Source organism: Streptomyces lienomycini, assembly GCF_027947595.1.
GTDB lineage: Bacteria > Actinomycetota > Actinomycetes > Streptomycetales > Streptomycetaceae > Streptomyces > Streptomyces lienomycini.
The window spans coordinates 6,207,513-6,263,120 of record NZ_CP116257.1 but is presented as its reverse complement, the minus strand read 5'-3'; the positions used below and the strand labels follow the sequence as shown (position 1 = coordinate 6,263,120).

Sequence of the window (55,608 nt, the reverse complement as noted above, 5' to 3'; positions counted from 1 at the left end):
CCTTCACGGCGGACTCACCGGCCCGGCTGCTGTCCGCGGCCCTGGGCGCCACGCTCTACAGCCCGGCCACCAGACCGAACCTCGCCGACGACATCCTGAAGCAGGGCGCGCGCGGGCTGGTGTCGATGGTGCTGTGCCTGGAGGACTCGATCGACGACGCCGACGTGCCCGTCGGCGAGGCGAACCTCGTCCGCCAGCTCACGGAACTGGCGAAACGTTCCGACCACGACGCACCCCTCCTGTTCATCCGGGTCCGCACCCCCGAGCAGATACCCGACCTCGTCCGGCGCCTCGGCCCCGCCGTACGGCTGCTGTCCGGATTCGTACTGCCGAAGTTCACCGAGGAACGCGGCATCCCCTTCCTGGAGGCGCTTGCCGCCGCCGAGGCGGGCAGCGGCCACAGGCTCTTCGCCATGCCCGTCCTCGAGTCCCCGGACCTCCTCTACCGGGAGACCCGGGTACAGACCCTGGAGGGCATCTTCCGCGCGGTCGACAAGTACCGCGACCGGGTCCTGGCCCTGCGGCTCGGCGTGACCGACTTCTGCTCCTCCTACGGGCTGCGCAGGGGCCCCGACATGACGGCCTACGACGTCCAGATCGTCGCCTCCGTGATCGCCGACGTGGTGAACATGCTCGCCCGCGCCGACGGCACCGGGTTCACGGTGACCGGACCGGTGTGGGAGTACTTCCGCGTCCAGGAGCGGATGTTCAAACCGCAACTGCGGCAGAGTCCCTTCCTGGAGGGACAGGCGGTCGAACTGCGCCAGAAGCTCATCGAGCACTCGATGGACGGCCTGCTGCGGGAGATCTCCCTGGACCGCGCCAACGGTCTGCTCGGCAAGACCTGCATCCACCCCTCCCACGTGCTCCCCGTGCACGCGCTGTCCGTGGTCAGCCACGAGGAGTTCAGCGACGCCCAGGACATCCTGCGCCCCGAACGGTGCGGCGGCGGTGTCATGAGGTCGGCGTACACCAACAAGATGAACGAGGTGAAGCCGCACCGCGCCTGGGCCGAGAGGACACTGCTGCGTGCAGAGATCTTCGGGGTGGCGAACGAGGACGTCGGCTTCGTCGAACTGCTCGCCGCCGGCCTCTCCGACTGAACCCCGGGACGACCGACCCCGGGACGACCGACCCCCGGACGATCGAACGCCGGACGATCGAACGCCGGACGACCAACGCCAGGAATCCATGACCGACGCCAGAAGCCATGACGCGGTGGACAACGGGAGGCACGACTACATGACCGAGAGGGCGCACGCCGAGGGGCGGGCCGACGGGACCGCGGAGAGGCCCGCCGAGTGGTCCACCGAGCGGCCCCCCGGAGTGTGGTCCGGCAGCTGGGTCGCCGACCGGCTCGGCGTCGAACTCACCGGCGACGACACGCTGACCGGCCTGCTGGGGCTGGCCCTGCGCCGCAACCCCAAGCGGGCGCACCTGCTCGTCTCCCACGTGCTCGGCAAGCACGTCCCGCAGTCGCCCTCCGTCGTGTACGGCCACGGTGTCGCCCTCGGCCGACGCGTGCGCGAGCTGCTCGGTGCCGCAGCCGCCCGACGCGCGGTCGTCCTCGGCTACGCCGAGACCGCCACCGGACTCGGTCACTCCGTCGCCGACGGTCTGGGCCCCGCCCCCTACTTGCACTCCACCCGACGCCCGGTCGCCACCGTCGCACGGGCGGGCGGCTTCGAGGAGTCCCACTCGCACGCCACCTCCCACCTCCTGCTCCCGGAGGACCCGGCGCTGCTGGCCGGTGACGGACCACTGGTCCTCGTCGACGACGAGTTCTCCACCGGCAACACGGTGCTCAACACCGTCCGCGCCCTGCACGAGCGCTATCCCCGCAAGCGGTACGTCGTGGTCGCCCTGGTCGACATGCGCTCGCCCGCGGACGCCGGCCGGCTCGACGACTTCGCCCGGGAGATCGGCGCCCGCGTGGACCTGGTGACCACCGCCTCCGGCACCGTCCGACTCCCGCCGGGAGTGCTGGAGAAGGGCCAGGAACTGGTCGCCCGCCACGAGGCGTCGCCCACCGCGCCCACCGAGCAGCGAGCCGGTGCGCCGAACGCGGCGTCGGCCGGGGCCGCGCCCGGCTCCGCCCAGCGCGTCGAGCTGTGCTGGCCCCACGACGTGCCCGACGGCGGGCGGCACGGCTTCACCGCCGCCCACCGGGACCGGCTGGAGGACGCCCTGCCCGGCATGGCGGCCCGGATCGCCGAGGCGCTGCCCGCCGGCGCCCGACGCGTCCTCGTCCTCGGCTTCGAGGAACTCATGTACGCCCCCCTCCGGCTGGCCCACGCCCTCGAGCAGGCCGTCGACGCCGAGGTCCGCTACTCCACCACCACCCGCTCTCCCGTCCTGGCGGTGGACGACCCCGGCTACGCGATACGCACCCGCCTGGTCTTCCCCGCGCACGACGACCCGGCCGACGGCCCCGGTGAGCGCTACGCCTACAACGTGGCGGGCGCCGGGTTCGACGCCGTCGTCGCGGTCGTCGACTCGGCCGCCGACACCCCCGCGCTGCACGCCCCCGACGGACTGACGGCCCGGCTCGCCGCCCACGTCCCGCACGTCCTGCTCGCGGTCGTCCCCTCGTACGTTCCGCGCCCTCCGCGCGCCCCCGAAAGGCCCCCGATGCTGCCCGAGCCCCTGCGCGGCCCCGCCTTCTCCTCGTACGCGCCCGACGAGGTCGGCTGGCTGCTCCAGGACCTCTCGCGGGTGACGCTGGAGGCGCCGACCGAGGAACGCGAGGAGGCGATCCAGAGCGGCGGCGCGCACTACGCCGAGTCGCTGCCCGTGGAGTACCAGCCCAGCGAGCAGTACCAGCAGCTGTTCCACGCGGCGCTGGAGGCGTCGGCCGCACGGCTCGCGCGTGCCGTCGGCGCCGTCACCGAGGTCGTGCTCGCCGAGCGGTCGCCCCGTCCCGTCCTGGTCTCCCTGGCCCGCGCGGGCACCCCCGTCGGCGTTCTGATGCGCCGCTGGGCGCAGTTCCGTCATGGTCTCGACCTCCCTCACTACGCCGTGTCGATCGTCCGGGGCCGCGGCATCGACGCCAACGCGCTGCGCTGGCTGGCCGCCCATCACGACCCGGCCGACGTCGTCTTCGTCGACGGCTGGACCGGCAAGGGCGCCATCACCCGAGAACTCGCCGCCGCCCTGCGCGAGTTCGAGGCCTCCGACGGCGTCGCCGGCTTCGACCCGGAGATCGCCGTACTGGCCGACCCCGGTTCCTGCGTACGCACCTACGGCACCCGTGACGACTTCCTCATCCCCTCCGCCTGCCTCAACTCCACCGTCTCCGGCCTGATCTCCCGCACCGTGCTCCGCGCCGACCTCGTCGGCCCGCACGACTTCCACGGCGCGAAGTTCTACCGCGAACTCGCCGGTGCGGACCTGTCGCCGGCCTTCCTCGACGCCGTCTCCGCCTGCTTCCCGGACGCCACCGACGCCGTCGACGCCCAGGCCAAGGACCTCCTCTCCGCCGACCGCACCCCCACCTGGGAGGGCTGGGCCGCCGTCGAGCGCATCAGCGAGGAGTACGGCATCCACGACGTGAACCTCGTCAAGCCCGGCGTCGGCGAGACCACCCGCGTGATGCTGCGCCGCGTCCCGTGGAAGGTGCTCGCCCGGGCCGGGGCGGGCGCCGACCTCGACCACGTCCGCCTGCTGGCCGAGCAGCGGGGCGTACCCGTGGAGGAGGTCCCCGGCCTGCCGTACACCTGCGTCGGGCTGATCCACCCCCAGTACACGCGGGGCGCGACGGGCGCCGACGGCAAGGCGGTGACGCTCTGATGCCGGTGCTCGTCGCCAGCGACCTCGACCGGACGCTCATCTACTCCGCGGCCGCTCTCGGACTGACCATGCCCGACCTGAGGGCACCCCGCCTGCTGTGCGTGGAGGTCTACGAGAGCAGACCCCTGTCCTACATGACCGAGACGGCCGCCCGACTGCTGACCGACCTCGGTGACAGGGCGGTCTTCGTGCCGACCACCACCCGCACCCGCAAGCAGTACCAGCGCATCAACCTCCCCGGCCCCGCGCCGAAGTACGCGATCTGCGCCAACGGCGGCCACCTGCTGGTGGACGGTGTCTCCGACCCCGGCTGGCACGCCCGGGTGACCGCCCGGCTCGCGGACGAGTGCGCCTCGCTGGCCGAGGTCCGCGACCACCTGATGAACACCGCCGACCCACTGTGGGTGCGCAAGCACCGGGTCGCCGAGGACCTCTTCGCCTACCTCGTCGTCGAACGCGAACTGCTGCCCGAGGACTGGGTGAAGGAACTCGCGGTGTGGGCGGAGAACCGCGGCTGGACCGTGTCCCTCCAAGGCCGCAAGATCTATGCCGTGCCCAAGCCGCTCACCAAGAGCGCCGCCATGCACGAGGTCGCCCGCCGCAGCGGTGCCGAACTCACCCTCGCCGCCGGCGACTCGCTGCTCGACGCCGACCTGCTCCTCGCCGCCGACCGCGGCTGGCGCCCCGGCCACGGGGAACTGGCCGACTCCGGGTGGGCGGCACCGACGATCAACGCCGTGCCCGAGCGCGGCGTCCTGGCTGGTGAGCGGATCCTTCGGGAGTTCCTGCGGACCGCGAGCCCGGCTCGCTGAACCCGCCGTCCCGGCCCCCGGCGCCGGGGAAGACGGCACCGTTGTCCTCGGCACCGTCTTCCCCGGTGCCGGGGCGGCCGTCGTCGTCGGCCCGCGGCCGTATGCCCTGGTCCCCGTCGCGTCCGCGACGCCGCCTGCGATGGCCGGCGCCCGGGCGCAGCAGACGCATGCCGATGAAGACCAGCAGCACCAGCACGGCCGCGGCGAGGATCACCTTGGAGTACGTGGACGCGATCCCCGAGACCTCGGACCAGTTGTCCCCCAGGGCGTACCCGGCGAGGACGAACACGGTGTTCCAGATCGCGCTGCCCAGCGTGGTCAGGGCGAGGAAGACGGGCAGCCGCATGCGTTCGACACCGGCCGGGACGGAGATCAGGCTCCGGAAGATGGGGATCATCCGGCCGAAGAACACGGCCTTCGTCCCGTGCTTGAGGAACCACGCCTCCGTCTTCTCTATGTCCGACACCTTCACCAGCGGCAGCTTCCCCGCTATCGCCACCGTGCGGTCCCGGCCGAGCAGGGCGCCGATCCCGTACAGGGCGAGCGCGCCCACCACCGAACCCGCCGTCGTCCACAGCAGGACGGCGATCAGATTCATCCGACCGGAACTCGCGGCGAATCCGGCGAGCGGCAGGATCACCTCGCTCGGCAGGGGAGGGAAGAGATTCTCCAGAGCGATGGCGAGACCGGCCCCCGGTGCGCCCAGGGCGTCCATCAAGTCGTTGATCCACTGCGGTGCCGCGCCGCTGTCCACGGCCGACTGCGCTGCGATGGCTGTCATGACGACCACGCTAGAAAATCGCGGCTGAAGAGACCCTGAGGAAGACCGCAGGATCGAATGCGGTGTACCGCAGGCGGGAATTGCGGTTTTCCGCAGTGTGCGCCGCTACCACGCCCGACTAGCCTCGCGATCATGCGAAATCTGGCGCGACGAGTACTGCGGTGCGGGGTGGGCCTCATGATGGGGACCGCCGCGGCTGCCGTCGAGCTGCTCTTCGCCCTGCTGGCCGGCGCGGCGCTGCTACCGGTCGCGGCCTGGCCGGACGGACGCCGTGCGGTACTGCGCCCGGTCCTCGCGGGCGCGCGGATCCTGGCGGAGCTGGAGCGGGCCCGACTGCGGATGTGGCTCGACCTCCGTGTCACACCCGCGTACGAGGACGTACGGGCACTGCGATACGTCGCCTGCCACTGGGCCCTGGGCGTCCTGGGCGGGGTCGTGATGCTGACGGCCGCCGTCGGCCTCGGGTACGGCACCTTCGGGATATACGGCTGGCTCCTGTTGGACGGCATACGCAACCCCGGTTCGTTCGTCCTGAGCAGTCTGGGCGGCTTCTTCCTCGTGTTCCTCGCCGTGCAGGGAATATTCGGCGTGGTGGGTCTGGAGGGGCAGCTGGCACGCCGCTTCCTCGGCCCCCGGCACCAGGAGGAGCTGGAACGACGGATCGCCGAGCTGTCCGCCAGCCGCGCCGCCGTGGTCGACGCGGTGAACGACGAACGGCGTCGCATCGAGCGGGACCTGCACGACGGTGTGCAGCAGCGCCTCGTCGCCCTCGGCATGCTGCTCGGCCGGGCACGCCGCAGCCAGGACGCCGACCGCCGTGACCGGCTGCTGGGCCAGGCCCACGACGAGAGCCGCCGCGCCCTCGACGAGCTGCGCGAGGTGGCCTGGCGGATCTATCCGACCACGCTGGACGAGGCGGGGCTGAGGGCGGCCCTGGAGACGGTCGCCGAGCGGGCCTCGGTGCCGGTGGGAGTGGAGTACGACCTTGCCGAGGAGCCCGAGCAGGCCGTCGCGACCGTCGCGTACTTCGTGGTGTGCGAAGCCGTCACCAACGCGGTCAAGCACGCGGCGCCGAGCCGTATAGACGTCGCTGTCAGAGCGGAGGAGAAACGGATGTACGTGAGCGTGCGGGACGACGGCTGCGGTGGGGCGAACGCCGCCGGCAGCGGACTGTTCGGGCTCGCCCGGCGCGTCGCCGCCCTCGACGGCAGCCTCAGCGTGGTCAGCCCGCCGGGCGGGCCCACCCTCGTCGCCGCGGAGCTGCCATGCGGCTGATCCTCGCCGAGGACTCGACCCTGCTGAGGGAGGGGCTGGTGCGGCTGCTGACGGAGGAGGGACACGAGGTGCTCGCGGCCGTCGGCAACGCCGAGTTGCTGCTGAAGGCGGTCGCCGAGGAGCCTCCGGACGTGGTCGTCGCCGACGTCCGGATGCCGCCCACGCACACCGACGAGGGGCTGCGCGCGGCCCTGGAGATACGGGGGCGCTGGCCGGACGTCGGGGTGCTGGTGCTCTCGCAGTACGTCGAGAAGCGGTACGCGACCGAGTTGCTCACCGGAGAGACCGAAGGGGTCGGATACCTGCTCAAGGACCGGGTGGTCCAGGTCGACGAGTTCCTGGACGCGCTGGAGAGGGTGGCCGCCGGACGTGCCGCGTTCGACCCCGAGGTAGTCCGTCAGCTGCTCGGCCGCACGACGCACACCGACCTGCTCGCCCGGCTCACCGCGCGGGAGCGGGACGTCCTGGGCGAGATGGCGCAGGGGCACACCAACGCGGGGATCGCACGCCGACTGCACATCTCGCAGAGCGCGGTGGAAAAACACACCAACGCGATCTTCGACAAGCTGGAACTGACCGGAGGGGAGGGCTATTCACGCAGAGTGCTGGCGGTGCTGCGTTACCTGGGCAGTTGAAGCGCTCCGGCCGGCGTCGAGGCGAGCCCTCAGCCGCAGCAGCCTCCGCCACAGCAGCCGCCGCCGCCACCACCCGGCGAGGGCGCCGGTGCGGATCCGGAGGCCGAGCCGCCGACCGCGACCGTCGACAGCAGCTTCACCGTGTCGTCGTGGCCCGCCGGGCAGGAGGCGGGGGCGGAGGACTCGGCCATGGGACGGCTCAGTTCGAACGTGTCGCCGCAGCTGCGGCAGCGGTACTCGTAGCGAGGCATGCGCACAGGTTAACCGGCACGGCCGACCGATGGCCCCCGGTCGGCCGAGGCGATCAGTGACCGGCCCCGCGCTCCTCACGGATCTGGGTGACCACCCGGGCCACCGTTCGCCGGACCGCTTCCGTCTCCGTCAGGAAGTGCCAGTAGTCGGGATGCCGGCCCTCCAGCGTGGTGATCGCCCGGTCCAGCCGGGCCACGGCGTCGTCCAGCGGGCGCGCGTGGCGGGGCTCGGGAGTGTTGCGCCCGGCCATGGCCAGGCGCTGGGCGTCGCGGATCGCGAAGCGGGTGCGCTCGATCTCCTGCTGCGGGTCCTTCTGTACAGCGTTGAGCTGCCGCAGCCGGTCGCCCGCCGCCGAGACGGCTTCGTCGGTCGAGTTCAGCAGCGCTCGTACCGTCGACAGGAGGGCGGTGGCGTCGGGCCAGCGTTGTTCGTCGCGCGCGGTCTGGGCCTCGGCGAGTTTCCGCTCGGCCTGCCGGACCGATTCCGTGGCCTGGTCCGGCACGTGCTGGAGGTCCTGCCAGCAGGCCGCGGTGAACCGGCGCCGCAGCTCGCTCAGCACCGGCTCGACCTGTTCGGTGCGGGTGGTCAGGGCCTGGGCGCGGGTGCGCAGGGAGACGAGGCGGTGGCCGATCTCGGCGGCGCGCTCGGGTAGCCGCTCGGCCTCGGCGCGAACCGATTCGGCTTCCCGGGTGACCCGTTCGGCCCGGTCGAGGGTCTGGGGCACACCGTGCTGTCCCGCGCCCTGGTTGAGCCGGGTCAGCTCCGGGCCGAGGGCGGCGAGACGGGCGGCGAGGTCGTCCGCCTTCAGCCCGGACTCCCGTGCCCTGTCCAGTGCGTCGGAGGCGGCGAGCAGGGCCTGCCGGGCGCGTTCGACGGCGGGTGCCAGCCGGGCCAGTTGGGTCTCGGCCTTGCCGAGGAGGGGGCCGAGACTCTCGGCGAAGCGGTCCAGCTCCTGTTTGACGCGGCCCAGTTCGTTCTTGGCGGTGGTCAGTTCGGTGCGGGCGTGGGCGGCGGCCGACGCCTCCAGGTCGTCCCGGTCCAGGTCATGGGCGTCGACGGCGCTGATGTACTGGTGGCTGACCTCGTCGATGCGTCGGCCGAGCGCCTCGAAGTCGGCGACGGTGCGCCGGGCGGCGGGGGAGGAGTCGACGGCCGCGATGGTCTCTATCGAGATCCGCAGGTCCCGCTGCGCGGTGTCCAGCTCGTAGAACGCGGCCGCCGCGTCGTCCTTCGCGGTCTGGGCCTCGGCCCGCTGGCTCTCGGCGCGTCCACCGAACCAGCGTCGGGTGCCGCCCCCGGCGAACGCGGCGGGCAGCGCGAGCACGGCGAGGAGCGGTAGACCCGCGAGGGTGAGCGCGTCCCGGACCGCCGCACCGGTCGGCCGGTGGCGGGAGCGGCGCGGCATGCGCTCGGCGCGCGCCACCATCGGCGACTGCGGCTGCGATGGTGTCGCCGTCACATCCCTCTCCCGTGTCGTCCGTCCTGCCCGGGTTCATTCTCCCACCCGTAAGGGACGAACACACGGGTCGATCAGTTCGCGGTTCGGACCGTGATTTTGCCGTCACCGGACCGGGCGTCGACCACGTGCGCGCTGGCGTCGTCCGTGGGGACGGACACGTCGACCGCGCCGTCACCGGTGTCGGTCGTCACCTTGTAGGCGGCCCGGGGCAGTGTGATCGTCACGGAGCCGTCGCCGGTGCGCGATTCCACCTGGTCGGGGACGGTGCCGAGGTCCAGCCGGATCGAACCGTCGGCGGTGTGCGCCCGCACCCGGCGGGAGGAGACCGCGGCCCGTACGGAACCGTCGTCGGTACGCAGTTCCAGCGGTCCGGAGGAGTCGGTGACGTGCACGGAGCCGTCGGCGGTACGGATGTTCAGGGCGTCCTTGAATCCGCTCGCCCGTACGCTGCCGTCCCCGTCCTTCACCTTGACGGCGACGCCCCGCGGCACCTCGACGCGGTGCTTGGCCTCGCAGTCGGCGATCAGACCGGAACAGTGCATGCGCAGCACCAGCCTGTCGCCGTCCATCTTCCAGGTCACCTCGGGGTCCGAGCCGACGGTCACCGACCCGGAGAACCACCGGGTGACCTCGATCTTCCCGGCCGCGCGGTCATCCGAGGCGACGATCTCCAGGGCGGAGTCGTCGGAGTCGACGGTGAGCGTGCTGCCCGGAAGGTCGAACGACCGGTGCTCGGGGTCCTTGTCGTCGGAGGAGGAGGCGCAGGCGCTCAGACCCGCGACGAGCACGGCGACAGCAGCGGTGGCGGCGAAGGCGCGGACGGGAACGGGACGGGCGGGCATGGCGATCTCCCCCTGGAACGGACGACGAGGTGCCGCGCCCGGGGGCCTTCCACGGTGACGTGGGACCCTGCCGGCGAGACTCTTAGACCGTACGGAGCGCGAGGGCCGGCCGGGATCCGGGCCACTACCGGATCCGGGGTGGGGTTAACCCCCGCCTCCGGCCGGAGTACGGCCCCTACGCGTTTGCCGGGCAGCGCCCGGGGCCATGTAGGCTGTCGACTCGTCCTGGGTGCGTAGCTCAGGGGTAGAGCGCCTGCCTTACAAGCAGGATGTCGGCGGTTCGAAACCGTCCGCGCCCACCAGGACCGGCGACGGCGTCGTCGGGGCGAAGGCCTCCGGAGATCTTCCGGGGGCCTTTCGTGGTTCTCAGGCGTCTCGTGGTTCTCAGGCGTCCCGGGGCGGGGTTCCCGCGGGCGGGGTCTCGTGGGCGCGTTTCAGTTCCGAGCGGGCGCTCACCTGGTCGGGGCCGGTTATCTCCGACCAGTAGCGATGGGTGCTGACGAACACGGCGAGCTCGCGCTCGCGTTGTCGGAGCTTCTCGACCTCGGCCTGCTCGTCCGCCGACCAGCCGGGCGAGGCCGGGCGTTCGACCTTGCGCCAGCCGTTGTCGTCACTGAATCCGTCGAGCGGTTCGACGGACCAGGGAAGCCTCTTCAGCAGGGCCGTCAGCTCGGCCCGGACCTGATGCAGTTCCTCCTGACCGGCGAGGAGATCACTGGGGAAATCATAGGTCGTAGCCACCCCTCAATGATACGCCTGTTCGATTTTGAGGCGCGCGTTCCCTCCGGTGGTTCACGCGAAAGGGTGGCCCCTCGGCCGGGGCCGACTGTCAGACCCCTGCCCTACCGTGAAAGACATGGACGGCGTGGGCGGGCGGAGCGGCACGGATGGGGAGCGGGTGCGCCTGGTCCCCTGGTCGGAGGAGGATCTGTGGCTGCTGCGCAGGACCAACAGTCCCGGGATGACCGAGCATCTCGGAGGTCCGGAGGGTGAGGAGCGGCTCCTGGCCCGGCACCGGCGGTACGTGGAGCCGGGGCCGGGGCGGATGTACCGGGTGACGTTGGCGGACGGCGGCGAGACCGTCGGTTCCGTCGGGTACTGGCAGCGGGCCTGGCGGGGGACCGAGGTCTGGGAGACCGGGTGGGGGGTGCTGCCGGAGTTCCAGGGGCGGGGGTTGGCCGTGCGGGCGGCCCGCGCCGTACGGGAGGTGGCCCGGGCCGCCGGATCCCACCGGTATCTGCACGCGTTCCCGGGCGTCGACCACGCCGCGTCCAACGCGGTCTGCCGAGGGGCCGGGTTCACCCTGCTCGGGCAGACCGACTTCGAGTATCCGAGGGGCCACTGGATCCGGTCGAACGACTGGCGGGTGGACCTGCAGAGGGGAGACTGACGTCATGTGCCGCAGCATCAGGACACTGCGCCCGCCCGCGCTGGCCGAGGAGGCCACCGACGAAGAGATCAGGGCCGCCGCCCTTCAGTACGTGCGCAAGGTGTCCGGGTTCCGCGCGCCCGCCGCGCACAATCAGGAGGTCTTCGAGGAGGCCGTGGAGGCCGTTGCCGGGGCCACGGCCGAACTGCTGGCCGGCCTGGAGATACGGGGAGGCGGCGGAACCCGGCACGCCTCCTGACGCCGGCCGGATCCGCACCGCCGCGCACGGGCCCCGGTGGCGTCCGCGACGGGCCCGACCGGCTCCACCCGGAGTGCGACCGGCCCCGACCACGACTGCGGCGCCCACCTGGACCGCGCCCGGCGCCGAACGGAACCGGGGCTGCCTTGCCGTTGGCCGGGACGGGGTCGGGACCGTCTTGCCGTTGGCCGGGACGGGGTCGGCGTCGACTCACCGCCCGGGGGCGCACGTCGGCGCGGTGTCGCGCACCGCGGGGACCGCTTCCGCCAGGGCGAGGCTCAGGGGCGGGTCCCCTTCCCGTCCCGGGTGTCCCAGGCATCCCGGGCGGTTCGGACGGCGTCGGTCAGGACGCCCCGGTCGTGCGGGGCTGGCGTCGCATCAGGAACGCCGCGCCCGCCCCCGCACCGAACAGCGCCACCAGGGACACTCCCGTCGCCAGCCAGGTCGCCCCCAGCCACTGCCCGCCGAAGTAGCCGAGGGCGACGCTGTAGGCGGCCCAGGACAGTCCGGCGAGGGCCGACCAGGGGAGGAACTCGCGGACCCGGCGATGGGCCGCACCGGCGACGAGCGACACGACCGAGCGGCCGGCCGGTGCGAAACGGGCGAGGACGACCAGGGCGCCGCCGCCCCGCGCAAGGGCACCGCCGAGACGTTCCTGCGCGGTGGTCAGCCGCCGGGAACGGGCGATCGCTCGGTCCAGCCGTGCCCCGCCGCGCCAGGCGAGGCGGTAGACGGCCAGGTCGCCGATGACGGAGGCGGTCGTCGCGCACAGCGTCAGGACGAGGATGTCGGGGACGTCCTGCGGGACCCGCCCGGCAGCCGCCGCACCCGAACCCGCGGCCGCCGCCGTGGCCGCGGTGATCACCAGGACACCGCTCGGCAGCACCGGCAGGAAGATGTCGAGGAGTACCGACACGGCCACCAGCGCATAGATCCATGGGCTGCTGACCAGCGACCCGATACTTCCCAGACTCTCGACCACCACAACTCCCCGTTCACACCCCCCGTGGGCCGGACCCTGCCGCGTGACGCGGGGCGGCAGGAGTGGCCCATGACAGCCATACAGCGTACGCCCGGGGTGTGACACAGGGTTCACAGGGGCCTTGCCCGAAGGGAGCGGGGCGTTCACTCGGACGATGCCTGCCCCGCTCTTGGGGCGATGCCTCGCCCCCGCTCCCGGCCGGTGCGGTGTCCGCCGGTCAGGCTGCGACCGGTCAGGCCGCGACCGGAGTCTTACGCTCCGGGGCGGACTGCTCCTGGCCGGACGTGCGCCGGGCGAGGAGCCGGTCCAGGCCGAAGGCGCCCGAGCCGGTGAAGGCGAGCAGCAGGAAGGCCCAGCAGAACATGGCGGGGGCCTCGCCGCCGTTCTCCAGCGGCCACAGGGCGCCCGGCTGGTGCACCTTGAAGTACGCGTAGGCCATGGAGCCGGAGCAGATGACCGCGGCCGGGCGGGTGCCGAGGCCCAGCAGGACGAGGCCGCCGCCGACCAGTTGGATCACGGCCGCGTACCAGCCCGGCCAGGTGCCCGTGTCGATCGTGCCGCCGGAGCCCGGGGCGCCGCCGAGGACGCCGAAGAGGGAGGCGGCGCCGTGGCAGGCGAAGAGCAGGCTGACGACTATGCGGAACAGGCCGAGTACGTACGGCTGGGCGCTGGCGCTGCTGAGGCGTCCGGGCATGGGCATGGGGGGTCTCCTTCGGTCGACCGGCCGGGTGGGGCCGGTGGGGGACGGAACCGAGTGGGCTGCCCACGTTAGGTGCGCCTAACGAGTACTTGCAAGTTCAACATTTAGCCATAGCCTGACGTGCAGTCACCTCCGCACCGTTGGCGCCGTACCAGGTGGGAGCGCTCCCATGCGCGGGGCGCCGCCCGCCACTGTGACTCAATTCATACCCGCCCCGCGCCCGCCTCCATGCCGAAACCGCTTGCGCCCGTCCGCCGGCCCCCCGGGACCGGCTACGCCAGCTTCCGGTCCGTGATCGTTCGCAGGTCGGTCGTCCCGTCGCGGTTCGTCCGGGCCTGTTCGAGGCGCAGCCGCGCCGACCGCCCCCGCAGGGTCAGCGTCATGATCTGGTTGCCGAACCAGGGGCCGCCGGTCCTGCGCCAGCTCACCGTCGGGGGCGAGCAGCGGCCGTGCCGGGCGATGCGCCGCCCGAGGGCGCGGGCCGGCGCGCTCCAGCCGAAGCGGAAGCCGAGGCGGATCGAGAGCGGCACGGAGTTGTGGACGGGGGAGCAGGTCAGCTGCGCCACCCGCGCGTCGGGCGCCCGCCCGGGCCAGGAGGGCTCGGCCACGTAGGCGTGGTGGACGTCGCCCGACAGCACGCTCACCGTCGCGGGCGCCCCCGGCCCGGTACCGGCCTCGGCGATCAGGTCGGCGAGGGCGTCGAAGGACGACGGGAACGCGGCCCAGTGCTCCAGGTCGGCCCCGCGCCGGATCCGCTCCCCGCGACGCGCCCAGCGCTCGCCCCGCTCGCCCCCGCACATGGCGGCGTTCCACGTCTCCACGTCGTGCACCAGGTGGGGCAGCAGCCACGGCAGGGAGGTGCCGATCAGCAGGTGGTCGTACGAGTCGCGGTCGTCCAGGATCTGCTCGCGCAGCCAGGCGGCCTCGCCGGGGTCGAGCATCGAGCGGTGGTCCTCCTCCAGGACGCGGGCCGCGCGGGAGTCCACCATCAGCAGCCGGGTGCGGCCGAAGTCGCGCCGGTAGCTCCAGCGGACGGAGGCCCGGTCGGAGTCCGCGCGGGCGGTGAACGCGCGCAGGGCGTCGGTGCCGTCGGCCGTTTCACGCACGGCGGCGTAGAGGGGGTCGGCGGCCAGCTCGTCCGGGGAGAGGTTGCCCAGTTGCTGGTACACCCAGTAGGACATCAGCCCGCTCTGCAGCCGCTCCTGCCACCAGTCCGTGGCCCGCATGTCGGCGAGCCAGGCGGCGGAGGTGTTCCAGTCGTCGATGACGTCGTGGTCGTCGAAGATCATGCTGCTGGGCACGGTGGACAGCAGCCAGCGTACCTCGGGGTCGAGCCACGACTCGTAGTAGAGGCGGGTGTACTCCTCGTAGTCCGCGACCTGGTCGCCGGGCGGCTCGCTCAGGTCGCGGCGGCCGGCCAGCCACTGGCGCGTGGCGTCGGAGGTCTCGTCGGCGTACACCTGGTCGCCGAGCAGGAGCAGTACGTCGGGCCGCGCGCCGCGTGGGTCGGCCGCGACGCGGGTGGCCAGGGTGTCCAGGGCGTCCGGGCCCACCTTGTCCTTGCCGCCGGAGGGCGGTGCGGCCCAGCGGCAGGAGCCGAAGGCGACGCGCAGGCCGTCCTGGTCCGTGGGCGTGGCGATCACGGAGGGCGGGAAGCGGGAGTCCGGCGGCGGCCACACGGAGGCGCCGTCGAGGAGCACCTCGTACTCCGTCGCCGTGCCGGGCGTGAGGCCGCTCACCGGGACGAGGGCGTAGTGGTGCCCCGCGACGCGGAAGGTGCGGGTCGTGCCGCGGGCGCCGTCGGCACAGCGCACCTCGGCGGTGCAGGGCCGGTCCGTCTCGACCCACACGGTCGCGCACGAGCCGTCGGTGTACCTCAGCAGTGGCCCCAGGCGCAGTCCGGCCATGATGATCATCCTCTCCTCCGTCGCCCCGTACGGTACGGAACGACGGAGGCCGATGGGGAGGATCCGCGTCGAACAGTTGGCGGACGGTGCGTCAGCAGTTCGCGAGGTAGCCCTGCAGGGCCGACTTCTCGGCGGAGTCGACCGAGAGGTCGTAGTAGTACTTCACCTGCACCCAGGCGCGGACGTACGTGCAGCGGTACGCGGTGCGCGAGGGCATCCAGGTGGCCGGGTCCTGGTCGCCCTTGGACTGGTTGACGTTGTCGGTGACCGCGAGGAGCTGGGGCCGGGTCAGGTCGTTGGCGAAGGACTGGCGGCGCGAGGTGGTCCAGGAGTCGGCGCCGGAGTCCCAGGCCTCGGCGAGCGGGACGACGTGGTCGATGTCGACGTCGGAGGCGGCGGGCCAGGTGGCGCCGTCGTAGGGGGAGTACCAGCTGCCGCTGGTGGCGGCGCAGGAGGAGTTGGTGACGACGCCCGTGCCGTCGCGCTTGAGGATGGTCTCGCGGGTGTTGCAGGAGCCGGACTGGGTGATCCAGTGCGGGAAGAGGTCGCGGTCGTAGCCGGTGCGGTCCTCGGTGGCCACGGTGAGGGAGGCGAGGTAGGTCCGGGCGGTGGCGGCGCTGACCGGGGTGGGCAGGGCGGCGGAGGCGGCCGGGCCGTTGAGGAGCCCGGCGGAGGCTATGAGCCCGGTGAACGCGGCGAGGAAACCGAGCCGTCGACGCGCGTAGAACTTCGGCATGCGAACTCCCTTTGGGTGTGGGGGCGTTGGGACGCGGGCAGGAGAATGCTCGCGACGCCGCATGGCGCACGGATGTGCGGTCGGTAAGAAGTTAGTGACGTGTGCATGGCACGTCTATACGCGCGGCGGGATCCGCGGGACTTTCGGCCCTCGGCGCGGCGCGGCGCGGTGCGGTGCGGCGCGGTGCGGTGCTCGCGCTGCGGGCGGTGGCCGGGGTCGGCATCGTCGGCGGCAAGGCGCTGATGAAGCGGTGCCGCTGCGGCTGATCGCGAAGGTCGCGGCGCGCTGCTCATGCTGGGCCTGGGCGTGTGGAGCCTGTGGGAGGCGATCGCCGGCTGAGCGTCGGCCGGGTGCCGGGTGAGGGCGCCGGCGGGCTGCGGGCTGCGGGCTGCGGGTGGGGGATGGTGGGGCGGTGGTCCGACGCCGGCGCCGTTCGTCCTACCCGCCGGTTCGTGGGCCCGGTGGCGCGATCGCCGCTCCGTTTTGTACCGTGGGTGAACAAAGTGGCTCCCGCCCGTTCACCCTGACCGGCGGGCGGGGCCGCCTTGTTTCCTCCCCGCGCCTTGGAGTCTGCCGATGACGGCCACCGCCACCACCGTTCTGCCCGCCCGTGCCCTGCTGCTCGACATGGACGGCACCCTCGTCAACTCGGACGCCGCCGTCGAGCGGGTCTGGCGGCGCTGGGCCGACCGGCACGGGCTGGACGGCGACGAGGTCATGAAGGTCGTGCACGGACGGCAGGGCTACGCCTCGATGGCGCTGCTGCTGCCGGACCGGCCCATGGAGCAGAACTACGCCGACAACGCGCGCATGCTCGCAGAGGAGACCGCCGACACCGAGGGCGTCGTCGCCATCCCCGGGGCGCCGGACTTCCTCGCCTCGCTGCACGGCCTGCCGCACGCCCTGGTGACCTCGGCCGACGTGGCCCTGTCCACGGCGCGGATGGCCGCCGCCGGGCTCGCCCAGCCGGACGTCCGGGTCACCGCGGAGTCGGTCGGCGCCAGCAAGCCCGACCCCGAGGGCTTCCTCAAGGGCGCCGCCGAACTGGGCATCGCCCCCGCCGACTGCATCGCCTTCGAGGACTCGGGCGCCGGCATCACGGCCGCGCGCGCCGCCGGGATGCGGGTCGTCGGGGTCGGACCGCGCGCCGGGCTCCACGGGCCGGACGTGGTCGTGGAGGACCTCACGCGGGTCCGCGTCGAGGCCGACCCGGACGGCACGCTGCGCCTGCACATCGGCTGACGGCCACCAGGGGGCCGCCGATGCGGCTCCCCGCCCGGGGGTTCCGGTCGTCGCGGGTTCCTGCCCGGGGTTCCCGTCGTCGCGGCTTCTGCCCCGGGGCTCCGCAGTTGCGGCTTCACCCTGAGGTTTCCGGCGTCGCGCTTCCCGCCTGCGGGTTCCGTCGCCACGGAGTCGTGCCCTGCGGTTTCCGCCGCCACGGCTTCCCGCCCCGTGGTTCTGTCGTCGCGGCTCCCAGCCCGGGGGTTTCTGCCGTTGCGGCTTCACGCCGCCACGGCTACCGCCCCGCGGCTCCTGCCGCCACGGCTACCGCCCCGTGGTTCCTGCCGCCACCGGCTACCGCCCTGGGGTTCTCGCCGTCGGGGTCCTGCCTTGGGGGTCTCGCCGTCGCGGCTACTACCGCCCCGCGGCTCCTGCCGTCGCGGCTACCGCCCCGCGGCTACCGTCGTCGCGGCTCCGACTCCAGTCTGTTGCGGGTGTCCGGGCCGTAGACGCCGACTCCGTCGGTGTAGATGCCGCGGTACCACTGGTACTGGCGGACCGCGTCCTCGACCTGGCGGTTGTAGTCGCCGTCGAGGTCGCCCCAGTACATCTGCATTCCGGCCAGGCGCTGCTGGAGTTCCACGACCTCCGGGCCCTGGTCGCCGCGCCGCAGCGTGGAGCCGCCGCCCGGGTCGCGGTCCTCGTCCTCGGACTCCTGCGGGGCGTCGTCGGCCGGTGCGGTCGTGCTCTGCGTGGGCTCGGCCGACCGGGACGCCGTGGGCGACGCGGTCGACGCCGACGGGGACGGCGAGGCCGAGGCGCTCGCGCTCGCCGAGGTGGACGCGGACGCGGACGGAGACGGGGACGCGGAGGGCGTCGGCGAGGCCGGGGAAGCGCTCGGTTCCGCGCTGGGCGACGCCTCGCCGGTCGACGCGTCCGGCACGCTCGCCCGGACCTCGTCCGGCATCGCGCCGTCCCGCGAGGGGGTCTCGTACGAGAACAGCCCGCTCGCGAATCCCGCGGCGCCCACCACGACCACGACCGCTCCGGCGGCACTCAGCAGCACGCCCTTGCGCCGCTTGCGCGGCGGCCGACCGCCACTTCCCGGGCCGTCCGGGCCGGGGCCCACGACCGGGAGGGGCGCGGTGGCGGAGGCGTCGAACAGGCGCAGGTCGTGCGCGCTGGGCGAGCCGGCCGAGGGGGCGAGCGGCGTCGGCAGCGTGGGGGCCGCGCCCCTGCCCGCACCGGACGGACCAGCACCGGAACCGGAACCGGCACCAGGACCAGTGCCGGTACCAGTACCAGGATCAGTACCGGCACCAGCACCACCACCGGCACCACCGGCACCGATGGCGCGCAGCGTCATGGTGGCGTCGCCGTCGGGCACGTGGGCCCCCGGTCCCGCCCCGGCCCCGGCCTCCTCCGTGACAACTGCCGCGCCCGCGCCCGCGCCCGCACCCGCGGCAGCCGGGACCGATGACGTGGTCGCCGCCGCCCCGGACGCGGCCGGACACTCACCGGCCGAGTCCGCCGCCGCACCCGACGGAACGGACTGACCGGCGTAACCAGCCACCCCCTCCGACGACTGCCCCTCCGACGACTGCCCCGCCGACGCCTCCGCCTCCGACGACTCCCCCTCCGGCGACCCGAGGGGCTCCCCGCCCCCGTCCAGCTCGACGTACGGCCGTATGCGCAGCGGATTGAAGTCCTCCGCCGCTGCCGCCTGGGCCGTACGCGCGTCGCGCAGGGCGTCGGAGGCCCGCGTCCCGCAGGCGCAGGACGGCGTGTTGTCCGCCGCTCTGGGCGTGCCGCACTCCGGGCACGAGGCCCCCGCGGACCGCTCCTGCGACGGTTCCTTCTGCTGCTCCACGCGTTCGTCCCTCCCCTCGCGACTCCCCTCGCGAACTCCAGAGATTATGCAGATCTTCTCCACACTTCCGCGCACACGCCCCCGGAATGCGAGCTTCCGTAGGACTGAAGAGGCCAAATCCGGTCACACCGGCCAGGATGGACGTGCGCGACCGCACCGGTGACCCGCCGTGGGGCACGGGTGGGACCCGCACGAGACACCTGTGGAGGTCCACATGGCCGGAGATGTGCGGGAGGCGAGGGACCCGGCGCGGCCGCCCGCGGGCGAGGGGAAGGGCGAGGAGCCGGACGAGGGGCGGGGGGAGGGCCGGGAACAGGTCTCCAGCGGCGTCCTCGTCTCCATCGGGGCCCTGCTCCTCGGCATGCTGCTCGCCGCGCTCGATCAGACGATCGTGTCCACGGCGCTGCCGACCATCGTCAGCGACCTGGGCGGCCTGGAGCACCTGTCCTGGGTGGTCACCGCGTACCTGCTGGCGGCGACCGCCGCGACCCCGCTGTGGGGCAAGCTCGGCGACCAGTACGGGCGCAAGAAGCTGTTCCAGCTGGCGATCGGGATCTTCCTGGTCGGTTCCGCGCTGTGCGGCATCGCGCAGAGCATGTCCGAGCTGATCGTCTTCCGCGCCCTGCAGGGGCTGGGCGGCGGCGGGCTGATGGTGCTGTCGATGGCGATCGTCGGCGACCTGGTCCCGCCCCGCGAACGCGGCCGCTACCAGGGGCTGTTCGGTGCGGTCTTCGGCGCGACCAGCGTTCTGGGGCCGCTGCTCGGCGGGATCTTCACCGAGCACCTCAGCTGGCGCTGGGTCTTCTACATCAACCTGCCCATCGGCATCGTCGCGCTCGCCGTGATCGCGGCGGTCCTGCACATCCCGCGCAGGTCCGCCCGGCACGTCATCGACTACCTCGGCACCCTCCTCATCGCCTCCGTCGCCACCTGCCTGGTCCTCGTGGCCTCGCTCGGCGGCACGACCTGGGGATGGGGCTCCCCGCAGATCATCGGGCTCGCGGTGCTCGCCGTCGTCCTGGCCGTCCTCTTCGTGGCCGTGGAACGCCGGGCGGCCGAGCCCGTCCTGCCCCTCAAGCTCTTCCGCGTCCGCACCTTCACGCTCTCCGCCGTCATCAGCTTCGTCATCGGCTTCGCGATGTTCGGCGCGATGACGTACCTGCCGACGTTCCTCCAGGTCGTGCGGGGCGTCACGCCCACCATGTCCGGTGTGCACATGCTGCCGATGGTGTTCGGCCTGCTGCTGTCCTCGACCGTCTCCGGGCAGATCGTCAGCCGCACCGGCCGCTGGAAGGTGTTCCCCGTCGCGGGCACCGCCGTCACCACCCTCGGGCTGCTCCTGCTGCACCAGCTCGACGAGAACAGCTCCACCGCCGAGATGAGCGCCTACTTCTTCGTCTTCGGCCTGGGCCTCGGCCTGGTGATGCAGGTCCTCGTCCTCATCGTGCAGAACGCCGTCGCCTACGAGGACCTGGGCGTCGCCACCTCCGGCGCGACGTTCTTCCGGTCCATCGGGGCGTCGTTCGGCGCGGCCATCTTCGGCACGATCTTCGCGAGCCGCCTCGGCGACCAGCTCACCGACGCCTTCCGCGGCGCCGCCCTGCCGCCCGGCGTCTCCGTCGACACCCTCAAGGCCGACCCGCGCGGCATCGGCGCCCTGCCGCCCGCGCTGCGCCCCGACGCGACCCACGCCTACGCCGCGTCCATCACCGACGTCTTCCTGTACGCCGCCCCCGTCGCCCTCCTCGCCTTCCTGCTGGCCTGGTTCCTGAAGGAGGACCGGCTGCGCGGCTCGGTCACGGCACCGGACGCCTCCCAGACCTTCGCCAGCAACCCGGTGGAGCGCTCCTCGCACGACGAGGTGTGCCGCGCCCTGTCGGTCCTCGGCACCCGTGAGGGCCGCCGGGAGATCTACCGCAGGATCACCGCACGGGCGGGGTACGACCTGCTGCCCGCGTCGAGCTGGATGCTGCTGCGGGTCAGGAAGCACGGCCGGGTCGAACCGGCCCAGCTCGCGGAGCGCAGTCCCGTCCCGCTGGCCGCCGTGATGGCGGCCGCCCGGCAGGTGGAGGAACGGCACCTCGCCGTCCGTGAGGGCCCCGACCTGGTCCTCACCCGCCTGGGGCGGAAGGTCGCCGAGCGGCTGGCGCTGGCCCGCGAGGAGTCGCTCGCCGAGCTGCTCGGCGACTGGTGGGGCCCGGACCGCCCGACCGACCTGGTGCGGCTCGTGCGGGAGCTGACCGGCGAACTGTGCGGCTCGGAACGGGAACGCCCGCACGAACGGCGGCGAGGGCGGCAGCAGGGGCGTGGGGGACACGAGGGCCGCGACGGGCGCACGCCCGCCCGGACCGGCTGAGCGCGCTCAGGAGACGCCGCCGCGCAGCCCCTTGCGGAACCAGTGCTCCGCGTACGGATTCTCGTTGTACGCCTCGGTCTCGGTGTAGCCGAGGCGCGCGTACAGGGCGCGGGCCTCGACGAGGTCGCCACGCGTGTCGAGGACCATGTGCTCGGCCCCGAGCGCCCGTGCCGCGTCCTCGGCGGCCCGTACGAGCAGCGCGGCGCCGCCCCGGCCGCGCATCCCGCCGTGCAGGAACACGCGGGTCAGCTCGGCGGTGGCGGGGTCCAGCAGCCGTACGCCCGAGGTGCCGGCGGGTTCACCGCCGTACCGCGCGACCAGCAGCCGCCCCCGGGGCGGTACGAGGTCGGCGCCGGACTGTGCGGCGATCTCCCGCTCCAGCTCGGCGGGATCGGTGGGGCGCCCCTCGTACAACCGGTACCAGCGGTCGCTGACCTCCGTGTAGTACGCGCGCCAGAGGGCGGCGGCGACGGGGGAGTCGTACGGTTCCGGGGCGACGGTCCAGGTCATGACCGGCATTGTCGGCCGGGGAGCGGCGCCCGGCGCAAGCGTATTTTCCCACCGCCGGGCGCCCGCCGCACCCCGGCGGCCGTTTGAGCGGGCACTGCGGGGCAACACGAACGGCGAACCGGCCCGCGCGGAGAGCCGGTAGGCCCGAAACCGGGAAGGCATTCATGTCCACAGGCGTGATCATCGCTCTGATCGTGATCGTGGCGGCCGTGCTCGTCGTCGCGGCCGTCCTCGCCCTGCGCGCACGGGGCCCACAGCACGGCGGGAGTCTGAAGCGGCGCTTCGGACCCGAGTACGACCGGGCCGTGGCCCGGCACGACGGCGACAGCAAGGCCGCCGAGCGCGAACTGGCCGAACGGGTGCGGCGGCACGGGTCGTTGCACCCGCGGCCCCTGGAGTCCGCCGAGCGGGAACGCTTCGAGGCGGGCTGGACCGCGGCCCGGGAGCGCTTCGTCGACTCCCCGCGCGAGGCGGTCGGCGAGGCGGACCGGCTGCTCGCCGAGCTGGCCGGTGCCCGGGGCTTCCCGGACGGCGGCCAGTACGAGGAGCAGTTGGCGGCGCTGTCCGTGCACCACGCCCACCACGTCGAGGGGTACCGCCGCGTGCACCGCGTGACGCACGCCCGCGTGGACGACGCGCACGACGGCGGCGCGGGCACGGAGGAGATGCGCGAGTCCATGGTCGAGGCCCGCGCACTGTTCGAGGCCCTCCTGCGCCCGGCCCGCCACGACGGTGCCCGTCACGAAGCGGGCCGTCACGAAGCGGCCCGTCACGACGGAGCCCCTGCCGCGGACGGCCGCCGCGAGGGCGACCCGCACCGTCCCGGCGCCGACGACGACGCGCCGGTCCCCACCCGCGCCCCTCGCACCTGGTCGTTCAGCAAGCGCCAGCCGAAGGAGAGTTGAGGCACATGTCCGACGTGACCCGGCAGCCCGGCGAGACCGTCCCGGGCACCGACCCGACGCCCCGCACCCGCCCGGCCCCCGGCACCCGTACCGAAGGCGCCCGACCCGAAGACATCCGTACCGAGGGCGCCCCTGGTGAGGGTGCTCCAGACCTGTCGGCCACGGCCACGGCCACCGGCACCCCGGCCGCACCGACCGGTACGGCCGTCCCGGCCACCGGGGTCGAGGACACGCTCGTCGGGCACGACGAGTGGGACGGACTCGCCCGGCGCCTGCACCACGCGGTGACCGGATTCGTCGACGCTCCGCGCGGCTCGGTCGAGGAGGCAGACCGCGTGCTGGAGGAGGTCACCGCACGCCTCACGGACGCCGTCGCGCACCGCCGCCGAGCCCTGCGCACATCCTGGCGGGGCGACGGGGCGGACAGCGGCGCACCGAGCACGGACACCGAGCAACTCCGCCTGGCCCTGCGGGACTACCGTGAGCTGGCGGACCGCCTGATGCGCCTGTGAACGACGGGCACTACCGCTCCGCCCGGCCCTCCCGCCACCGCCCTACGACCTCTTCCACGTCGTAGGGCTTGAGACCCAGCGGGGGGCCGGGCGGCGGCTTGAACATGACGTCGCGGATCTTGACGTTGATCTCCTCGACGATGCGGCGGACCACGCGTTCCGAAGGAGCTTTCGCCGCCGCCTCCAGGGCGTCCTCCGCCTCCTTGCGCAGGGCCAGGGTGGGCGGCAGCACGGAGAAGCCCTCGCGGGCCATCTTCCGCTTGACCCACCAGAGTTCGTCGTAGGTGCTGTCCATCTCGCTGGGCAGCGGCTTGCCCACGCCGGGCAGTTCGGCGAACTCGCCGCGCGCGTCCGCGTCGCGGATCTGCTTGTCGACGAAGGACTCGAAGTCGACGCCAGGTGGCTTTCGCTCGGTCATGACCCCATTGTGCCGGACGCCGGACACGGCTTCACCGGTCGATCTATCATGCGGCGGCGACACGCCAACGACGGACGCGACGACGGACGTCCCGGGGTCTTCGAAGGAGCGCACGTGCTCGAACTCACCATGGCCGCCGTCACCGCGGCGGACGCGGGTGCCACGGCCGGTATGCAGATGGCCGACGCGCCCAGCGAGCCGGACACGGTGCTGCGGGTGGGCAGGGACAGGTCCGTGTGCCGGCTGTCGACGCCGGACGACTGGCTGTTCGTCTCGCGGGTCCACCTGGAGTTCCGGTGCGGCCCCGACAGCACCTGGGGGCTCACCTGGCTCCGCGGCTCGCAGCCGGACCCCTCCTGCGAGGTCCGGCTGACCGTCGCCGGGCACACGCGGTCCCTGCCGTACGGCGGCACCGTGCCGCTGCCCGGGGGCGGCAGCGGCGAGGTCGTGGTGCAGGACCTCGCCGAGCCGCGCAGCGTCAACGTCGGCTTCTACCACGAGGTGTAGTCAGGCAAGAGGTGTAGTCAGGCAAGAGGCGTAGTCAGGCAAGAGGTGCGGTCAGACACGGGGTGCGGTCAGACACGGGGTCGGTCAGACACGGGGTGCTATCAGGCCAGCACGCGCGCCAGTGCGAACCCGTCGTACCCCTTGCCGCCGACCGTCTGGACCGCCGTGCCGCTGAGCCGCGGGTGGCTGCCGATCATCTCGATGGCGGCCCGGGTGCCGCGTACGTCGGCCGCGGTGTCGTCGGCGTCGGCCACGCGGCCGCCGCGGACCACGTTGTCGACGACGATCAGGCTCCCGGCGCGGGTGAGTCTCAGCGCCCACTCGAGGTAGTGCGGGTTGTTGCCCTTGTCGGCGTCGATGAAGACCAGGTCGAATGGCGGCGGGTTCTCGTCGGCGAGCTTCGGCAGCGACTCCAGGGCGGGCCCCACGCGCACGTCGACCAGGGCGTCGAGGCCGGCGCGGGCGATGTTGCGGGTGGCGACCTCCGCGTGCCGGGCGTTGTACTCCAGGGTGACCAGGCGGCCGCCGTCGGCGGGCAGGGCGCGGGCCAGCCAGATGGTGCTGTAGCCGCCGAGGGTGCCGATCTCCAGGACGGTTCGGGCGCCCTGGATCTGGGCGAGGAGCTGGAGGAGTTTGCCCTGGGTGGCGGTGACGTTCACCGGGGGCAGCCCGGCCGCGTCGCTCTCCCTGCGGGCGGCGGCCAGGGCGTCGTCGTCGGGCGAGAGGTGGGTGGTGAAGTAGGCGTCGACGTCGTCCCAGAGCCGCGACTCGCTCATGCCGGTGTGCACCCCGTGTCTCCAGTCGTTCTCGTTAGCGCTTCTAAGTAGTTGCGCTAACGAATATAGACGCGGGGTGCGGGCGCCGCCGGGTTTTCAGGGACGTGTCCCGGCGTCCACCGCGGGGGCCGACCCCGGCAGCGGCCGGCCGGCCGACTCCGTCATGAACCACACCGCCACGCCGCCGACCACGGCCGCGGCCATCATGTAGTAGGCGGGCATCATCATGTCGCCCGTCGCCCCGATCAGCGCCGTCACCACCAGCGGCGTCGTCCCGCCGAACAGGGACACCGAGACGTTGAAGCCGATCGACAGCGAGCCGTACCGCACCCGCGTCGGGAACAGCGCCGGAAGCGCGGACGGCATGGACGCCGTGAAGCAGACCAGCAGCATGCCCAGCGCGCCCATGCCCAGCGCCACGGCGAGCAGGCTGCCCTCGCGGATCAGCAGCAGCGCCGGGACGGACAGCAGCAGGAAGCCCGTGCAGCCCGCCGCGATCACCGGCCGCCGTCCGACCCGGTCGGTCAGCGCGCCCGCGAACGGCTGGACGACCATCATCAGCGCCATCACGGCCAGCACCACGAGCAGCCCGTGCGTCTCGTCGTACTTCAGCTCGCTGGTCAGATAGCTCGGCATGTACGACAGCAGCATGTAGTCGGTGACGTTGAAGACCAGGACCAGGCCGACGCAGAGCAGCAGCGCACGCCACTGGCCGGTGACCATCTCCCGCAGCGGCACCTTCACCCGCTCCGACTCCGACTTCTCCACCTCGGCCGCGAACGCCGGCGTCTCCTCCAGCCGCATCCGCAGGTACAGGCCGACGATGCCCATCGGGCCCGCGATCAGGAACGGGATGCGCCAGCCCCAGGAGGTGAGGTCGCCGTCGGACAGCAGCGCCGTCATCAGCGTCACCAGACCCGCGCCGCCGATGTACCCGGCGAGCGTCCCGAACTCCAGCCAGCTCCCGAGGAACCCGCGCCGCCTGTCGGGCGCGTACTCGGCGATGAAGGTGGAGGCGCCCGCGTACTCGCCCCCGGTGGAGAACCCCTGCACCAGCCGCGCGGCCAGCAGCAGGACGGGCGCCCAGACGCCGATCGTGGCGTACGACGGGATCAGCCCGATGGCGAACGTGCCCGCCGCCATCATGATCATCGTGACGGCGAGGACCTTCTGCCGCCCGACCCGGTCCCCGAGCGGACCGAAGACCATGCCGCCGAGCGGCCGCACGAGGAACGCCGCCGCGAAGGCGCCGAACGTGGAGAGCAGCTGCGCGGTGGGGTTGCCCGACGGGAAGAAGACCTTGCCCAGCGTCACGGCGATGTAGCTGTAGACACCGAAGTCGAACCACTCCATCGCGTTGCCCAGCGCCGCCGCCTTGACGGCACGCCGGACCAGCGCGGGATCCGTGGCCGTGGCACCGGAGGGCGCGGCGGCGGTCGGACGGGAGCCCGGGGAGGGCGGGTTCGTACGGGACGGTGCGGTGGCGACGGGGACGGCCGACAAAACTACGCTCGCCTCTTTCGACGGGGACGGGGACGGGTGGCGAAGACGCCACGACCCGTACGGCGGCGCTGTCGCCGGGCCGGAAAGAGCCCGCGGCACTCGGCCGCGGGCGGAAAAGCGACCATAGGCGCTGATGCGCCGCTTACGCCCGGTATGCTTTTCGTTGCACTGTGCACCAAAACGGGGCACACGCAGGAGACATGCGCACGCCGCGCGCCGTGCGCCCCCGCGCGGGCTGTGATCCTTCTCGCTCCCCGCACCGAAAGGCCGGCGGCTGTCAGGTTGAGTGGGGGGTGCTCGCGTCTTCCCCCGGGGGTGGTGCGAGCCTCATAGGGTTCGCAAGGACGACACACTGCGTGCACGAGCGCGGTACGTACGGTACGTACGGCACGAACGGGGCGGGAGGCCGACGAGGCGTGGCGAATGCGGAGCACGGTGGGCGACCGGCGGAATCCTTCGGAACCCCGGCCGCCGACGCGACCAGAGCACGTCTGCGCGTCGCACGCCTCGGCCTGTGGATGGTCGCGGCCGTCCTCGCCGTACGGCAGGTGGCCTCGGTCCTCGGCACCCCGCGCGGGGAACGCCTGACGGACCTGGAGACCTGGGTCGGCGAGCACGGCGTCCTGCACGTGGAGGGGTCCCTCTACGACTCCACCCAGTTCACCGGGACCCCCTTCGTGGGTCTCGTCCTCAAACCCTTCACCCGCGCCGCGGAACAGGCCCTCGGCTGGGGCTGGACCTTCGGCTCGCTGCTGCTGGTCGTGGCCCTCGGCCTGGTCGCCGCCCGCGCCCTGCCCCAGCCCGTCGGCCGCCGTACGGCGCTGCTGGCGGCGCCGGTCGCCGTCAGCCTGCTGATGCTGTCGCTGCCGGTGCGCAACGCCCTCTGGCTCGGTCAGACCAGCATCATCCCGGTCCTCCTGGTCCTGCTGGGCTGCTTCGCCGTCCGCGGTGAACACGGCGACCGGGTGGGCGGCCTGCTCATCGGGGTCGCCGCCGCCTTCCAGCCGACCGTCCTCCTCTTCGTGCCGCTGCTGTGGTTCACCGACCGCAGACGGGCCGCCGTGTCGACGGGCGTCACGTTCGCCGCCTGCACCGCGATCGCCTGGGTGGCGATGGCGCAGGACTCGTACACGTACTGGGTCCACCACCTGGCCGGGGTGGGCCTGGGCGGCGAGGCCGACGACCTCGCCAACCAGTCGCTGCACGGCGCCCTGCTGCGCCTCGGCCTCTCCGGCCCGCTGGAGATCGCCCTCTTCCTCGCCCTCGGCGCGGCCGTCGCCGTCCTCGCCCTGCGCCGCGCCGTGCGCTACGCCCGCGACGGCCAGCTGCTGCTCGCGGTCGCCGTCACCGGCTGCGCGGCCGTGGCCGTCTCCCCGGCGACCTGGCAGCACCAGCTGCTGTGGGTGCTGCCCGCGGTCGTCGGCCGGGTCGGCAAGCGGGCCTCCGACCGGTACGTGTGGCCGGTCGCCGTCATCCTGGTGATGACGCTGCCCGCGAAGATGATGCTGCCGAACATGGAGGCCCTCTTCCCGCTGCGGGACAACCTCGTCCTGCTCGCCGCGCTGGCCGCCGCCGTCGCCGTGCCCTTCCTGCCGCGCACCTCGCCGTACTTCGCCGCGCCCGTCCCCACGAGCTACGCGCCGCCGGTGCCCACCCGCTTCAAGCACGTCCCGCTGCTGCCGTTCCTGCGCCGGGTCCTGACCCGCCCCAACCTCCTCCTGGAGCTGCTCCTCATCCGGGTCACCTACGCCGCCTACTCCCAGGTCCGCCTCGCGGCGACCGGCGGCAGCAACTCGGCGGGCCGGGCCCGCGCCGAGGAGCACGGATGGCAGATCCTCGACATCGAGCGCTTCCTGCACATCGACATCGAGCACGCGATCAACCACGCGGTGGTGAAGATCGGCTGGCTGCGGGACTTCTTCGACTTCTACTACACGTCGTTCCACTTCGTCGTCCCGCTGGCCGTCCTCGGCGTCCTGTACTGGCGCCGCCCCGTCGACTACCGCTGGGCCCGCGCCTCCCTGGGCTTCGCCACGCTGCTGGCCCTGGTCGGCTTCTGGCTCTACCCGCTGGCCCCGCCGCGGCTGATGCCGGGCCTGGGGATCATCGACACGGTGCACGGCGTGCAGGACTTCTCCAAGCCGGACTACGGCACGCTGACCCACCTCACCAACCAGTACGCGGCGATGCCGTCGCTGCACTTCGGCTGGTCCCTGTGGTGCGGGGTGGTGATCGCGATCATCGCGCCGAGAGCGTGGATGAAGGTCCTGGGGCTGCTCCACCCGCTCTTCACCGTCTCGGCGATCGTGGCGACCGGCAACCACTGGGTCCTGGACGCGGTGGGCGGCGCGGCCGTGGTCGCCGCGGGCTTCGGACTGACGTACTGGTTCCAGGGCCCGCGCGCCCGGACGGCCACGGTGACGGCCGAGGCGGCCACCGACGCCGCCCGGGCCCCCGCTCCCGCTCCCGCCGGGGGCGCCGCCCCCGCGATCCCCGCGCCGTCCCCGGCGCAGGACGGCGCCCCGCCCGCCGAAGACCTCAGCAGTGATCCCCCGCACCCGGCGAAGGGCCGTACCGGGAGCTGAGCCGGTACTCGCCCGGAGCGTCGACGGTCAGCCGCGTGAACTCCCCCTCCTGGGCCAGGCACCCGCCGTCGCTGCGCAGCCACGGCGACCAGGCGACCCGCACGGTCACCGGGCCGGGCCTGTCCACGCGCAGCACCAGTTCGGCGGGGCTGGTGGACACGACGGTGCCGGGCGCGGAGACGAGCGGGACGGCGTCCCGCACCCGGTAGACCTGCCAGTGCGCGTCCTGCCAGACGGGCTCCAGCCACGCCGGACGCAGCTTCGGGTTCCGCACGAGCGTCGCCTCGGCCCAGGCGGGGCTGTCGGGCTTGCCCAGCGGGAGGACGACGTAGCCCACCGCCCAACGGTCCAGCCACTCCCGGTAGGCGGCCGCGGAGAAGCTGCCGTCGTAGAAGAGGCGCCCGCGTTCCACGTCGAGCTGCCGGTTCCAGCCGCGGGCCATGTTGACGTGCGGGGCGAGTACGGTCGCCTCGCGGTGGTTGCGGGCGGGCACCACCTCCACCCGGGTGCGGTCGGCGCCGAGCCGCTCCAACGCGTCCACGACACCGTCGGTCTCGGCGGCCCACGCCGGTACGACCGTGGACACCTTCAGGTCGTCCACGGTCTTGCTGCCCACCCACCAGACGGAGAAGGCGAGCGCGACGGCGAGCAGTCCCCGCGTGAGCCGTCGGATCCCGGGTGCGGTGAGCGGAGGAGCGGCGAACAGGGCCGCCAGCAGTACGGCGGGTGCGAACAGCTCGGCGAACCGTTCGACGTTCGTGCCGACCGGCGAGGCCACGAGGTACGTCAGCACGGTTCCGAGCGCGTAGACGGCCCCGCTCCACCGGGCGGTCCGCCAGGTACGCGGGGCGAGCAGGGCGACGGCGAGGGCGAGCACGGCCGGCGACCATATGCGGCCCATCTGCATCGGCTGCTCCCCCGTGAAGGGGAAGAACAGCGTCGTCAGCCCGACGACGGCGGCCGGGGGTATCAGCAGCACCAGCGCGCGCCCCCAGTCCCGTACGAGCAGGAACGCGGCCCCCACGACGGCCACGAACAGCCCGGCCACCGGCGACGCCATGGTGGCCAGTGCCGCGCACCCGGCGGCGACGTACAGCCGCCGCTCCCGCACCAGCGGCACGACGGCGGCCAGACCGAGGGCGACGCCGAGCGCGAAGGTGGTCCGGCCCGAGGCGACGTCGCACCACAGCGCGAGCGAGGCGAGCAGCGCGGGCCACACGGGCCGGCGCACGCCGCCGCGCACGATCAGCACGGCCGCCAGCCAGGAGGCGGCGAGCCCGGACACGACCGTGACGGCGCGCACACCGACCAGCGCCATCAAGTACGGCGAGATGACGCTGTAGTTGGCGGTGTGCATGCCGCCGTACCAGAACAGTCCGTAGGCCGAGTCCCCGTGCCGCGACGCGAAGTCGGCCCACGCCTCCTGCGCGGCGAGATCCCCGCCGCCCGTGGCGAGGAACGCCCACCACACCGCGTACAGCGGGATGGTGGGCAGGGTCGCGAGCAGCGGCACGCGATGCCGGCGCCCGAAGGCGCGCAGGGCGTCACCCGGACGTCTGTCCTGACGCTGTTCGGTCCGGGGGACGGTGAGTTCGGCAGGGGCCACGGTCGGGGTGTCCGTTCGAGGTCATCGGGCGTGCCCGGGGTGGACACACGTGCGAAGACGATAAATCGAACAGAAACGTTGGCCCGGACCGGGCCCGGCTACGGGCCCGGCATCCTCCGGTGGTCAGGTGCGGGTGCTCTTCTTGTGGTGTGCGATGACGAGCCCGGTCAGGACGAGTGCGCAGATTCCGAGCAGCAGGGTCGCCGGGTTGAGGTAGGACGGGACGACCGCCTCGGTCACCCGGCCGTCACCGGTGCGGCAGCCGAAGTGCAGCGGTACGAAGGTCGGTTCGTAGCCGGTGACCCTGCCGCCGACGGCCGTCGCACAGGCCTTGGCCTGGGCGTGGTCGTCGAAGAAGAAGAGGTGGAGCAGCCCCCAGGTGTACATGCCGACCGCCGCGTCCCAGGCCAGTACGGCGACCGGACCGAGGAGGGTCGTGCCGTTCCGGCGGCCCCGCACCAGGCCGGTGACCGCACGGACCGTGAGCCACACCACGGCGACGAGACCGGCCAGCAGCAACAGCAGCAGGACGGCGCCCTCGTGTTCGGCGTAGGGCTGGTCGCCCGACATGGGCCGTACTCCTGTCAGGGGGTGCGGGAGCTGCGGGCCCAGTCGACGAAGGTGGTGAAGGTGGCGGGGGTCAGGGTGAGGGTCGGCCCCGCGGGGGTTTTGGAGTCGCGTACGGCGACGGTGGCGGGCAGTTCACCAACTTCGACGCAGTTGCCGCCCTGATCGCCGCTGTAACTGGACTTACGCCAGGTCAGCACACCGAGCGGCGCGCATTCCACGCATTCGCCGCCCTGGTCGCTGCTGTAGCTGGACTTACGCCACTGGATCGTCGTCGGTATGGCCGTGCTCTCCATAGCGTTCCTCCATCACCCGGCGAATCAATTCCGCCGAGTCTTTGAGGGAGAGTGCGGCGGCTCGAAGATGATCGTAGCGGAGTGAACAGTCCTTGATCCTCTCCGGGTTGGCGGTCGAATGACCGCTGCCGTACCTCTCCGTGTAGAGAATGGCCGGGTCGCTCGCGAAACGGAAGATGCTGAATGAGCCTGTGAGTCCGGGGTGTGCTCCCGCCGAGAACGGCAGCACCTGCACGTTGATCCGTGGATTGTCCTGAAAGGACAACAGGTGAGCCAGTTGGCCGCGCATCGTCTCGCGGCCTCCGATCTCCTGGAGCAGTGCGGCCTCGCTGACGATCGACCAGAAGACCGGGGGGCTCTGTTTCTCGAAGATGCGCTGACGGGCGAGCCGCACGGCGGTGCGGTCGTCGAGGTCGGTCGGGTCGAACGTGCCGAGCACGGCCCGGACGTAGGCGTCGGTTTGAAGCAGGCCGTGGACCATGTGCGTTTGGAACGCGCAGATCTCGACCGTGCGTGCCTCCAACTCGGCCATCTGTTGGAACCAGGCCGGAAGCTGGGTGCGCATCACCAGGTCGACCAACCGGGACAGTAACCCGCCCGTGCCCAGCGCAGCGTCCACGCGTTCGCTGAACTCCGGGGTCGGCAGTTTGCGGGCCGTCTCGATCTGGCCGACGAGGGAGCCGGTGTAGTTGACGATGTCGCCGAGCTGCCGTTGGGTCAGCCCGGCGGCCTCCCGGTGGCGGCGCAGCTCGAAGCCGTAGTAGTCGAGCGGCGAGGCGCCCGGGTCAAGGACGTTGATGTGGGTCACGCACAGCCCCCTTCGCGCACAACTCGGTCCACTGGGGCACCGGTTGTATCCGTTCTGTAGCCCACGGTAGTCGTCCGACGTCAGCCTTGTGCCGTGAACGAATACTTTCCCTCGGTCCTCGTGGGCCACTGCGCGAACCAGTACCGGATGAGCTTCACGGTCGGCGCCCACTCGGCGGGGCACGTCCGCCGCATCGTCCGTTCGTACCTGCGCGAGTGGGACCTGGCCGAGCTGACCGACGCGGTGGAACTGGGCGTCACCGAGCTGCTGGCCAACGTCGTACGCCACGTTCCGGACCGCCGCTGCACGTTGCTGCTGATGCGGCAGACCGGAGAGTGCGGCGGCGGTGTCCGGGTGGAGGTGGCGGACGGGAGCCCCCGGCAGCCCGTACCGTCCGCGTGGGTGAGCGACGACGCGGAGGGCGGCCGGGGGTTGGTGCTCCTGGAGGCGGTGGCGGACAAGTGGGGTGTGGGCCCCAGGCCCGGGGGCGGCAAGACCGTATGGTTCGAGGTGGGGCGAGAGGCCTGACGAGGTGAGGCTTCTGTCGGGGGAGGGGTTGGAGGAGGCGCACCGTTGCCGTCCCCCGGACGCAGGGGTGACCGGCCTTGTTGCGGCTGAGGTCGAGGGGCCCGATCACCCGCTACACGGTGACACCGTGGATCGACACCCCGCAGGAGCGGACGTCGGCTGCCGCCCTCATGCGCACGTGGGGGCCCGCTGGCCGTCGGCCGCACCAGGGGCTTGGGATTCGTGCACCACGCGTTCGACAGCGGTGATCCGCTGGGCCCCGCTCCCGCGGCTCAGCTCAGGGACTCCTGCGACGGCACGACGACCCCGTACATGTCGGCGATGGTGGCGAGGGCGCTGTAGTGCACCTGGCGGGCGTCGAGTTCGGTGTCCGCGACGGGCAGGGCGCGGGTGGCGCAGGCGTCGGCGACGACCGTGGGGCGGTTGCCGCGCAGGAAGGCGCCCTGGGCGGTGAAGGCCACGCACATGTGCGTCATGAAGCCGACGACGACGAGGTCGTTGTGGCCGGCCGCGTCGACGTGCTCGCCGAGGTCGGTGCCGTGGAAGGAGTCCGGTGCCTTCTTGGTGACGACGGGTTCGCCGTCGGCCGGGGCGACGCTCGGGTGGACCCCTCCGATCTCGGCCCGGACGTCGTACGGGCTGCCCTCGCCGCCGTCGTGGACGACGTGGATCACCTTCGCGCCTTCCCGGCGGGCGCGGGCCAGCAGCCGGGCGCCCGCGTCGAGCGCGGCCCGCCAGCCGTCCAGTTCCATCACGCCGGTCGTGTAGGTGTTCTGGTAGTCGACGAGGACCAGCGTGGAGTCGGCGAGCTTCGCGGGGGTGTCGTCGAGTCCGCTGAGGCGGCGCAGCGTGGTTCTGGGCATGGGAACTCCCTCTGGAGCGGGGGTGGATGGCGGCCGTCGGCCGGCTCCTACGACGCTAGGGCCCGCCCGGCGATGTCGGCAATGTCGTCTAACCTGCAGATACCGACACGGCCGTGTGGCCGTGCGACCGCGGGAGGCACCGTGAACTCCGTCGGACGACTGATCGTCGTCGTGCTCTTCGAGGGCGTCGACCTGCTCGACGTCACCGGGCCGCCGGAGGTGTTCTCCCTCGCGCGGCGCGAGACGGCGGACGCGGCGGGCTACGAGGTGCTGCTCGCCGCCGCGACCACCGGCCCGGTCACCACCGCCGCCGGGGTCCGGGTCCTGCCCGACGTCACCTTCGACGACCTGTCCGGGCGGCGCATCGACACGCTGCTCGTGCCCGGCGCGGTCGAGGTGGACGGCCGGCGCCGGGTGCGGGCGCTCACCGACCCCGTGGTGGTGGAGTGGGTGGGGCGGCTCGCGGAACGGACCCGGCGGGTCACCTCCGTCTGTGTGGGAGCGCATGTTCTCGCCGCCGCCGGGTTGCTCGACGGCAAGCGCGCCACCACGCACTGGTCGACCGCGCGGCAGCTCGCGGACGAGCATCCGGCGGTCGAGGTCGACGCCGACCCGATCTTCGTCCGCGACGGCGACGTGTGGACCGGCGCGGGCATCAGCTCCTGCCTCGACCTCTCGCTCGCCCTGGTCGCCGACGACCTCGGCGAGGCGGTGGCGCTGCGGGTGGCCCGGCAACTGGTGATGTACCTGAAGCGGCCGGGCGGGCAGAGCCAGTTCAGCGTCCCGCTGGAGCAGGTCTCCACGACCCGGCGCGTCGAGGACCTCCGCCACCACATCCTGCGCCACATCGCCGCACCGCTCACCGTCGCCGACCTCGCGGCCCACGCCCACGTCAGCGACCGGCAGCTCACCCGCATCTTCAAGACCGAACTCGGCACGACCCCGTACGCCTACGTCGAGTCGGCGCGCGTGGAAGTGGCCCGCCAGCAGCTGGAATCCACCGACGCGACCCTGGAACGCGTCGCGTCGGCCTGCGGTTTCGGCACCGTCGACACTCTGGTCAGGGCCTTCCGCCGCAGGCTGGACACGACACCGACCGAATACCGCCGGCGCTTCCGGACCGCCGTGAGCACCCACAGCTAGGCCGGGTTCGCGCGGCGTGCCGCCACAGGAGGGTGGGGACGGTGCTCAGCGTCATACCGGCCGCGCCGATCCACAGGGTCTCGGTCGCGCCGAACGCGGCGCCGGACGCCCCGCCCATGAGCCCGCCGAGCGGAACGCCGCCCGAGGAGACGAAGCGGGCCGTCGCCGCCATCCGGCCCAGGAGCCGGTCCGGGGTGAGGGACTGCTGGAGGCTCGACTGGGCCACCACACGGACGACGCCGCCCAGGGAGAGTGCGGCGAGCCCGACGGCACCGGCGTACAGGGTCCAGCCGGGGCGGGCCAGTGGCATGAGCACGGCCAACGGGCACGTGGCCAGCGGGGCCAGCCAGATGACCGGGCCCGGTCCGACCCGCCGCGCCAGCGTGGTGGCCGTCAACGCGCCCAGCAGGGCGCCGCACCCCATGCCGGACAGGACGAGTCCGATGCCGAAGGGCCCCAGGTCCATGGTGCGCTCCAGGAAGACCAGCAGCATCGTCTGGTACATGATCAGGGAGAGGTTGAACAGCGCGTCCGAGAACATGATGGCGCGCAGGGCGGGATGGCGGAGGACGAAGCGCAGCCCCTCCGCGATCTCCGTCCTGAGGCGAGGCCTCTCCGACAGCGGTTCCGGGTCCTCTTCCCGCCTGCGGATCGTGGCCGCGAAGAGGCCGGACACGGCCATCCCCGCCGAGCTCGCCAGGAGCGTGACCGGGGCGCCCACCAGGCCGACCAGCGGGCCCGCCACCGCCGGGCCGCCGATGCTGGTCACCGAGCGGACCGCCGAGAGCTTCGCGTTGCCCTCCACGAGGTTCTCGCGTCCCACCAGGTGCGGCAGGTAGCTGACGTGGGCGACGTCGAAGAACACGGTCAGCACGCCGTGCAGCAGGGCGACGGCGTACAGCAGCCGGACGCTGAGCAGGCCGGCCCACCAGGCGAGCGGGATGGTCAGGAGGGCCGCCGCGCGCAGGAGGTCGGTGCCGATCAGTACGGACCTCTTCCGCATCCGGTCGACCCACGCCCCGGCCGGCAGCCCGACCAGGAGCGAGCCCGCCGTGGTCGTCGCGGTCAGCAGCCCGACCTGGAACTCGTCGGCGTGCAGGGTCGCGATCGCCACCAGCGGCAGCGTCAGGAAGATGATCCGGTCGCCCAGCTGACCGAGTGCGGTGGCGGCGAAGAGGCGCCCGAAGTCCCGGTCGTCGAGGAGCCCGAGCCGGTGGGACCTGGGCATGCCTATCGCCCGGCGGTGGTGCGGGCGGGGCGCTCCACTCCGAACTCGTAGACCACCTCCCGGTACCGGTCCGGGACGACCATGTCCGCCGTCTCCACCGGGCGGCGCACGGTGTCGTACATGGTCCGTTCGATCAGGAGGACGAGGTCCCCCGGGCTGATGCCGAGCAGGTTCGCCTGCTCCCGGGTGGCGCGGGCCGGACGCGGCACCTCGACGACCGTGTCGACGACGACCCCCAGGGCACGCATCCGCTCGACCACCCCCTGGCCGGCCAGGGGCCCGGCCTCGGGCAGCACGACGTGGGTCCCCTCCGTGCGGGCCAGGGGCTCCCAGGACTCGGAGAGCTGGACGGGCTGCCCACCGGCGAGGAACTCGTACCGCGTGGTGACGCAGAGGTCGCCGGGCGCGATGTCCAGCCGCTCGGCGATTGCCTCCGGCGCGGGGACGCCCACCCGGCTGTCCGCGTCCCAGGAGTCGGCCCTGCCCCGCTCCCGCGCGTCGGTGCTGCGGGAGCGCCTGCCCGTCCGCTCCCGGTGCCGCGAGCGGACCAGGCGCAGGCGTTCACGCGGGCTGCGGACGTACGTGCCCGAGCCCGCGCGCCCTTCGAGGAGTCCGTCGACGATCAGCTCGTCCACCGCCCGCTGTACGACGTTGCGTCCGACCCCGTACTCCTCGGCGAGCCGCACCCGCGACGGCAGCCGCGCCCCGGTCTCCCACTCTCCGGCGAGGATCCGCGCACGCAGCAGGCCGGCCACAGCGAGGTACGGCGCCTCTCGGGGCATGGTGGTCCTCCGGTCGATTCAGCGGTGCGGTGCCGGCAAGCTATGGCACCGGCTGAAAGCTGATGGAGTAGAAGTGCGTTCACGCCTCGACCGCCTGCCCCTCACGCCCGCAGGCCCCCACCCTCACTCGCAACCGTGAACACTTCGCCCCCCACTGTCCTCCACCCGCTCATCCGAGCGCGCGAAGGACAAATTCTCCGAAGTGTTCACGCTTTTGCGTATAGGTGCCCGACCCAGGCCGATGGAGGACGCTTCCGCCCCGGCCGTCCAAGCACCCTGTCAGCGGCGGAGTCCGGACGCGGAGAGCCGTCCAGCGCGCCGGACAGCACCAGGACGGGCGCCCGCAGTTCAGCCAGTACCGCGCGGGCGGCGTCCCAGCGGCCGTTGGGACAGCCGGCCGAGGTCGCCGAAGTAGGCGGAGCGCATCATCGGGCCGCCCGGAACGCAGACAAGCGGTCGATCGCCCCCGGAGTCCTTCCGGTGCACCGATCCGCCACGGAAGAGGCAGCCGTACGGCCCGTCCACCGGTCGGCTGCGGCTACGACGCCGCTTCGCAGGGGAAGCGGCTCACGTGGGGCGGCTCACCTCGTCGGCCTTCTCGAACGTGACCGGCGTCTCGAAGGCAGCCCTGCGGGTGGCGCGGCGCAGCGCCTTCAGGACCGGGGTGCCGAGGGCGAGGGTCAGCACGACCGTCATCGCGGCGCGGCCTCCGTCCCAGCCCAGCGACGTGGCCAGGCAGTAGGAGAGGAAGCGGGCCAGGTTGGTGGGGATCGACGCGTCCGGGTCGAAGGCGATGTTCGAGGCGAGCGTGTTCATGAAGGTCCAGCCCGCGAGGTTCATCACCGTGCCGTAGGCGAAGGCCGCCAGGAAGCCGTACGCGGCCAGCATCGCCAGCTCCGCGCGGCCGCGCAGGCGGTCGGGGCCCGGCAGCAGGCCCGCGCCCATCGTGAACCAGCCCATCGCCAGCATCTGGAACGGCATCCACGGGCCGACACCGCCCGTGAGCAGCGCGGACGCGAACATCGTGACCGAGCCGAGGACGAAGCCGAAGCCGGGGCCGAGGACCCGGCCGCTGAGGACCATCAGGAAGAACATCGGTTCCAGGCCGGCCGTCCCCGCGCCGATGGGCCGCAGGGCCGCGCCCGCCGCCGCCAGGACGCCGAGCATCGCGACCGCCTTGGGGCCGAGACCCGACTCCGAGATCGTCGCCGCCACCACGGCCACCATCAGCACCAGCACGCCCGCGAACAGCCACGGCGCGTCCTGCGCGTGCGCGTTCAGCGAGGCGTCCGGCGGGGCCAGGAACGGCCAGCCGAAGCCCGCCACGCCCACGGCGCTGACCAGCACCAGGGCGGCGACCGAGCGCGGGCCCAGGCGCACGGCGCGGGCCTGGCGCTGGGCAGGGGTGCCGCCGGTCATGCCAGGGCCTCCCGTACCTGCGCGACCGTCAGCCACTTCCTCGGCGCCAGTACCTTCGCCACCTGCGGGGCATACGACGGCGAGGCCACCACCACGTCCGCCGCCGGGCCGTCGGCGATCACCTCGCCCTCGGCGAGCAGGACGACCCGGTGGGCCAGCTCGGCGGCCAGTTCCACGTCGTGCGTGGCCAGCACGATCGCGTGGCCCTCGGCGGCCAGCCCGCGCAGGATGCCGGCCAGCCGGGCCTTCGCCGCGTAGTCCAGGCCGCGGGTCGGCTCGTCCAGGAGGAGCAGCGGGGGGCGGGCCGTCAGGACCACGGACAGGGCGAGCGTCAGCCGCTGGCCCTCCGACAGGTCCCGGGGGTGCGTGTCGTCCGCCACGCCGGGGAGCAGCTCCGACAGCAGGGCGCGACAGGTGCCGGGCGACGCCTCCGCGTCCCGGTCCGCCGCCGCGCACTCCCCGGCGACCGTGTCGGCGTACAGCAGGTCGCGCGGCTCCTGCGGGACCAGGCCGACGCGGCGTACGAGGTCGCGCGGGGCGGTGCGGTGCGGTACGGCGTCGCCCGCCCGGACGGAACCGGCGGACGGCTCGACGAGGCCGACCAGCGCGGAGAGGAGGGTGGACTTCCCGGCGCCGTTGCGGCCCATCAGGGCGACCGTCTCGCCGGGGGAGACGGTCAGGTCGACGTGGCGCAGTGCCTGGACGCGGTCGCGGCGCACGGCGAGGGAGCGGACCTCGGCGGCGTACGGGACGGAGGCAGCCGGGGCTTGTGCGGGCGTCCCGCGGCGTCGCCAACGGCGGGAGGGGGCGGGCCGGAGGGCCGGGGGCGCGGGCAGCCGGGCGGCCGGCGGGGTGTGGTCCGGGATCTCCCGGTCGGCCAGGCGCTCCCGGAGCGGGGCGGCGCGACGGCGGGCGTCGCGGATCGTCAGCGGCAGCGGGGACCAGCCCGCCAGCCTGCCCAGGCCCACCACCGGCGGAAACACCGGCGACACGGCCATCACGTCCGCCGGTGTACCGAGGAGCGGCGGCGCCCCGGGGGCGGGGAGCAGGACGACCCGGTCGGCGTACTGGATGACCCGCTCCAGGCGGTGCTCGGCCATCAGGACCGTCGTACCGAGGTCGTGGACCAGGCGCTGGAGGACGGCCAGGACCTCCTCGGCGGCGGCGGGGTCCAGGGCGGAGGTCGGCTCGTCCAGGACCAGCACCTCCGGGTGCGGGGTGAGGACCGAGCCGATGGCGACCCGCTGCTGCTGGCCGCCGGAGAGGGTGGCGATGGGGCGGGAGCGCAGACCGGCCAGGCCCAGGAGGTCGAGGGTCTCCTCGACGCGGCGGCGCATCACGTCGGGGGCCAGGCCCAGCGACTCCATGCCGTAGGCCAGTTCGTCCTCGACGACGTCCGTGACGAAGTGGGAGAGCGGGTCCTGGCCGACCGTGCCGACGACGTCGGCGAGTTCGCGCGGCTTGTGGGTGCGGGTGTCCCGGCCGGCCACGGTGACCCGGCCGCTCAGCGTGCCGCCGGTGAAGTGCGGGACGAGGCCGCCGACCGCGCCCAGGACGGTGGACTTGCCGACCCCGGACGGACCGGCGAGCAGGACGAGTTCGCCCTCGGGGACCTCGAAGTCCACGGCCCGGACGGTGGGTTCGGCCGCACCGTCGTAGGTGACCGACACGTCCTCGAAGCGGATCACGACGGCTCCTTCACGAACGTCTGCACGGTGGTGGTCTCGGGTGCGGGGGTGATGAACGCCGGGAGCAGGCCGACGAGTACGGCGGCCGCCGGCCACAGCGGGAGCGACGGCGCCACCAGCGGGACCACGCCCGGGTGCAGCGCCGCCGGGTCGCGGGCGGCGGCCAGGAACAGCAGCGCGGCGACCGTCGCACCGGAGGCGGTGACCAGCCAGGCGCGGGCGTCCCACCGGTCCGGGCGGTAACGGGTGCGGACCGTGCGCCGGCCGCCGAGCCACAGGCCCGCGAGCGCGGCGGCGACACCGGCCAGGAGCACCGGGATGCCGTACGTGCCGCCCGCGGCGGTCAGCAGCCCGTACGTCCCCGCGCAGACGCCGAGCAGGCCGCCCAGGGTGAGGGCGGCGGTGGTACGGCGGACGGGGGCGGGGACCTGGGCGGTACGGCCGTAGCCGCGGGCGTCCATCGCGGCGGCGAGGGCGACGGAGCGTTCCAGGGCGCCCTCCAGGACCGGGAGCCCCACCTGGAGCAGGCCCCGCACCCCCCTGTCCGGGCGGCCGCGCAGGCGGCGGGCGGCGCGCAGACGCTGGACGTCGGCGATGAGGTTCGGCGCGAAGGTGAGGGCGACGACCACGGCCACGCCCGTCTCGTACAGGGCACCGGGCAGGGACTTGAGGAGGCGGGAGGGGTTGGCCAGGGCGTTCGCCGCGCCGACGCAGATGAGGAGGGTGGCCAGCTTCATCGCGTCGTACAGCGCGAAGGCGAGGCCCTCCGCGGTGACCCGGCCGCCGAGGCGGATGCCCTGCGCCCAGTCGGGGAGCGGGACCTCGGGGAGGGTCAGGAGGGTGTGGGTGCCGGGGATCGGGGAGCCCAGGACCGTGGTGAAGAGGAGGCGGATGACGAGGACGGCGAGCGCGAGCTTGACGAAGGCGCCGTAGGAGCGGGACCAGGGGGCGTGCGGGCGGCGGCTGACCACGACGTACGCGGAGACGGCTATGAGGAGGGCGAGGAGGAGCGGGTTGGTGGTGCGGGTGGCGGCGGTGCCGAGGGCCAGCGCCCAGAGCCACCAGGCACCGGGGTGCAGAGGCGTGCCCACCCGCCCCCGCGCCGACGGGGCGCCGCCTCCCCGCGGGACGGGTGCCGTCCCGGCGGCGCGACCGCCCGCGGTCCTAGCGGGTCGCATTCCTGCGCCGCCTCGCCTGCCAGGCGCCCGCGGCGGCCAGGACCGCGATCACCGCGACGCCCGCGACCAGGCCGACCGAGGGCCCGCCGTCGTCGTCCGAGGCGTCCTGCTGCGCCGGGGCGGTCGTGGGCCCCTGCTTCTCCTGCTTCTCCTGGTGCTCCGACACCTGCTCCCCGCACCCCGACTTCGGGTAGCCCGCGATGCCGCACAGCAGGGCGCTGGTGTTGTAGCGGAGCGGGTCGGCCACCGCGGCCAGGGCGTCGGCGGTCGTGGCGTCGGGGGAGACCCGGGCGCAGGCCGTGCGCGCGGACGGCGGGGTCTCGCCGGACGGGGCGTCGGACGCCGTACCGAAGTCGAGGACCAGGGCCACCCGCTTGGTGCCGTCCTCGGCCGGGGTCCTCGCGCAGATCGAGTCGAAGTCCGCCGTGCCGCGCGGCTGGGCCGCGTCGCCCGAGTTCTCGCTCACCGCGAAGCGGAAGCCCTGCACGTCCCCGTCCGAGGGGCGGGCCAGGGACGGCCCCTGGGTGGCGTAGACCCAGTGGTCGCCCTCGTGGTCCCAGAAGGACCAGTAGCGGTAACCGGCGGCCTGCGCCTGGCCGACCGTCCCGATCAGCAGGAACGCGGCCAGGAAGAGGAGGACGACGCGGCGGGTCACGGCTGCCGCTTCTTGTTGCGGTTGCTGAGCAGGAAACCGACGCCGATGCCGAAGACCAGGCAGACGCCGACGAACCACCAGACGCCGAACGGGGAGCCGTCCTTCTCGTCCTCCTCGCCCGCGGCCTGGTCGCTCGTGGTCGCGGTGTCGCTCGCCGCCGCGCCCTGGGGGGCCGGGCCCGTCGCGTTCAGCCGCTCCACCAGGTCGGTGCCGCCGAAGTCGCGCGGGTCGGTGCCCGTGGCGTGGGCCGCGAAGATCAGCTGGGCGTACGCGGCCGGACCGCTCTCCTCGGCCCACTTCGCGGCGTTCTTCTTCAGCCACGCCAGCGGCTCGGCCGCCTTGTCCGCGCCGCCCCGTGCGGCGAGGGCGACCACGGCGTCGGCGGTGTTGCCGTAGTCGGGCTGGTCGGCGGAGCCGCCGAGGGCGGACTTGAGGTGGCCGTCCCCGGCCAGGGCGGCGGCGAGGTACGCGCTGCCGTTCGCGGCGGCCTGCTCGCGGGTCGGCTTCGCCGCGTCGGCGCAGGAGGCGGCGCCGGTCTTCTCGCCGGCCCCGGCCACCAGGCCCTTGCCGAGGGCGCCGAGGACCCCGGCGGCGGTGGCGTCCGCGTTGGGCGGGAGCTTGCCGTCCTTGTCGGGCTGGAAGGCGAAGGCGCCCGCGCCCTTGTCCTTCGCGCAGGGCAGGGCGAAGGTCAGCAGGGCGTCGTAGGGGGACTTGCCGTCCTTGCGGACCTCCCCGGGGTCGGTCTCCGTGGCGGTCAGGGCGCCGATGACGACGGAGGTGGAGTTGGCGTCGCTGGGGGTGCCCGGGCTGTAGCCCCAGCCGCCGTCCCCGTTCTGTACGGACTTCAGCCAGCCGAGGGCGTCCTCGACGACGTCGCCGTGCCCGCCGACGGCCCACAGCGCCTGGACGGCGGCGGCCGTGCTGTTGCTGTCGACCATGGTCTTGGCGTCGCAGGCCGCCGCCGGGTCGGCGCGGAAGGGGGCGAAGGCACCGTTCGCGCACTGCTGGTCCGTGAGCCACTTCACGGCCTTCGACGACGGGACCACGCCCGCCGTGTCCTGCGCGAGCAGCGCCAGGGACTGGCGCCAGACGCCGTCGTACTGCGGGTCGGTGGACCCGTACAGCCCGGACGGCGCGGACGCGGGCGCGGACGGCGACGGGTCGGCGGCGACCGCGGGCGCGGTGGCGGCGCCGATCACGGCTATCGCTGCCAGGGCCGCGGCGCTGCCGCGACGACGGACGTTCATGATCGGCGGGTGCCTTTCCCTGAACGGGACCGGGCAGCACGGGGCACCCCCGGCGGCTCGGCCCCGTATGCCTCGACGGTGCCCGTGCGCCGGCGGGCGCCGGGCACGTGAGCCGGTCACATCCGTGCGGGGCAGTCCGGCTCACCGTCCGGGGCCCGAGCGGGCTCGGCGGGCGGCTCACGGTTGCGGGTCAGCGCCGGAATTGCACCGGCTTCCCCCCGTACGGGTGATGACGACGCCGCCACTTTACCCGCCCGCCGGGCCCGGGCCGAGGGGCGGCCGGGAGGTGGTGGCGGCCGGGCCGAGCGACCGCCCTCAGCGGGGCGTCGCCCCCGCCCCGGCCTCCGTCAGGTCGATCAGCCGGCAGACCGTCCCGATGTCCACCCGCACCTGGGCGAGGGAGGTGCGGCCCGCGAGCCAGGTGATCAGCGTGGAGAGCCAGGTGTGCTCGATGACACGGACCGCCGAGAGCTGCTCCGGGGTCGGGTTCTCCAGGCCGCCCATCGCGTCCAGGATGATCGCCGTGGTCTGCCGGGACACCTGGTCGACCTCCGGGGAGACGCTGCGGTCGGCGAAGGTCAGCGCGCGGGCCATCGCCTCGGCCAGCCGGGGTTCGCGCTGCAGCGCGCCGAAGGCCCGCATCAGGGTCTGCGCCACCCGGTCCGCGGCCGTCTCGCCGGTGGGCGGGCTCTTGCGCAGCGTGCCGTGCAGCCGCTCCAACTGGTCGTGCATGGTGGCGACGAGCAGGTGGACCTTGGACGGGAAGTAGCGGTACAGGGTGCCGAGCGCGACCTGCGAGGACTCCGCCACCTCGCGCATCTGCACCGCCTCGAAGCCGCCCCGGCAGGCCAACTGGGCGGTCGCGTGCAGGATGCGGCGCCGACGCTCGCGCTGGCGCTCGGTGAGGGGCGGGGCGGTGGCACGCCGCGCCGGGTCGAACACCTCTGGCACCGGCCGGTCCGCCTCGGGCACCCGCTTCCCCTCTCGCCGTGGCGTGAATCACCTGATCCACTTGTTACAGCCCGGCTACCTGCCGGTAGATTCGGAGCCTCTGACGATCAAGTCTGAAACTTGTTCTAGATTAGCGTCCCGGCGTAGTGTCGCGGGACAGCGCAGTGAGAAGGGGGCCCAGAGTGACCGCCGAGGCCAGTCAGACGGGTCCCCGTCCGGAGCCCGCCGCCGACGGGTTGCGACCGCTGCGCATCGCGCTCCTCACCTACAAGGGGAACCCGTTCTGCGGCGGCCAGGGCGTCTACGTCCGCCACCTCTCCCGCGAACTGGCCCGCCTCGGCCACCGCGTCGAGGTCATCGGCGCCCAGCCCTACCCCGTGCTGGACGAGGGCCCCCTGGTCGGGAACCGGCTGTCCCTCACCGAGCTGCCCAGCCTGGACCTGTACCGCCAGCCCGACCCCTTCCGCACCCCGAAGCGCGGAGAGTACCGGGACTGGATCGACGCGCTCGAGGTCGGCACGATGTGGACGGGCGGCTTCCCCGAGCCCCTGACGTTCTCGCTGCGAGCCCGCCGTCATCTGCGGGCCCGCCGCGGCGACTTCGACGTCGTGCACGACAACCAGACCCTCGGCTACGGCCTGTTGGGCGACGTGGGCGCCCCGCTCGTCACCACCATCCACCATCCCATCACCGTCGACCGGCAGTTGGAACTGGACGCCGCCGACAACCGCAAGCGCCGCTACTCCGTGCGCCGTTGGTACGCGTTCACCCGCATGCAGAAGCGCGTCGCGCGCCGCCTGCCCGCCGTGCTCACCGTCTCCGGCACCTCCCGCCAGGAGATCGTCGACCACCTCGGCGTACGGGACGACCGCGTCCACGTCGTCCACATCGGCGCCGACACCGACCTGTTCTCGCCCGACCCGTCGGTGCCCCGGGTACCGGGCCGGATCGTGACCACGTCCAGCGCCGACGTGCCGCTCAAGGGCCTGGTCTTCCTCGTCGAGGCGCTCGCCAAGGCGCGCACCGAGCACCCCCGGGCCCACCTCGTCGTCGTCGGCAAGCGCCCCGCCGAAGGACCCGTCGCGCAGGCGATCGAGCGGTACGGCCTCGAAGGCGCCGTCGAGTTCGTCAAGGGCATCTCCGACGCCGAACTGGTCGACCTGGTGCGCTCGGCGGAGGTGGCGTGCGTACCGTCGCTGTACGAGGGGTTCTCGCTGCCCGCCGCCGAGGCCATGGCGACCGGCACCGCGCTGCTCGCCACCACCGGCGGGGCCGTCCCGGAGGTCGCCGGACCCGACGGGGAGACCTGCCTCGCGGTGCCGACCGGCGACGCCGACGCGCTGGCCGCCGGGCTGAACCGGCTGCTGGGCGACCGCGAACTGCGCGCCCGGCTCGGCGCGGCCGGACGCGAACGCGTGCTGCGGCACTTCACCTGGGCCCGCGCCGCCGAGGGCACCGTCGCCCGCTACCGCGAGGCCATCGACGGCCGCCCCTCCGCCAGGACCACCGCCGCGGCCACCGCCCCGTCCACCGCCGCGGCCACCTCCCCGGCCACCGCGAGGACCGCACCCGCGACCCAGGACCGGACCCCGACCCCGACCCCCGGTGACACCGGCGTCTACCCCGAAAGCAGGGCCACGTGCTGACCGTCGACTTCTCCCGGTTCCCGCTCGCCCCGGGCGACCGCGTACTGGACCTCGGCTGCGGCGCCGGCCGGCACGCGTTCGAGTGCTACCGGCGCGGGGCACGGGTCGTCGCGCTGGACCGGAACGCCGAGGAGATCCGCGAGGTCGCCAAGTGGTTCGCCGCGATGGAGGAGGCCGGTGAGGCCCCGGCCGGCGCCACCGCCACCGCCATGGAGGGCGACGCCCTCGCCCTGCCCTTCCCCGACGACTCCTTCGACGTGGTCATCATCTCCGAGGTGATGGAGCACATCCACGACGACAAGGGCGTCCTCGCCGAAATGGTCCGCGTCCTCAGGCCCGGCGGGCGCATCGCCGTCACCGTGCCCCGCTACGGCCCCGAGAAGGTCTGCTGGACCCTGTCCGACGCCTACCACGAGGTCGAGGGCGGCCACATCCGCATCTACCGCGCCGACCAGCTCCTCACCCGCATCCGCGAGGCCGGCCTCAAGCCGTACGGCACCCACCACGCGCACGCGCTGCACTCGCCGTACTGGTGGCTGAAGTGCGCTTTCGGCGTCGACAACGACAAGGCGCTGCCGGTGCGCGCCTACCACAAGCTGCTGGTCTGGGACATCATGAAGAAGCCGCTGGCCACACGGGTCGCCGAGCAGGCGCTGAACCCGCTGATCGGCAAGAGCTTCGTGGCCTACGCCACCAAGCCGCACCTGCCGACGGTGGACGCCGCGTGACCTCGCCCCGCACCCCCGGCACCCCCCGCACCCCTCGTACGGAACACCTGGTCCTGCCCGGCGTACTCACCGACGCCGAGGCCGCCGCGACCGTCCGCGGCATCCTCGCCGTACAGCGCGAGGACGGCGCCATCCCCTGGTTCCGCGGACACCACCTCGACCCCTGGGACCACGTCGAGGCCGCGATGGCCCTGGACGCGGCGGACCAGCACGAGGCCGCCGGGCGGGCGTACACATGGCTGGCCCGGCACCAGAACCAGGACGGCTCCTGGTACGCCGCCTACGCCGACGGAGACTTCGCCGACGTCACCGACCGCGGCCGGGAGACCAACTTCGTCGCCTACGTCGCCGTCGGCGTCTGGCACCACTACCTCGCCACCGGCGACGACACGTTCCTGGAACGGATGTGGCCCGTCGTCCACGCCGCGGTCGAGTTCGTCCTGCGCCTCCAGCAGCCCGGCGGGCAGATCGGCTGGCGCCGCGACGACGACGGCACCGACACCACGGACGCGCTGCTGACCGGCAGCTCCTCCGTCCACCACGCGCTGCGCTGCGCGCTCGCCATCGCCGAACAGCGCGAGGAGCCGCAGCCCGACTGGGAGCTGGCGGCGGGCGCGCTGCGGCACGCCATCCGCCGCCACCCGGAGCGGTTCCTCGACAAGGGCCGCTACTCGATGGACTGGTACTACCCGGTCCTGGGCGGCGCCCTGACCGGCACCGAGGCCAAGTCCCGCATCACGGAGAGCTGGGACCGCTTCGTCGTCCCGGACCTCGGCGTGCGCTGCGTCGTCCCCAACCCGTGGGTGACCGGCGGCGAGCCCGCCGAACTCGCCCTCGCCCTGTGGGCGGTGGGCGAGTCCGACCACGCCCTGGAGATCCTCCAGTCCATCCAGCACCTGCGGGATCCGGACAGCGGCCTGTACTGGACGGGCTACGTCTTCGACGACGACGCCGTATGGCCGCGCGAGCTGACCACCTGGACGGCCGGCTCGCTGCTGCTCGCCGTCGCCGCGCTCGGCGGCCACGAGGCGACCTGCCAGGTCTTCTCGGGCGACCGGCTGCCCAGGGGACTCGACCCGGACTGCTGCGTCTGACCCCGGGCCCGGCAGGCGCCGCCCGATCCCGGATCAGTGCCGGATCAGCGCCGGATCAGTGCCGGTGGAGGCGGTTGGCGATGGCGTGACCGACGAAGAGGTAGACGACGGCCGCCAGTCCGTAGCCGGCGACGACCCGCGCCCAGGCCTCGTCGAAGGTGAACAGGTCGTGCGACCAGCCGGCGAGCCAGTTGGCCGCGTCATGGACGAACCGCACCAGGTCGTTGCCCCGGTTGGCGTCCAGCAGGTACATCAGGATCCACAGTCCGAGGATGACGGCCATGATGTCCGCGATCACCGCGACGGCCGTCCCGGCGGAGTTGGAGCCACTGCGCGTTCGAGGTGACATGTTCTCCGTCTGGCCCCGCACGCGTGTTTGAAACCAACGGCCCCTCGCCCGGAAGTACCGGAGGGCGAGGGGCCGTTGGCAGGTGAGGCGCGGACGCGCCGATGAGCGGACGCGCGGGCTCAGCCGCGCTGGATGCCCGAGGTGTCCTGGAGGACGCCGCGGCGGCCGTCCTGCGTCTGCGCGACCAGGTTGGCGCCGCGCTGCTCGACGGCCAGGTACCAGGTGCCCGGCGCCAGCTCGGCGATCGGCGTGGGCGAGCCGTCCTCCGCGAACAGCGGACGCGGCACCGGCACGGCGAACCAGAACGGCGAGAAGTCCCCGGCCGGGGGCTGGGCGTGCGCCTGCTGCGGGGCCTGCGGCTGACCGGGCTGCGGGGCCTGCGGCTGGCCGGGCTGCGGCTGGCCGCCGAAGGACGGGCCCGGCTGGCCCGGGTGCCCCGGCTGACCGGGCTGGGCGCCGTACGGCTGCTGCTGCGCGCCGGGGTAGCCGTAACCACCCTGCGGCTGGCCGCCGTAGGGCTGCGGCGCGGCCGGGCGGGGGGCCGGGATCAGGGAGCCCTTGAGGGCGGGGACCAGCGGGGTCGCCACGGCCGCGGCGGCCATGACCACCGTGGCGATGAGCGCGAGGATCAGGCCCATGCCCGCACCGAGACCGTTGGTGAAGCCCCCGTCGCCGTCGAAGGCGCCCGCCGGGTCGAAGATGTTGCCCAGCGCGCACCAGGCGGCGAAGACCGTGAACGCGGTGCCGAACTGGCCGAGGTCGAGCCCCGCCACCTTCTTCGGCTGCGGCAGGGCGTGCGACACGACGACGAGCGCGGCGCCGATGACGCCCGCCAGGACGACACCGAGCACGACCGGCCCACTGCCCCACAGGCTGGGGATGTCGGCGTTGTCCGAGGCACCGTCGATCGAGTAGATGTCGAGGAACGACGCGATGAACAGCAATACCGCTGCTCCGATCACCACGCCGTCGCCTCGAGTGAGGGAGCGGATATTCACTTCAGGTCCTTCGTAGGTCGTCTCGTCGTCGGTAGAGGCATCGCTGTCACGACGGCGCCGAAAGGTTCCGGTGTGAAGCGCGGGGGTGGCCCCTCATCGTACGGACGACACTATCGTCCGCACCTCGGGGCTGTCCGCAGGGATCGGGGCGCCGGTCGCTACCCGCGCAGGAAACTCACGATTCCCTCAGACATCCCCTGCGCCGCCTTCTGCCGCCAACTGCCGCTGGTCAGCAGGGCGGCGTCCTTGCCGTCGCGCATGTTGCCGCACTCGATGAACACCTTGGGAACCGTTGACAGATTGAGACCGCCCAGGTCGGTGCGCGTGACCAGGCCGGTGCCGTCGCCGAGGTAGTTGGAGGGCGCGCTGCCCGTGGCGCGCACGAAGTTGCCCGCGACGCGCTGACCCAGTTCGGCGGAGGGCGCGACGACGGCGCGGGTGTCGGCGGCGCCGTCGTGCACCGCGCCCGGCATGATCACGTGGAAGCCGCGGTTGCCGGCCCCCGACCCGTCGGCGTGGATGGAGATCGCGGCGTCCGCGTGCGCCTCGTTGCCGATCCGGGCCCGCTCGTCCACGCAGGGACCGTACGAACGGTCGCCGTCCTGCGTCAGTTTCACCGTCGCGCCCTGCTCCTCCAGCAGCGTGCGCAGGCGGTGGGCCACGTCCAGGGTGAACTCAGCTTCGGGCCAGCCCGCGTTGGTGGCCGTGCCCGTCGTGTCGCACTCCTTCCAGTGCGTGCCGACGTTCACCTTGCGGTTGATCTCGGACGCGTGACGGAAATTTGCGGGGTTGTGCCCGGGGTCGATGACGACGACCTTGCCCTTGAGGGGGCCGGACCCGGCAGCGGGCGCGGACTTCGACGCCGGGGCGGACGGCTTCGAAGAGGCGGGGGCGGGAGAGGAGGAGCCCGCGGACTCCTCGGCGTCGTCGCTCGCGGACGCCGCACCGCCGGAAGAGGGCGCCGCCGACGGCCGTGCGCCGGCCGCGCGGTCGGCGCCGTTCGGACCCCGTCGTCCGCGCCGCCGCCGACCGCCGCGTACACCCCCCACCCGAGCAGCGCCCCGGGCACCAGCGCGGCGACCGCCACGGTCAACGGGCGGCGCAGCGGGGAGCGGCGGGGCTGGGGAGGTTCGAAGTCCGGTCCTGTGTACGACACGTCAGCGACTCTAAACCGCGCTCTCAGATCCCCGTGCCCGTTCGCCGCAGGACGCGCAGCGAGTCGGTCACGGAGACCTCGGTGAACGCGCCGGACGCCAGAGCCCTGAGGTAGACGCGGTACGGGGCCTGGCCGGTGAACTCGTCGGCGGGGTCCGGGAAGACGTCGTGGATGACCAGGAGGCCGCCGTCGGCGACGTGCGGGGCCCAGCCCTCGTAGTCGGCGTTCGCGTGCTCGTCGGTGTGGCCGCCGTCGACGAAGACCAGGCCGAGCGGGGAGTTCCAGACCGCCGCGACCTGCGGGGACCGTCCGACCAGGGCGATCACGTGCTCCTCCAGACCCGCCCGGCGCAGGGTGCGGCGGAAGAGGGGGAGGGTGTCCATCACTCCCAGTTCCGGGTCGACCGTCTCCGGGTCGTGGTAGTCCCAGCCGGGCTGCTGCTCCTCGCTGCCCCGGTGGTGGTCGACGGTCAGCGCGCTCACTCCGGCCCGGCGGGCCGCGTCGGCGAGCAGGACGGTGGAGCGCCCGCAGTACGTGCCGACCTCCAGCAGCGGCAGCCCGAGCCCGCCCGCCTCCACCGCGGCGGTGTACAGCGCGCGGCCCTCGTGCGCGGGCATGAACCCCTTCGCCGCCTCGAAGGCGGCCAGGGCCTCCGGGGAGGGAGCGGGAGAGGAGCCGGGGGCGGGGGCCGCGGTCATGGGGGCCTTTCGGTGGTGCTGCCGTGGGGGAGGGCGGGTCGCGGGTGCGGGGCCGTCGTCGGGTGGTGCGGGTGCGGGTGCGGGTGCGGGGTGTGGGCGGGGGTGCGGCTGCGGGTTCGTCGTTCGCGGCGTGGGGCGCCGGTGCCCCCACATGCTGCCGTACCCCCTGCCGCGCGGTGCGACAGGGGGTACGGGGACCGGCCGGGGCCGGGAGGTCAGGCGGGGACCGTCTCGCCCGGCAGGGAGAGGTCCAGGTCGACCGGGTGGCCGCCGCCGTGGGTCGCCGCGTGGGCCAGCGGGCCGTGACCGGCGGCGCGGGCGGCGAGGACGTACGGGCCCTTGGTGGGGACGGCCAGGGCGTAGCTGCCGTCCCCGGCGGAGAAGGTCGCGCCCGCCTGACGCCCGTGCCGGTCGATCAGCGTGACCTTGGCACGGGCGACGGGAACGCCGTCCGCGGCCAGCACCCGGCCGCGGAAGCCGTGCGGCCCGACTCCGGCGAGCGCCTGCTCGGCGCGGGCCAGGTTGGCGTCCTCCTCGCTGCTCGCGCGCAACTGCGTGACCGCCGCCGGGTTGCCGCGGGGCAGGAAGAAGGCCAGCACCAGGCCGACGGCGACCGCGGCGGCCGCGATCATGAAGGAGACGCGGAAGCCGTGCAGGGTGGGGACGGCGACACCGCCCACGTCGTTCGCCGTGTTGGCGAGCACCATGCCGATGACGGCGCTCGACACCGACGTACCGATGGACCGCATCAGCGTGTTGAGGCCGTTGGCGGCGCCCGTCTCCGAGGCCGGGACCGCGCCGATGATCAGCGCGGGCAGGGAGGAGTAGGCGAGGCCGATCCCGGCGCCGATCAGTACCGAGGTGAGGACGGTCTGCCAGGCGGCGCTCATCAGGCCGAGGCCGCCCGCGTAACCGATCCCGATGATCACCAAACCGATGATGAGGGTGGTGCGGGGGCCGTAGCGGGCGGACAGCCGGGCGTACACCGGGGCGGTGAACATCATCGTCAGGCCCAGCGGCGCCACGCACAGGCCCGCGACGACCATCGACTGGCCGAGGCCGTAGCCGGTCTCGGAGGGCAGCTGGAGGAGCTGCGGCAGGACGAGGGAGATGACGAAGAAGGAGACGCCGACCATGATCGAGGCCAGGTTGGTGAGCAGCACCTCGCGGCGGGCCGTGGTGCGCAGGTCGACCAGCGGGGCCGCGACGCGCAGCTCCATCAGGCCCCACAGGAGCAGGACCACGACGGCGGCGGCGAACAGGCCGAGCGTGGTGGGCGACGACCAGCCCCAGTCGCTGCCCTTGGAGATCGGCAGGAGGAAGAGGATCAGCCCGGCCGCCAGACCGAGCGCCCCCGGCAGGTCGAAGGAGCCCTTGGCGCGCAGCGGGGACTCCGGTACGACCAGGAGGGTCAGGGCGATGGAGAGGACACCGAGGCCGGCCGCGCCGTAGTACAGGGCGTGCCAGTCGGTGTGCTGGGCGACCAGGGCCGCGGCGGGCAGCGCCAGACCGCCGCCGACCCCGATCGAGGAGCTCATCAGCGCCATCGCCGAACCGAGCCGCTCACGGGGCAGCATGTCCCGCATCAGGCCGATGCCGAGGGGTATCGCGCCCATCGCGAAGCCCTGGAGCGTACGGCCGACGATCATCGGGATCAGGGCGTCGGTGAGCGCGCTGAGCAGCGCGCCGACCACCATCACGGACAGGCTGGTGATCAGCATGCGGCGCTTGCCGAACAGGTCGCCGAGCCGGCCCATGATCGGCGTGGCCACGGCTCCGGACAGGAGCGTGGAGGTCAGTACCCAGGTGGCGTTGCTGGGCGAGGTGTCCAGGAGTTGGGGCAGGTCCTTGATGACCGGGACGAGCAGGGTCTGCATCACCGCGACGACGATGCCCGCGAAGGCGAGCACCGGGACGGTGGCCCCGCTCGCCTTCCGGACGGGTTCGTCGGTCGTCGTGTGGGACATGTGGCGGGGCCTCCAGGCCGGGAGTCGGTGAACGCGTGCTGATCGTGGTGTGTGCAGGCTGAACCTCGTGTGCCCGGGCAACTATTCCGTTGCTTCGAGTCCCTAACTAATTCTTGACCTTCTCTTGGCACCGCGCCTACGCGCCGTTCACCGCACGTCCGCCCCGTCACTCGGGCCCCTGCATCCACAGTCCTAGGACCGGTCCGGGGCCCGGCCGGGACCAAATTCCGATGCAAGGGGCACACCCGGCTTGAGACCATGACATCCATGCCCGAAGCCACCGGTACCTCGTCCGCCGCCTCCGAGTCCTCCTCCGAGTCCGCCTCCGCACAAATATCCCCGCGCCGCACGCCACCGACCTGGCTGGTCGTGGCGCTCGCCTGCGCCGGACAGTTCCTGGTCGTCCTCGACGTGTCCGTCGTCAACGTCGCCCTGCCCTCGATGCGCACCGACCTCGGACTCAGCGCCCAGGGGCTCCAGTGGGTCGTCAACGCCTACGCCATCTCCTTCGCCGGGTTCATGCTCCTCGGCGGACGGGCCGGTGACCTGTACGGGCGCAAGCGGATGTTCCTGGTCGGGCTCGGCCTCTTCACGCTGGCCTCGCTGGGCGGCGGCCTCGCCCAGGAGGGCTGGCAGCTGCTGGCCGCACGGACCGTGCAGGGACTCGGCGCGGCCGTACTCGCCCCGTCCACGCTGACGATCCTCACCGCCGCCGTCCCGGAGGGTGCGGCACGGGCCCGCGCGATCGCGACCTGGACCGCCGTGGGCGCGGGCGGCGGTGCCGCGGGTGGCCTGGTGGGCGGGGCCCTGGTGGACGGGCTGTCGTGGCGCTGGGTCCTGCTGATCAACGTGCCGGTGGGCGCGGTCGTGCTGGTCGGCGCCGTGCTGTGGCTGACCGAGAGCCGCGGCGGTGTGCGGCGCCGCCTCGACCTGCCGGGCGCGCTGCTGGTCACCACCGGGCTGGCCACGCTCGCCTACGGCATCTCGCAGACCGAGTCCGAGGGCTGGGCGGCGCCCCAGACGCTGGTGCCGCTGCTGGCCGGGCTCGCGCTGCTCGCGCTGTTCCTCCTCGTCGAGGCGCGGACGGCGGCGCCGCTGATGCCGCTCGGGCTGCTGCGGCTGCGGTCGGTGGCGTCGGCGAACGTGGCGATGCTGGTGTCCGGCTCGTCGATGTTCTCGATGTGGTTCTTCATGACCCTCTACGCGCAGAACGTGCTGCACTACTCCCCGCTGGAGGCCGGTCTCGCCCTGGTGCCCAGCTCCCTCGCGGTGATCCTCGGCTCCAAGGCGGCCCCGCGGTTCATGCCGGTGATCGGGGCGCGGAACGTGGCGGTCCTCGGTACGGTCGTCGCGGCGGTCGGCTTCGGCTGGCAGTCGACGATGACCGCGGACGGGGGCTATCTCACCGCCATCATGATCCCCGGCGTGCTGATGATGCTGGGCGCGGGCATGGCGGCGACCCCGCTGGCGTCGCTGGCCATCTCCGGCGCCGGGTCCGGCGACGCCGGACTGGTCTCCGGGCTGATCAACACCTCCCGCACGATGGGCGGTTCGCTGGGGCTCGCCGTGATGTCGACGATCGCGGCGTCCCGCTCCGGGGGCGCGGACGACGCCGGTCCGGTGGCGCTGACGGACGGCTACGCGCTGGTCTTCCGCACGGCGGCGGTCGTCCTGGTCGCCGCGGCCCTGCTCATGTGGACGTGGCTCCCGGCAGGACGCCCGAACCCCGACCCGACGGCCCACAGCACGGACTGAGCGCCCCGGGAAGGCGGCTTCGCCGCGAGTGTCCCGCGCCGCCGGATACGACGGGGCGGCCCTGGATGTGCGGCGTTGCCCCAGGTCGCCGGGTCGACGAAGCGCCCCCGGAAGGGGCGCGGGGAACTGCGCGAGCAACCCCCACCGGCCCGCGGCCGACGAACGACCCGGCCCGCGGCCGACAACCCCCACCGGCCCGCGGCCGACGAGCAACCCCGCAGGGGGCCGACGCCGCCCGGGCCGGGGCCGGGGCCGGGGCCGGTCAGAGCCACCCCTGCCCCCGCGCCGCGCGCAGCGCCTCCGTCCGGTTGCGGGTGCCGGTCTTGCCGATCGCGGCCGAGAGGTAGTTGCGGACCGTGGACTCGGACAGGTGCAGCGCCGCGGCGACGTCGGCGACGGTCGCACCGTCCGCCGAGGCCCGCAGGACGTCGCACTCCCGGCCGGTGAGCGGGCTGGGGCCCGCGCTGAGCGCGGCGGCGGCGAGCGCGGGGTCGATCACCGTCTCTCCGGCCAGCACCCGGCGGACCGCGCCGGCCAGTTCCTCCACCGGGCCGTCCTTCACCAGGAATCCGGCGGCACCCGCCTCCATGGCCCGCCGCAGGTACCCGGGGCGGCCGAAGGTGGTCAGGATCAGCACCCGGCAGCCGGGCACCCGCTCCCGCAGTTCGGCGGCGGCGTCCAGGCCGCTCAGGCCCGGCAGTTCGATGTCGAGGAGGGCGATGTCCGGGCGGTGCGCGAGCGCGGCGCCGACGATCTCGTCACCGGCCGCCACCTGCGCGACCACCTCGAGGTCCTCCTCCATCCCGAGCAGCAGCGCGAGCGCGCCCCGCATCATGCCCTGGTCCTCGGCGAGGAGGACGCGGATGGGATGGGCGCGGGGCATCTCGTCGGTCACGGGGCAAGGTTAGGGCGATCCGTACGACGCGGGGGCCACCCCGGCACGCCCGCCACCACCCCCGGCCCCCTCCTCCCGGCTCTCCTCCCGCTCCTCCCGCTCCTCCGTCTCCTCCCCGTGCTCTCCTTGCTCTCCTCGCTCCTGTCCCTCCCGCACCGGCAGCTCCGCCGTCACCGAGAAGCCGCCCCGCTGCCCCGCCCCCGCCGTCAGCGAACCGCCCGCCATGGCCAGGCGCTCCGTGAGGCCGGTCAGGCCGGTGCCCGTGCCCCGGGCCGGGCCGCTCGCCCCCGCGCCGTTGTCCGTGACCGTCAGCCGGACCCGCTCGGTGCCGCCCGACACCGCGATCTCGCACCGGCTCGCCCCGCTGTGCCGTACGACGTTGGTGACCGCCTCCCGCACCAC

Annotated in this window: 52 protein-coding genes, 1 tRNA gene and 2 pseudogenes (2 of these 55 running past the window's edge); 21 read left to right on the top strand and 34 right to left on the bottom strand. The window is 73.3% G+C overall.

What is annotated here, in order from left to right; genetic code table 11:
• The 3 genes from BJ961_RS28620 to BJ961_RS28610 form a co-directional block, all read left to right on the top strand.
• On the top strand, positions 1-1,103 hold the 3' portion of the coding sequence (locus BJ961_RS28620; protein WP_271415675.1) for an HpcH/HpaI aldolase/citrate lyase family protein. The gene continues 64 nt to the left of window position 1, outside the view; the window shows 1,103 of its 1,167 coding nt (coding positions 65-1,167); its start codon lies off the left edge, out of view; the stop codon is at positions 1,101-1,103.
• A gap of 139 nt (positions 1,104-1,242) precedes the next feature.
• Positions 1,243-3,789: a phosphoribosyltransferase gene (locus BJ961_RS28615; protein ID WP_271417195.1), complete on the top strand. Its 2,547-nt coding sequence runs from the start codon at positions 1,243-1,245 to the stop codon at positions 3,787-3,789.
• Positions 3,789-4,601 carry an HAD family hydrolase gene (locus tag BJ961_RS28610; protein ID WP_271415674.1) on the top strand — a complete coding sequence of 271 codons (813 nt, stop codon included), beginning with the start codon at positions 3,789-3,791 and terminating at the stop codon, positions 4,599-4,601. Before BJ961_RS28615 ends, BJ961_RS28610 begins: the two co-directional genes overlap by 1 nt.
• Here the strand turns inward: BJ961_RS28610 and BJ961_RS28605 are convergent.
• The gene (locus tag BJ961_RS28605) at positions 4,519-5,382 is read right to left on the bottom strand and encodes a DedA family protein (protein ID WP_271415673.1); all 864 of its coding nucleotides are present in this window, start codon (positions 5,380-5,382) and stop codon (positions 4,519-4,521) included. The genes BJ961_RS28610 and BJ961_RS28605 overlap by 83 nt on opposite strands.
• A gap of 132 nt (positions 5,383-5,514) precedes the next feature.
• Between BJ961_RS28605 and BJ961_RS28600 the strand changes: the two genes are divergently transcribed.
• A complete protein-coding gene (locus tag BJ961_RS28600; protein ID WP_271415672.1) occupies positions 5,515-6,657 on the top strand; it encodes a sensor histidine kinase in 1,143 nt (380 codons plus the stop codon).
• Entirely contained in the window at positions 6,648-7,292 is a 645-nt protein-coding gene (locus BJ961_RS28595; RefSeq protein WP_271415671.1) for a response regulator transcription factor, read from the top strand. Before BJ961_RS28600 ends, BJ961_RS28595 begins: the two co-directional genes overlap by 10 nt.
• A 29-nt stretch (positions 7,293-7,321) precedes the next feature.
• Here BJ961_RS28595 and BJ961_RS28590 read toward each other — a convergent pair whose 3' ends face one another.
• From BJ961_RS28590 to BJ961_RS28580, 3 genes are all read right to left on the bottom strand, one after another.
• On the bottom strand, positions 7,322-7,543 hold the full coding sequence (locus BJ961_RS28590) for an FmdB family zinc ribbon protein (RefSeq protein WP_271415670.1): 222 nt from the start codon (positions 7,541-7,543) through the stop codon (positions 7,322-7,324).
• A gap of 53 nt (positions 7,544-7,596) precedes the next feature.
• Positions 7,597-9,003, bottom strand: a complete 1,407-nt coding sequence (locus BJ961_RS28585; protein WP_381159589.1) for a hypothetical protein — start codon at positions 9,001-9,003, stop codon at positions 7,597-7,599.
• Between the two features lie 71 nt (positions 9,004-9,074).
• Positions 9,075-9,845: a DUF4097 family beta strand repeat-containing protein gene (locus tag BJ961_RS28580; protein ID WP_271415669.1), complete on the bottom strand. Its 771-nt coding sequence runs from the start codon at positions 9,843-9,845 to the stop codon at positions 9,075-9,077.
• Positions 9,846-10,072: 227 nt separating this feature from the next.
• Between BJ961_RS28580 and BJ961_RS28575 the strand changes: the two genes are divergently transcribed.
• Positions 10,073-10,147, top strand: a tRNA-Val gene (locus BJ961_RS28575).
• Positions 10,148-10,229: 82 nt separating this feature from the next.
• Here the strand turns inward: BJ961_RS28575 and BJ961_RS28570 are convergent.
• The gene (locus BJ961_RS28570; protein ID WP_271415668.1) at positions 10,230-10,586 is read right to left on the bottom strand and encodes a hypothetical protein; all 357 of its coding nucleotides are present in this window, start codon (positions 10,584-10,586) and stop codon (positions 10,230-10,232) included.
• A 115-nt stretch (positions 10,587-10,701) separates the two neighbouring features.
• Here BJ961_RS28570 and BJ961_RS28565 point away from each other — a divergent pair, with 115 nt between their 5' ends.
• Together BJ961_RS28565 and BJ961_RS28560 are read left to right on the top strand one after the other, a co-directional pair.
• Entirely contained in the window at positions 10,702-11,235 is a 534-nt protein-coding gene (locus BJ961_RS28565; protein ID WP_271415667.1) for a GNAT family N-acetyltransferase, read from the top strand.
• A 4-nt stretch (positions 11,236-11,239) separates the two neighbouring features.
• Positions 11,240-11,473 carry a DUF2277 domain-containing protein gene (locus tag BJ961_RS28560; RefSeq protein ID WP_271415666.1) on the top strand — a complete coding sequence of 78 codons (234 nt, stop codon included), beginning with the start codon at positions 11,240-11,242 and terminating at the stop codon, positions 11,471-11,473.
• A gap of 343 nt (positions 11,474-11,816) precedes the next feature.
• Here BJ961_RS28560 and BJ961_RS28555 read toward each other — a convergent pair whose 3' ends face one another.
• From BJ961_RS28555 to BJ961_RS28540, 4 genes are all read right to left on the bottom strand, one after another.
• Complete coding sequence (locus BJ961_RS28555) at positions 11,817-12,455, bottom strand: DedA family protein (RefSeq protein ID WP_271415665.1); 639 nt, start codon at positions 12,453-12,455, stop codon at positions 11,817-11,819.
• A gap of 232 nt (positions 12,456-12,687) precedes the next feature.
• The gene (locus tag BJ961_RS28550; protein WP_271417193.1) at positions 12,688-13,149 is read right to left on the bottom strand and encodes a DoxX family protein; all 462 of its coding nucleotides are present in this window, start codon (positions 13,147-13,149) and stop codon (positions 12,688-12,690) included.
• A gap of 278 nt (positions 13,150-13,427) precedes the next feature.
• Positions 13,428-15,062 carry an alkaline phosphatase D family protein gene (locus BJ961_RS28545; RefSeq protein WP_271415664.1) on the bottom strand — a complete coding sequence of 545 codons (1,635 nt, stop codon included), beginning with the start codon at positions 15,060-15,062 and terminating at the stop codon, positions 13,428-13,430.
• A 91-nt stretch (positions 15,063-15,153) separates the two neighbouring features.
• Positions 15,154-15,798, bottom strand: a complete 645-nt coding sequence (locus tag BJ961_RS28540) for an HNH endonuclease family protein (protein ID WP_271415663.1) — start codon at positions 15,796-15,798, stop codon at positions 15,154-15,156.
• A gap of 170 nt (positions 15,799-15,968) precedes the next feature.
• Here BJ961_RS28540 and BJ961_RS36305 point away from each other — a divergent pair.
• Together BJ961_RS36305 and BJ961_RS28530 are read left to right on the top strand one after the other, a co-directional pair.
• Positions 15,969-16,137, top strand: a pseudogene (locus BJ961_RS36305) (TMEM165/GDT1 family protein); the annotation flags it as partial.
• 237 nt (positions 16,138-16,374) lie between these two features.
• Positions 16,375-17,040, top strand: coding sequence for an HAD family hydrolase (locus tag BJ961_RS28530; protein WP_271415662.1), 666 nt, complete (start codon positions 16,375-16,377; stop codon positions 17,038-17,040).
• A 436-nt stretch (positions 17,041-17,476) separates the two neighbouring features.
• On the opposite strand, the gene BJ961_RS28525 is transcribed toward BJ961_RS28530, so the two are convergent.
• On the bottom strand, positions 17,477-18,889 hold the full coding sequence (locus BJ961_RS28525) for a peptidoglycan-binding domain-containing protein (RefSeq protein ID WP_271415661.1): 1,413 nt from the start codon (positions 18,887-18,889) through the stop codon (positions 17,477-17,479).
• Positions 18,890-19,103: 214 nt separating this feature from the next.
• Here BJ961_RS28525 and BJ961_RS28520 point away from each other — a divergent pair, with 214 nt between their 5' ends.
• Positions 19,104-21,245 carry an MDR family MFS transporter gene (locus BJ961_RS28520; protein ID WP_271415660.1) on the top strand — a complete coding sequence of 714 codons (2,142 nt, stop codon included), beginning with the start codon at positions 19,104-19,106 and terminating at the stop codon, positions 21,243-21,245.
• A gap of 6 nt (positions 21,246-21,251) precedes the next feature.
• Here the strand turns inward: BJ961_RS28520 and BJ961_RS28515 are convergent, their stop codons facing one another.
• On the bottom strand, positions 21,252-21,755 hold the full coding sequence (locus BJ961_RS28515; RefSeq protein WP_271415659.1) for a GNAT family N-acetyltransferase: 504 nt from the start codon (positions 21,753-21,755) through the stop codon (positions 21,252-21,254).
• Positions 21,756-21,919: 164 nt separating this feature from the next.
• Between BJ961_RS28515 and BJ961_RS28510 the strand changes: the two genes are divergently transcribed.
• Positions 21,920-22,660, top strand: a complete 741-nt coding sequence (locus BJ961_RS28510; RefSeq protein ID WP_271415658.1) for a hypothetical protein — start codon at positions 21,920-21,922, stop codon at positions 22,658-22,660.
• 5 nt (positions 22,661-22,665) lie between these two features.
• Positions 22,666-23,172: a hypothetical protein gene (locus tag BJ961_RS28505; RefSeq protein ID WP_271415657.1), complete on the top strand. Its 507-nt coding sequence runs from the start codon at positions 22,666-22,668 to the stop codon at positions 23,170-23,172.
• 10 nt (positions 23,173-23,182) lie between these two features.
• Here BJ961_RS28505 and BJ961_RS28500 read toward each other — a convergent pair whose 3' ends face one another.
• Complete coding sequence (locus tag BJ961_RS28500; RefSeq protein ID WP_271415656.1) at positions 23,183-23,590, bottom strand: DnaJ family domain-containing protein; 408 nt, start codon at positions 23,588-23,590, stop codon at positions 23,183-23,185.
• A 114-nt stretch (positions 23,591-23,704) separates the two neighbouring features.
• On the opposite strand from BJ961_RS28500, the gene BJ961_RS28495 reads away from it, so the two are divergent.
• On the top strand, positions 23,705-24,097 hold the full coding sequence (locus BJ961_RS28495; RefSeq protein WP_271415655.1) for an FHA domain-containing protein: 393 nt from the start codon (positions 23,705-23,707) through the stop codon (positions 24,095-24,097).
• 101 nt (positions 24,098-24,198) lie between these two features.
• Here BJ961_RS28495 and BJ961_RS28490 read toward each other — a convergent pair whose 3' ends face one another.
• Together BJ961_RS28490 and proP are read right to left on the bottom strand one after the other, a co-directional pair.
• Positions 24,199-24,873 carry an O-methyltransferase gene (locus BJ961_RS28490; protein ID WP_271415654.1) on the bottom strand — a complete coding sequence of 225 codons (675 nt, stop codon included), beginning with the start codon at positions 24,871-24,873 and terminating at the stop codon, positions 24,199-24,201.
• Between the two features lie 96 nt (positions 24,874-24,969).
• A complete protein-coding gene (gene proP, locus BJ961_RS28485; RefSeq protein WP_271415653.1) occupies positions 24,970-26,376 on the bottom strand; it encodes a glycine betaine/L-proline transporter ProP in 1,407 nt (468 codons plus the stop codon).
• A gap of 416 nt (positions 26,377-26,792) precedes the next feature.
• Here proP and BJ961_RS28480 point away from each other — a divergent pair, with 416 nt between their 5' ends.
• Entirely contained in the window at positions 26,793-28,961 is a 2,169-nt protein-coding gene (locus BJ961_RS28480; protein WP_271415652.1) for a bifunctional glycosyltransferase 87/phosphatase PAP2 family protein, read from the top strand.
• On the opposite strand, the gene BJ961_RS28475 is transcribed toward BJ961_RS28480, so the two are convergent.
• The 4 genes from BJ961_RS28475 to BJ961_RS28460 all read right to left on the bottom strand — a co-directional run bounded on the left by BJ961_RS28475 (position 28,915) and on the right by BJ961_RS28460 (position 32,238).
• Complete coding sequence (locus tag BJ961_RS28475; protein WP_271415651.1) at positions 28,915-30,567, bottom strand: glycosyltransferase family 87 protein; 1,653 nt, start codon at positions 30,565-30,567, stop codon at positions 28,915-28,917. The genes BJ961_RS28480 and BJ961_RS28475 overlap by 47 nt on opposite strands.
• A gap of 123 nt (positions 30,568-30,690) precedes the next feature.
• Positions 30,691-31,137, bottom strand: coding sequence for a hypothetical protein (locus BJ961_RS28470; RefSeq protein WP_271415650.1), 447 nt, complete (start codon positions 31,135-31,137; stop codon positions 30,691-30,693).
• Between the two features lie 14 nt (positions 31,138-31,151).
• The gene (locus BJ961_RS28465) at positions 31,152-31,430 is read right to left on the bottom strand and encodes a DUF397 domain-containing protein (RefSeq protein ID WP_271415649.1); all 279 of its coding nucleotides are present in this window, start codon (positions 31,428-31,430) and stop codon (positions 31,152-31,154) included.
• Positions 31,390-32,238, bottom strand: a complete 849-nt coding sequence (locus tag BJ961_RS28460) for a helix-turn-helix domain-containing protein (RefSeq protein WP_271415648.1) — start codon at positions 32,236-32,238, stop codon at positions 31,390-31,392. Before BJ961_RS28460 ends, BJ961_RS28465 begins: the two co-directional genes overlap by 41 nt.
• Before the next feature lie 93 nt (positions 32,239-32,331).
• On the opposite strand from BJ961_RS28460, the gene BJ961_RS28455 reads away from it, so the two are divergent.
• Positions 32,332-32,766: an ATP-binding protein gene (locus BJ961_RS28455; RefSeq protein ID WP_271415647.1), complete on the top strand. Its 435-nt coding sequence runs from the start codon at positions 32,332-32,334 to the stop codon at positions 32,764-32,766.
• A gap of 272 nt (positions 32,767-33,038) precedes the next feature.
• On the opposite strand, the gene BJ961_RS28450 is transcribed toward BJ961_RS28455, so the two are convergent.
• Positions 33,039-33,629 carry a cysteine hydrolase family protein gene (locus BJ961_RS28450; RefSeq protein ID WP_271415646.1) on the bottom strand — a complete coding sequence of 197 codons (591 nt, stop codon included), beginning with the start codon at positions 33,627-33,629 and terminating at the stop codon, positions 33,039-33,041.
• A gap of 141 nt (positions 33,630-33,770) precedes the next feature.
• Here BJ961_RS28450 and BJ961_RS28445 point away from each other — a divergent pair, with 141 nt between their 5' ends.
• Positions 33,771-34,772, top strand: a complete 1,002-nt coding sequence (locus tag BJ961_RS28445; protein WP_271415645.1) for a GlxA family transcriptional regulator — start codon at positions 33,771-33,773, stop codon at positions 34,770-34,772.
• Here BJ961_RS28445 and BJ961_RS28440 read toward each other — a convergent pair.
• The 8 genes from BJ961_RS28440 to BJ961_RS28405 all read right to left on the bottom strand — a co-directional run bounded on the left by BJ961_RS28440 (position 34,690) and on the right by BJ961_RS28405 (position 43,941).
• On the bottom strand, positions 34,690-36,000 hold the full coding sequence (locus tag BJ961_RS28440) for an MFS transporter (protein ID WP_271415644.1): 1,311 nt from the start codon (positions 35,998-36,000) through the stop codon (positions 34,690-34,692). The genes BJ961_RS28445 and BJ961_RS28440 overlap by 83 nt on opposite strands.
• 2 nt (positions 36,001-36,002) lie before the next feature.
• The gene (locus tag BJ961_RS28435; RefSeq protein ID WP_271415643.1) at positions 36,003-36,782 is read right to left on the bottom strand and encodes a GntR family transcriptional regulator; all 780 of its coding nucleotides are present in this window, start codon (positions 36,780-36,782) and stop codon (positions 36,003-36,005) included.
• Positions 36,783-37,349: 567 nt separating this feature from the next.
• Complete coding sequence (locus tag BJ961_RS28430) at positions 37,350-38,201, bottom strand: ECF transporter S component (protein WP_271415642.1); 852 nt, start codon at positions 38,199-38,201, stop codon at positions 37,350-37,352.
• Positions 38,198-39,889: an ABC transporter ATP-binding protein gene (locus BJ961_RS28425; RefSeq protein ID WP_271415641.1), complete on the bottom strand. Its 1,692-nt coding sequence runs from the start codon at positions 39,887-39,889 to the stop codon at positions 38,198-38,200. The genes BJ961_RS28430 and BJ961_RS28425 overlap by 4 nt, the downstream gene beginning before the upstream one ends.
• The gene (locus tag BJ961_RS28420) at positions 39,886-41,067 is read right to left on the bottom strand and encodes an energy-coupling factor transporter transmembrane component T (RefSeq protein WP_381159614.1); all 1,182 of its coding nucleotides are present in this window, start codon (positions 41,065-41,067) and stop codon (positions 39,886-39,888) included. Before BJ961_RS28420 ends, BJ961_RS28425 begins: the two co-directional genes overlap by 4 nt.
• Entirely contained in the window at positions 41,054-41,722 is a 669-nt protein-coding gene (locus BJ961_RS28415) for an SCO2322 family protein (RefSeq protein ID WP_271415639.1), read from the bottom strand. The genes BJ961_RS28420 and BJ961_RS28415 overlap by 14 nt, the downstream gene beginning before the upstream one ends.
• Positions 41,719-42,969 (bottom strand): prenyltransferase/squalene oxidase repeat-containing protein, encoded by a 1,251-nt coding sequence (locus BJ961_RS28410; protein WP_271415638.1) that lies wholly within the window; start codon positions 42,967-42,969, stop codon positions 41,719-41,721. Before BJ961_RS28410 ends, BJ961_RS28415 begins: the two co-directional genes overlap by 4 nt.
• Before the next feature lie 315 nt (positions 42,970-43,284).
• Positions 43,285-43,941, bottom strand: coding sequence for a TetR family transcriptional regulator (locus BJ961_RS28405; RefSeq protein WP_271415637.1), 657 nt, complete (start codon positions 43,939-43,941; stop codon positions 43,285-43,287).
• Positions 43,942-44,102: 161 nt separating this feature from the next.
• Between BJ961_RS28405 and BJ961_RS28400 the strand changes: the two genes are divergently transcribed.
• The 3 genes from BJ961_RS28400 to BJ961_RS28390 are packed head-to-tail and all read left to right on the top strand — an operon-like array spanning position 44,103 to position 47,388.
• Positions 44,103-45,566 carry a glycosyltransferase family 4 protein gene (locus BJ961_RS28400; protein ID WP_271415636.1) on the top strand — a complete coding sequence of 488 codons (1,464 nt, stop codon included), beginning with the start codon at positions 44,103-44,105 and terminating at the stop codon, positions 45,564-45,566.
• Positions 45,560-46,294 carry a class I SAM-dependent methyltransferase gene (locus BJ961_RS28395; RefSeq protein WP_271415635.1) on the top strand — a complete coding sequence of 245 codons (735 nt, stop codon included), beginning with the start codon at positions 45,560-45,562 and terminating at the stop codon, positions 46,292-46,294. The genes BJ961_RS28400 and BJ961_RS28395 overlap by 7 nt, the downstream gene beginning before the upstream one ends.
• A complete protein-coding gene (locus BJ961_RS28390; RefSeq protein ID WP_271415634.1) occupies positions 46,291-47,388 on the top strand; it encodes a glucosidase family protein in 1,098 nt (365 codons plus the stop codon). Before BJ961_RS28395 ends, BJ961_RS28390 begins: the two co-directional genes overlap by 4 nt.
• Before the next feature lie 55 nt (positions 47,389-47,443).
• Here BJ961_RS28390 and BJ961_RS28385 read toward each other — a convergent pair whose 3' ends face one another.
• From BJ961_RS28385 to BJ961_RS28365, 5 genes and pseudogenes are all read right to left on the bottom strand, one after another.
• Positions 47,444-47,737, bottom strand: a complete 294-nt coding sequence (locus BJ961_RS28385; RefSeq protein WP_271415633.1) for a hypothetical protein — start codon at positions 47,735-47,737, stop codon at positions 47,444-47,446.
• Positions 47,738-47,856: 119 nt separating this feature from the next.
• Positions 47,857-48,735, bottom strand: coding sequence for a DUF5336 domain-containing protein (locus BJ961_RS28380; RefSeq protein ID WP_271415632.1), 879 nt, complete (start codon positions 48,733-48,735; stop codon positions 47,857-47,859).
• Positions 48,736-48,893: 158 nt separating this feature from the next.
• Positions 48,894-49,891 (bottom strand): annotated as a pseudogene (locus tag BJ961_RS28375) (N-acetylmuramoyl-L-alanine amidase).
• 23 nt (positions 49,892-49,914) lie between these two features.
• Complete coding sequence (locus BJ961_RS28370; protein WP_271415631.1) at positions 49,915-50,589, bottom strand: class I SAM-dependent methyltransferase; 675 nt, start codon at positions 50,587-50,589, stop codon at positions 49,915-49,917.
• Positions 50,590-50,804: 215 nt separating this feature from the next.
• On the bottom strand, positions 50,805-52,556 hold the full coding sequence (locus tag BJ961_RS28365; RefSeq protein ID WP_271415630.1) for an MFS transporter: 1,752 nt from the start codon (positions 52,554-52,556) through the stop codon (positions 50,805-50,807).
• Between the two features lie 258 nt (positions 52,557-52,814).
• Between BJ961_RS28365 and BJ961_RS28360 the strand changes: the two genes are divergently transcribed.
• Complete coding sequence (locus BJ961_RS28360) at positions 52,815-54,311, top strand: MFS transporter (protein WP_271415629.1); 1,497 nt, start codon at positions 52,815-52,817, stop codon at positions 54,309-54,311.
• Positions 54,312-54,573: 262 nt separating this feature from the next.
• Here the strand turns inward: BJ961_RS28360 and BJ961_RS28355 are convergent, their stop codons facing one another.
• Together BJ961_RS28355 and BJ961_RS28350 are read right to left on the bottom strand one after the other, a co-directional pair.
• Positions 54,574-55,194, bottom strand: a complete 621-nt coding sequence (locus tag BJ961_RS28355) for a response regulator transcription factor (RefSeq protein ID WP_271417192.1) — start codon at positions 55,192-55,194, stop codon at positions 54,574-54,576.
• 21 nt (positions 55,195-55,215) lie between these two features.
• A protein-coding gene (locus BJ961_RS28350) for a sensor histidine kinase (protein ID WP_271415628.1) crosses the window boundary here: on the bottom strand, positions 55,216-55,608 show its 3' portion. It continues 936 nt past the right edge of the window; only the last 393 of its 1,329 coding nucleotides appear in the window; its start codon lies beyond the right edge, outside the window; the stop codon is at positions 55,216-55,218.

Bases quoted from the DNA above. Each gene is read 5' to 3' on its own strand.
- BJ961_RS28615 (WP_271417195.1), top strand. From the start codon at position 1,243: ATGACCGAGAGGGCGCACGCCGAGGGGCGGGCCGACGGGACCGCGGAG.
- BJ961_RS28610 (WP_271415674.1), top strand. From the start codon at position 3,789: ATGCCGGTGCTCGTCGCCAGCGACCTCGACCGGACGCTCATCTACTCC.
- BJ961_RS28605 (WP_271415673.1), bottom strand. From the start codon at position 5,382: ATGACAGCCATCGCAGCGCAGTCGGCCGTGGACAGCGGCGCGGCACCG.
- BJ961_RS28600 (WP_271415672.1), top strand. From the start codon at position 5,515: ATGCGAAATCTGGCGCGACGAGTACTGCGGTGCGGGGTGGGCCTCATG.
- BJ961_RS28595 (WP_271415671.1), top strand. From the start codon at position 6,648: ATGCGGCTGATCCTCGCCGAGGACTCGACCCTGCTGAGGGAGGGGCTG.
- BJ961_RS28590 (WP_271415670.1), bottom strand. From the start codon at position 7,543: ATGCCTCGCTACGAGTACCGCTGCCGCAGCTGCGGCGACACGTTCGAA.
- BJ961_RS28580 (WP_271415669.1), bottom strand. From the start codon at position 9,845: ATGCCCGCCCGTCCCGTTCCCGTCCGCGCCTTCGCCGCCACCGCTGCT.
- BJ961_RS28565 (WP_271415667.1), top strand. From the start codon at position 10,702: ATGGACGGCGTGGGCGGGCGGAGCGGCACGGATGGGGAGCGGGTGCGC.
- BJ961_RS28560 (WP_271415666.1), top strand. From the start codon at position 11,240: ATGTGCCGCAGCATCAGGACACTGCGCCCGCCCGCGCTGGCCGAGGAG.
- BJ961_RS28550 (WP_271417193.1), bottom strand. From the start codon at position 13,149: ATGCCCGGACGCCTCAGCAGCGCCAGCGCCCAGCCGTACGTACTCGGC.
- BJ961_RS28545 (WP_271415664.1), bottom strand. From the start codon at position 15,062: ATGGCCGGACTGCGCCTGGGGCCACTGCTGAGGTACACCGACGGCTCG.
- BJ961_RS28540 (WP_271415663.1), bottom strand. From the start codon at position 15,798: ATGCCGAAGTTCTACGCGCGTCGACGGCTCGGTTTCCTCGCCGCGTTC.
- BJ961_RS28530 (WP_271415662.1), top strand. From the start codon at position 16,375: ATGACGGCCACCGCCACCACCGTTCTGCCCGCCCGTGCCCTGCTGCTC.
- BJ961_RS28520 (WP_271415660.1), top strand. From the start codon at position 19,104: ATGGCCGGAGATGTGCGGGAGGCGAGGGACCCGGCGCGGCCGCCCGCG.
- BJ961_RS28515 (WP_271415659.1), bottom strand. From the start codon at position 21,755: ATGACCTGGACCGTCGCCCCGGAACCGTACGACTCCCCCGTCGCCGCC.
- BJ961_RS28510 (WP_271415658.1), top strand. From the start codon at position 21,920: ATGTCCACAGGCGTGATCATCGCTCTGATCGTGATCGTGGCGGCCGTG.
- BJ961_RS28505 (WP_271415657.1), top strand. From the start codon at position 22,666: ATGTCCGACGTGACCCGGCAGCCCGGCGAGACCGTCCCGGGCACCGAC.
- BJ961_RS28500 (WP_271415656.1), bottom strand. From the start codon at position 23,590: ATGACCGAGCGAAAGCCACCTGGCGTCGACTTCGAGTCCTTCGTCGAC.
- BJ961_RS28490 (WP_271415654.1), bottom strand. From the start codon at position 24,873: ATGAGCGAGTCGCGGCTCTGGGACGACGTCGACGCCTACTTCACCACC.
- BJ961_RS28470 (WP_271415650.1), bottom strand. From the start codon at position 31,137: ATGTCGGGCGACCAGCCCTACGCCGAACACGAGGGCGCCGTCCTGCTG.
- BJ961_RS28465 (WP_271415649.1), bottom strand. From the start codon at position 31,430: ATGGAGAGCACGGCCATACCGACGACGATCCAGTGGCGTAAGTCCAGC.
- BJ961_RS28450 (WP_271415646.1), bottom strand. From the start codon at position 33,629: ATGCCCAGAACCACGCTGCGCCGCCTCAGCGGACTCGACGACACCCCC.
- BJ961_RS28440 (WP_271415644.1), bottom strand. From the start codon at position 36,000: ATGCCCAGGTCCCACCGGCTCGGGCTCCTCGACGACCGGGACTTCGGG.
- BJ961_RS28435 (WP_271415643.1), bottom strand. From the start codon at position 36,782: ATGCCCCGAGAGGCGCCGTACCTCGCTGTGGCCGGCCTGCTGCGTGCG.
- BJ961_RS28430 (WP_271415642.1), bottom strand. From the start codon at position 38,201: ATGACCGGCGGCACCCCTGCCCAGCGCCAGGCCCGCGCCGTGCGCCTG.
- BJ961_RS28420 (WP_381159614.1), bottom strand. From the start codon at position 41,067: ATGCGACCCGCTAGGACCGCGGGCGGTCGCGCCGCCGGGACGGCACCC.
- BJ961_RS28410 (WP_271415638.1), bottom strand. From the start codon at position 42,969: ATGAACGTCCGTCGTCGCGGCAGCGCCGCGGCCCTGGCAGCGATAGCC.
- BJ961_RS28385 (WP_271415633.1), bottom strand. From the start codon at position 47,737: ATGTCACCTCGAACGCGCAGTGGCTCCAACTCCGCCGGGACGGCCGTC.
- BJ961_RS28370 (WP_271415631.1), bottom strand. From the start codon at position 50,589: ATGACCGCGGCCCCCGCCCCCGGCTCCTCTCCCGCTCCCTCCCCGGAG.
- BJ961_RS28365 (WP_271415630.1), bottom strand. From the start codon at position 52,556: ATGTCCCACACGACGACCGACGAACCCGTCCGGAAGGCGAGCGGGGCC.
- BJ961_RS28360 (WP_271415629.1), top strand. From the start codon at position 52,815: ATGACATCCATGCCCGAAGCCACCGGTACCTCGTCCGCCGCCTCCGAG.
- BJ961_RS28355 (WP_271417192.1), bottom strand. From the start codon at position 55,194: ATGCCCCGCGCCCATCCCATCCGCGTCCTCCTCGCCGAGGACCAGGGC.